General features: G+C 72.1%; 53 protein-coding genes (1 of these 53 cut by a window edge). 28 read left to right on the top strand and 25 right to left on the bottom strand.

The window, feature by feature from the left end:
* A protein-coding gene (locus LHA35_RS20715; RefSeq protein WP_226611751.1) for a hypothetical protein crosses the window boundary here: on the bottom strand, positions 1 to 16 show its start. 206 nt of this gene lie to the left of the window's left edge; 16 of the gene's 222 nt are visible here — the first part of the coding sequence; its start codon is at positions 14 to 16; its stop codon lies off the left edge, out of view.
* Between the two features lie 373 nt (positions 17 to 389).
* On the opposite strand from LHA35_RS20715, the gene LHA35_RS20710 reads away from it, so the two are divergent.
* Both LHA35_RS20710 and LHA35_RS20705 read left to right on the top strand, forming a co-directional pair.
* Positions 390 to 1,976 carry a hypothetical protein gene (locus tag LHA35_RS20710; RefSeq protein WP_226611750.1) on the top strand — a complete coding sequence of 529 codons (1,587 nt, stop codon included), beginning with the start codon at positions 390 to 392 and terminating at the stop codon, positions 1,974 to 1,976.
* A gap of 62 nt (positions 1,977 to 2,038) precedes the next feature.
* Entirely contained in the window at positions 2,039 to 2,350 is a 312-nt protein-coding gene (locus LHA35_RS20705; protein ID WP_226611749.1) for a putative quinol monooxygenase, read from the top strand.
* Between the two features lie 36 nt (positions 2,351 to 2,386).
* Here the strand turns inward: LHA35_RS20705 and LHA35_RS20700 are convergent, their stop codons facing one another.
* Positions 2,387 to 3,286, bottom strand: a complete 900-nt coding sequence (locus tag LHA35_RS20700; protein WP_226611748.1) for an alpha/beta hydrolase — start codon at positions 3,284 to 3,286, stop codon at positions 2,387 to 2,389.
* A gap of 139 nt (positions 3,287 to 3,425) precedes the next feature.
* On the opposite strand from LHA35_RS20700, the gene LHA35_RS20695 reads away from it, so the two are divergent.
* Positions 3,426 to 4,994 (top strand): GMC family oxidoreductase, encoded by a 1,569-nt coding sequence (locus LHA35_RS20695; protein ID WP_226611747.1) that lies wholly within the window; start codon positions 3,426 to 3,428, stop codon positions 4,992 to 4,994.
* A gap of 16 nt (positions 4,995 to 5,010) precedes the next feature.
* Here the strand turns inward: LHA35_RS20695 and LHA35_RS20690 are convergent, their stop codons facing one another.
* From LHA35_RS20690 to LHA35_RS20635, 12 genes are read right to left on the bottom strand one after another with little or no spacing between them, the layout of a single operon-like run.
* Positions 5,011 to 5,868 (bottom strand): class I SAM-dependent methyltransferase, encoded by an 858-nt coding sequence (locus LHA35_RS20690; RefSeq protein WP_226611746.1) that lies wholly within the window; start codon positions 5,866 to 5,868, stop codon positions 5,011 to 5,013.
* Entirely contained in the window at positions 5,865 to 6,986 is a 1,122-nt protein-coding gene (locus LHA35_RS20685; RefSeq protein WP_226611745.1) for a phosphopentomutase, read from the bottom strand. Before LHA35_RS20685 ends, LHA35_RS20690 begins: the two co-directional genes overlap by 4 nt.
* On the bottom strand, positions 6,971 to 8,026 hold the full coding sequence (locus tag LHA35_RS20680) for a GNAT family N-acetyltransferase (protein ID WP_226611744.1): 1,056 nt from the start codon (positions 8,024 to 8,026) through the stop codon (positions 6,971 to 6,973). Before LHA35_RS20680 ends, LHA35_RS20685 begins: the two co-directional genes overlap by 16 nt.
* On the bottom strand, positions 8,016 to 9,068 hold the full coding sequence (locus tag LHA35_RS20675; protein WP_226611742.1) for a glycosyltransferase: 1,053 nt from the start codon (positions 9,066 to 9,068) through the stop codon (positions 8,016 to 8,018). Before LHA35_RS20675 ends, LHA35_RS20680 begins: the two co-directional genes overlap by 11 nt.
* On the bottom strand, positions 9,065 to 9,865 hold the full coding sequence (locus LHA35_RS20670) for a PIG-L deacetylase family protein (protein ID WP_226611740.1): 801 nt from the start codon (positions 9,863 to 9,865) through the stop codon (positions 9,065 to 9,067). The genes LHA35_RS20675 and LHA35_RS20670 overlap by 4 nt, the downstream gene beginning before the upstream one ends.
* Before the next feature lie 4 nt (positions 9,866 to 9,869).
* Positions 9,870 to 10,733, bottom strand: coding sequence for a nucleotidyltransferase family protein (locus tag LHA35_RS20665; protein WP_226611738.1), 864 nt, complete (start codon positions 10,731 to 10,733; stop codon positions 9,870 to 9,872).
* Between the two features lie 2 nt (positions 10,734 to 10,735).
* A complete protein-coding gene (locus LHA35_RS20660) occupies positions 10,736 to 11,821 on the bottom strand; it encodes a CgeB family protein (protein WP_226611737.1) in 1,086 nt (361 codons plus the stop codon).
* Positions 11,821 to 12,984, bottom strand: coding sequence for a DNA topoisomerase IB (locus LHA35_RS20655; protein WP_226611735.1), 1,164 nt, complete (start codon positions 12,982 to 12,984; stop codon positions 11,821 to 11,823). The genes LHA35_RS20660 and LHA35_RS20655 overlap by 1 nt, the downstream gene beginning before the upstream one ends.
* Before the next feature lie 27 nt (positions 12,985 to 13,011).
* Positions 13,012 to 13,926 carry a glycoside hydrolase 5 family protein gene (locus LHA35_RS20650; protein ID WP_226611733.1) on the bottom strand — a complete coding sequence of 305 codons (915 nt, stop codon included), beginning with the start codon at positions 13,924 to 13,926 and terminating at the stop codon, positions 13,012 to 13,014.
* Complete coding sequence (locus LHA35_RS20645) at positions 13,923 to 14,699, bottom strand: TIGR04290 family methyltransferase (protein WP_226611731.1); 777 nt, start codon at positions 14,697 to 14,699, stop codon at positions 13,923 to 13,925. Before LHA35_RS20645 ends, LHA35_RS20650 begins: the two co-directional genes overlap by 4 nt.
* On the bottom strand, positions 14,696 to 15,295 hold the full coding sequence (locus LHA35_RS20640) for a histidine phosphatase family protein (RefSeq protein ID WP_226611729.1): 600 nt from the start codon (positions 15,293 to 15,295) through the stop codon (positions 14,696 to 14,698). Before LHA35_RS20640 ends, LHA35_RS20645 begins: the two co-directional genes overlap by 4 nt.
* A gap of 5 nt (positions 15,296 to 15,300) precedes the next feature.
* On the bottom strand, positions 15,301 to 16,374 hold the full coding sequence (locus tag LHA35_RS20635) for an inositol-3-phosphate synthase (RefSeq protein ID WP_226611727.1): 1,074 nt from the start codon (positions 16,372 to 16,374) through the stop codon (positions 15,301 to 15,303).
* Positions 16,375 to 16,681: 307 nt separating this feature from the next.
* Here LHA35_RS20635 and LHA35_RS20630 point away from each other — a divergent pair, with 307 nt between their 5' ends.
* The 10 genes from LHA35_RS20630 to LHA35_RS20585 all read left to right on the top strand — a co-directional run bounded on the left by LHA35_RS20630 (position 16,682) and on the right by LHA35_RS20585 (position 26,905).
* Positions 16,682 to 17,797: an SDR family NAD(P)-dependent oxidoreductase gene (locus LHA35_RS20630; protein ID WP_226611725.1), complete on the top strand. Its 1,116-nt coding sequence runs from the start codon at positions 16,682 to 16,684 to the stop codon at positions 17,795 to 17,797.
* Entirely contained in the window at positions 17,794 to 18,843 is a 1,050-nt protein-coding gene (locus tag LHA35_RS20625; RefSeq protein WP_226611723.1) for an SDR family NAD(P)-dependent oxidoreductase, read from the top strand. The genes LHA35_RS20630 and LHA35_RS20625 overlap by 4 nt, the downstream gene beginning before the upstream one ends.
* A complete protein-coding gene (locus LHA35_RS20620; protein WP_226611715.1) occupies positions 18,840 to 20,129 on the top strand; it encodes a TIGR04295 family B12-binding domain-containing radical SAM protein in 1,290 nt (429 codons plus the stop codon). Before LHA35_RS20625 ends, LHA35_RS20620 begins: the two co-directional genes overlap by 4 nt.
* Positions 20,126 to 21,250, top strand: a complete 1,125-nt coding sequence (locus tag LHA35_RS20615; protein WP_226611713.1) for a glycosyltransferase family 4 protein — start codon at positions 20,126 to 20,128, stop codon at positions 21,248 to 21,250. Before LHA35_RS20620 ends, LHA35_RS20615 begins: the two co-directional genes overlap by 4 nt.
* Positions 21,247 to 22,362 (top strand): CgeB family protein, encoded by a 1,116-nt coding sequence (locus LHA35_RS20610; protein ID WP_226611711.1) that lies wholly within the window; start codon positions 21,247 to 21,249, stop codon positions 22,360 to 22,362. Before LHA35_RS20615 ends, LHA35_RS20610 begins: the two co-directional genes overlap by 4 nt.
* Positions 22,359 to 23,453, top strand: a complete 1,095-nt coding sequence (locus LHA35_RS20605) for a CgeB family protein (RefSeq protein WP_226611710.1) — start codon at positions 22,359 to 22,361, stop codon at positions 23,451 to 23,453. The genes LHA35_RS20610 and LHA35_RS20605 overlap by 4 nt, the downstream gene beginning before the upstream one ends.
* On the top strand, positions 23,450 to 24,559 hold the full coding sequence (locus tag LHA35_RS20600) for a CgeB family protein (RefSeq protein ID WP_226611708.1): 1,110 nt from the start codon (positions 23,450 to 23,452) through the stop codon (positions 24,557 to 24,559). The genes LHA35_RS20605 and LHA35_RS20600 overlap by 4 nt, the downstream gene beginning before the upstream one ends.
* The gene (locus LHA35_RS20595; protein ID WP_226611706.1) at positions 24,556 to 25,638 is read left to right on the top strand and encodes a UDP-glucuronic acid decarboxylase family protein; all 1,083 of its coding nucleotides are present in this window, start codon (positions 24,556 to 24,558) and stop codon (positions 25,636 to 25,638) included. The genes LHA35_RS20600 and LHA35_RS20595 overlap by 4 nt, the downstream gene beginning before the upstream one ends.
* A 115-nt stretch (positions 25,639 to 25,753) precedes the next feature.
* Positions 25,754 to 26,365: a YcbK family protein gene (locus tag LHA35_RS20590; RefSeq protein ID WP_226611704.1), complete on the top strand. Its 612-nt coding sequence runs from the start codon at positions 25,754 to 25,756 to the stop codon at positions 26,363 to 26,365.
* 228 nt (positions 26,366 to 26,593) lie between these two features.
* Positions 26,594 to 26,905, top strand: a complete 312-nt coding sequence (locus LHA35_RS20585; RefSeq protein WP_226611702.1) for an HU family DNA-binding protein — start codon at positions 26,594 to 26,596, stop codon at positions 26,903 to 26,905.
* Between the two features lie 138 nt (positions 26,906 to 27,043).
* On the opposite strand, the gene LHA35_RS20580 is transcribed toward LHA35_RS20585, so the two are convergent.
* A complete protein-coding gene (locus LHA35_RS20580) occupies positions 27,044 to 27,490 on the bottom strand; it encodes a nuclear transport factor 2 family protein (protein WP_226611700.1) in 447 nt (148 codons plus the stop codon).
* Between the two features lie 285 nt (positions 27,491 to 27,775).
* Between LHA35_RS20580 and glpK the strand changes: the two genes are divergently transcribed.
* Positions 27,776 to 29,278 (top strand): glycerol kinase GlpK, encoded by a 1,503-nt coding sequence (glpK, locus tag LHA35_RS20575; protein ID WP_226611698.1) that lies wholly within the window; start codon positions 27,776 to 27,778, stop codon positions 29,276 to 29,278.
* A gap of 120 nt (positions 29,279 to 29,398) precedes the next feature.
* On the opposite strand, the gene LHA35_RS20570 is transcribed toward glpK, so the two are convergent.
* The gene (locus LHA35_RS20570; protein WP_226611696.1) at positions 29,399 to 30,622 is read right to left on the bottom strand and encodes an NADP-dependent isocitrate dehydrogenase; all 1,224 of its coding nucleotides are present in this window, start codon (positions 30,620 to 30,622) and stop codon (positions 29,399 to 29,401) included.
* Between the two features lie 425 nt (positions 30,623 to 31,047).
* Entirely contained in the window at positions 31,048 to 32,082 is a 1,035-nt protein-coding gene (locus LHA35_RS20565; protein ID WP_226611694.1) for an aspartate-semialdehyde dehydrogenase, read from the bottom strand.
* Positions 32,083 to 32,394: 312 nt separating this feature from the next.
* Between LHA35_RS20565 and pqqA the strand changes: the two genes are divergently transcribed.
* The 8 genes from pqqA (at position 32,395) to LHA35_RS20525 (ending at position 38,089) form a co-directional block, all read left to right on the top strand.
* Positions 32,395 to 32,505 (top strand): pyrroloquinoline quinone precursor peptide PqqA, encoded by a 111-nt coding sequence (pqqA, locus tag LHA35_RS20560; RefSeq protein ID WP_226611686.1) that lies wholly within the window; start codon positions 32,395 to 32,397, stop codon positions 32,503 to 32,505.
* 192 nt (positions 32,506 to 32,697) lie between these two features.
* Positions 32,698 to 34,083, top strand: a complete 1,386-nt coding sequence (locus LHA35_RS20555) for a PQQ-dependent sugar dehydrogenase (protein WP_226611684.1) — start codon at positions 32,698 to 32,700, stop codon at positions 34,081 to 34,083.
* Positions 34,084 to 34,160: 77 nt separating this feature from the next.
* Positions 34,161 to 34,502, top strand: a complete 342-nt coding sequence (locus LHA35_RS20550; RefSeq protein WP_226611682.1) for a c-type cytochrome — start codon at positions 34,161 to 34,163, stop codon at positions 34,500 to 34,502.
* A gap of 163 nt (positions 34,503 to 34,665) precedes the next feature.
* Positions 34,666 to 35,601, top strand: a complete 936-nt coding sequence (gene pqqB, locus LHA35_RS20545) for a pyrroloquinoline quinone biosynthesis protein PqqB (RefSeq protein ID WP_226611675.1) — start codon at positions 34,666 to 34,668, stop codon at positions 35,599 to 35,601.
* Positions 35,602 to 35,609: 8 nt separating this feature from the next.
* Entirely contained in the window at positions 35,610 to 36,386 is a 777-nt protein-coding gene (pqqC, locus tag LHA35_RS20540) for a pyrroloquinoline-quinone synthase PqqC (protein WP_226611759.1), read from the top strand.
* On the top strand, positions 36,386 to 36,655 hold the full coding sequence (gene pqqD / locus LHA35_RS20535) for a pyrroloquinoline quinone biosynthesis peptide chaperone PqqD (RefSeq protein WP_226611673.1): 270 nt from the start codon (positions 36,386 to 36,388) through the stop codon (positions 36,653 to 36,655). The genes pqqC and pqqD overlap by 1 nt, the downstream gene beginning before the upstream one ends.
* Positions 36,652 to 37,758 carry a pyrroloquinoline quinone biosynthesis protein PqqE gene (gene pqqE, locus LHA35_RS20530; RefSeq protein WP_226611671.1) on the top strand — a complete coding sequence of 369 codons (1,107 nt, stop codon included), beginning with the start codon at positions 36,652 to 36,654 and terminating at the stop codon, positions 37,756 to 37,758. Before pqqD ends, pqqE begins: the two co-directional genes overlap by 4 nt.
* A 64-nt stretch (positions 37,759 to 37,822) precedes the next feature.
* Positions 37,823 to 38,089 (top strand): hypothetical protein, encoded by a 267-nt coding sequence (locus LHA35_RS20525; protein ID WP_226611669.1) that lies wholly within the window; start codon positions 37,823 to 37,825, stop codon positions 38,087 to 38,089.
* A 219-nt stretch (positions 38,090 to 38,308) separates the two neighbouring features.
* Here the strand turns inward: LHA35_RS20525 and LHA35_RS20520 are convergent, their stop codons facing one another.
* The gene (locus tag LHA35_RS20520) at positions 38,309 to 38,581 is read right to left on the bottom strand and encodes a hypothetical protein (RefSeq protein ID WP_226611668.1); all 273 of its coding nucleotides are present in this window, start codon (positions 38,579 to 38,581) and stop codon (positions 38,309 to 38,311) included.
* Between the two features lie 286 nt (positions 38,582 to 38,867).
* On the opposite strand from LHA35_RS20520, the gene LHA35_RS20515 reads away from it, so the two are divergent.
* Complete coding sequence (locus tag LHA35_RS20515; protein ID WP_226611666.1) at positions 38,868 to 39,644, top strand: enoyl-CoA hydratase; 777 nt, start codon at positions 38,868 to 38,870, stop codon at positions 39,642 to 39,644.
* An 88-nt stretch (positions 39,645 to 39,732) separates the two neighbouring features.
* Here LHA35_RS20515 and LHA35_RS20510 read toward each other — a convergent pair whose 3' ends face one another.
* The 6 genes from LHA35_RS20510 to LHA35_RS20485 form a co-directional block, all read right to left on the bottom strand.
* Complete coding sequence (locus tag LHA35_RS20510; RefSeq protein WP_226611664.1) at positions 39,733 to 41,241, bottom strand: GH3 family domain-containing protein; 1,509 nt, start codon at positions 41,239 to 41,241, stop codon at positions 39,733 to 39,735.
* Entirely contained in the window at positions 41,238 to 43,502 is a 2,265-nt protein-coding gene (locus tag LHA35_RS20505; RefSeq protein WP_226611662.1) for a penicillin acylase family protein, read from the bottom strand. Before LHA35_RS20505 ends, LHA35_RS20510 begins: the two co-directional genes overlap by 4 nt.
* Positions 43,503 to 43,680: 178 nt before the next feature.
* A complete protein-coding gene (locus LHA35_RS20500) occupies positions 43,681 to 44,058 on the bottom strand; it encodes a response regulator (protein WP_226611660.1) in 378 nt (125 codons plus the stop codon).
* Complete coding sequence (locus LHA35_RS20495; RefSeq protein ID WP_226611659.1) at positions 44,055 to 45,641, bottom strand: sensor histidine kinase; 1,587 nt, start codon at positions 45,639 to 45,641, stop codon at positions 44,055 to 44,057. Before LHA35_RS20495 ends, LHA35_RS20500 begins: the two co-directional genes overlap by 4 nt.
* Positions 45,642 to 45,808: 167 nt before the next feature.
* The gene (locus LHA35_RS20490; protein WP_226611657.1) at positions 45,809 to 47,485 is read right to left on the bottom strand and encodes an ABC transporter permease; all 1,677 of its coding nucleotides are present in this window, start codon (positions 47,483 to 47,485) and stop codon (positions 45,809 to 45,811) included.
* 72 nt (positions 47,486 to 47,557) lie between these two features.
* Complete coding sequence (locus LHA35_RS20485; protein WP_226611655.1) at positions 47,558 to 48,199, bottom strand: flavin reductase family protein; 642 nt, start codon at positions 48,197 to 48,199, stop codon at positions 47,558 to 47,560.
* A gap of 120 nt (positions 48,200 to 48,319) precedes the next feature.
* Between LHA35_RS20485 and LHA35_RS20480 the strand changes: the two genes are divergently transcribed.
* The 4 genes from LHA35_RS20480 to LHA35_RS20465 all read left to right on the top strand — a co-directional run bounded on the left by LHA35_RS20480 (position 48,320) and on the right by LHA35_RS20465 (position 53,283).
* A complete protein-coding gene (locus tag LHA35_RS20480; protein WP_226611653.1) occupies positions 48,320 to 50,638 on the top strand; it encodes a methyl-accepting chemotaxis protein in 2,319 nt (772 codons plus the stop codon).
* A 56-nt stretch (positions 50,639 to 50,694) separates the two neighbouring features.
* Entirely contained in the window at positions 50,695 to 51,570 is an 876-nt protein-coding gene (locus LHA35_RS20475; RefSeq protein WP_226611646.1) for an MBL fold metallo-hydrolase, read from the top strand.
* 148 nt (positions 51,571 to 51,718) lie between these two features.
* Positions 51,719 to 52,135 (top strand): Zn-ribbon domain-containing OB-fold protein, encoded by a 417-nt coding sequence (locus LHA35_RS20470; protein WP_226611645.1) that lies wholly within the window; start codon positions 51,719 to 51,721, stop codon positions 52,133 to 52,135.
* Complete coding sequence (locus LHA35_RS20465) at positions 52,135 to 53,283, top strand: thiolase C-terminal domain-containing protein (protein ID WP_226611643.1); 1,149 nt, start codon at positions 52,135 to 52,137, stop codon at positions 53,281 to 53,283. Before LHA35_RS20470 ends, LHA35_RS20465 begins: the two co-directional genes overlap by 1 nt.
* Positions 53,284 to 53,356: 73 nt before the next feature.
* On the opposite strand, the gene LHA35_RS20460 is transcribed toward LHA35_RS20465, so the two are convergent.
* On the bottom strand, positions 53,357 to 55,042 hold the full coding sequence (locus tag LHA35_RS20460) for an acyl CoA:acetate/3-ketoacid CoA transferase (RefSeq protein ID WP_226611758.1): 1,686 nt from the start codon (positions 55,040 to 55,042) through the stop codon (positions 53,357 to 53,359).
* Here LHA35_RS20460 and LHA35_RS29015 point away from each other — a divergent pair.
* Positions 54,956 to 55,144, top strand: a complete 189-nt coding sequence (locus LHA35_RS29015; RefSeq protein WP_226611642.1) for a hypothetical protein — start codon at positions 54,956 to 54,958, stop codon at positions 55,142 to 55,144. The genes LHA35_RS20460 and LHA35_RS29015 overlap by 87 nt on opposite strands.
* Positions 55,145 to 55,234 lie beyond the last annotated feature (90 nt).

Raw genomic sequence — 55,234 nt, 5'->3', positions numbered from 1 at the left:
TTACACTTGTTGACATGCGGGCAACAGCTTGCGGTTAGAGGGACTCAGGCCGCCCGGCGAGCGGCCCATCCTGATGCCCCGTATCTCGCGAAAACGCGAGGGGGTGAATGCGTTCACGCGCACTCCTCGGTCACCTCCTCAGCCTCCTGTAACCCATCCGCGTGGCGGGTGGATGCGCAGCACCGGGCAGGATGCCGATGCCTCCGCTCCATCCCGAATCACGGCGGCGGCCGGTCCATCCGGCCAGCGTCCGACCTTGCCGCGTGGTAATCCGTATCGTGCCCATGCGCCACCATGCCCGAGCGCAACAGGCCGTGCAGTCGAGGGAGGTTGCACGCGACACGCGCGCATCCGACCTTGGCAGGAAGACCAGGAGATTCGACGGAGGAATGGAAGGACTCGGGACATTGCCGGACGGGAAGGGGCCCCGCATCGAGGCGCTGGCCCTGGCGCGTGCGGCGCAGAGCCCGGATCTGGTCATCGGCCTGGTCGGCGCGGTCGGCGCCGGCACCTCCTCCGTCGGCCGTGTGTTGCGGCGCCTGCTGGCTCGCGCGGGCTGCGCCGCCACCGCCATCCGGGCCAGCACCGTGCTGGAGCGCGCGGCGCCGCGCGCCTGGAGCGCCGCGGCGGCCGAGCCGCCGATCCGCCGCTTCCGCGCCCTGCAGGAGATCGGCAGCCGGCTGCGGCAGGAGAATGACCATGCCTTCGTCGCCGCGGGCATGATCGCGGTGATCCATGCGGCCCGCGCCGCGGGCGGGCCGCTGATCGCCGTCTGCGACGCGCTGCGCCACCCGGCCGAGGTGCAGCTGCTGCGCTCGGTCTATGGCGAATCCTTCTGGCTGCTCGGCGTGGTCTGTGACGAGCGCACGCGGCATGCCCGGCTGATGCGGAAATACGGCTTTCCGCCGGAGGATCCGGACGCCGCCCGCGCGGTGCAGGAATTCATGGGGCGCGACGAGGATGGGGGGCTGGAGCACGGCCAGAAGGTCGCCGATACCTTCCGCTACGCCGATTTCTACTGCGACAGCTCCGCCCCCCTGCCGGATACCGATGTCCCGGACGCGGTGCTGGATACCTGGCCGGTGACGGCGGATCTCTCGCGCTTCCTCTCCCTGCTGCGCGCCGACCGCCCCATGCTGCGCCCGACCGAGGCGGAACAGGCCATGTACCACGCCTATGCCGCGCGGCTCGGCAGCGCCTGCCTCTCCCGCCAGGTCGGCGCGGTGCTGCTGGGGCAGGACGGGCAATTGCTCTCCACCGGCTGCAACGAGGTGCCGCGCGCCGGCGGCGGCCTCTATGGCGAGGGGATGGACGACCCGGCGGAGGTCGAGCGCGGCCGCTGCCACGCCCTCGGCGGCTTCTGCCGCAACACCGATGAGCGCAACCGGCTGGTGGACCATGTGCTGGACCTGCTGGAGGAGCAGGGGGTCGCGCTCGGCGATGCCTCGGCCCGTACCGCCCTGGCGCGGCGGCTGCGGCGTTCGCGCCTCGGGCACCTGGTCGAGTTCAGCCGCTCGGTCCATGCGGAGATGGATGCGCTGATCTCGGCGGCGCGGCGCGGCGTCTCGACCATCGGCGGGCGGCTCTTCGTCACCACCTTCCCCTGCCATAATTGCGCGCGGCACATCGTGGCGGCCGGTGTCGATGAGGTGCAGTTCATCGAGCCCTATCTGAAGAGCAAGGCGCTGGCGTTGCATGAGGACAGCATCACCCTGCCGCGCGAGGGCTGGGTGCCGCCGAGCGCCGCGCGGCGGCTGGGCCAGCCCGGCCCGCACCGGGTGTGTTTCCGCCCCTATGTCGGCGCCGCGCCGCGGCTGTTCCGCCGCGCCTTCCTGAAGGACGGGGAAGTGAAGGACGGCATGACCGGCCGCCTGCTGGAGGCGCCGCAGGACGCCTTCGAGAACCGCCGCCCGCTGATGGAGGGCTATCGCGCGCTGGAGGCGCGGATCGCCGCGCGCTTCGCCGGCAGCGGCTGATTGGCAGGACGCGGCATGCGGCCTAGGCTCGGCCCCTCCACAAGAACGGGGAACGTCCAGCCATGATCCATGTGCTTGCCATCATCACCGCCAAGCCCGGAAAGCGGGAGGAGATCCTCGGCCATTTCCGCGCCAACATGCCGGCGGTGCATGCCGAGGAGGGCTGCATCGAATACGGCCCGGCGATCGACGCCGAGGGCATGGGCAAGTTCCAGACACCCTTCGGCCCGGACACCTTCGTGGTGATCGAGAAGTGGGAGAGCGCGGAGCATCTGAAGGCGCATGCCGCCGCTCCGCACATGGCGGCCTATGCGGCCAGGACCAAGGACCTGATCGAGAGCCGCGTCATCCACGTGCTCTCGCCCGCGGCGTGACGCGGCAGGGCGCGGCGGTCTGCCGCGCCCCCTCGCTCAGTCCGCGAGATGCTCGCGGGTGAAGGCCCCGGCCTTGGCGATGGCCCGCCGCCCGGCCGCGAGTTGCGGGTGGAAGAGATGCCAGACATGGATCATGTCCGGCCAGATCTCCAGCGTCACCGCCACCTCCGCGGCGCCCGCCTTGCCGGCGAAGGCCACGCCCTCATCCAGCAGCGTCTCGGCCGAGCCCACCTGAATCAGCAGCGGCGGCAGGCCGTGCAGATCGGCATGCAGCGGCGAGACGAGCGGCGTCCGGGCGCCCGCGGCGCCGCGGTACAGCGCCGCGATCTCCAGCAGATAGACCTTCTGCACCATCGGGTCGGTGGCGGCCTTGCTTTTCATGCTGGCCGAGGCGCTCTCGAGATCGACCCAGGGGCTGACCAGCCAGGCGCAGCCCGGCATCGGCAGGCCCTGGTCGCGGATCGCCAGCAGCGTCGCCGCCGTCAGCCCGCCGCCGGCGCTGTCCCCGCCGATTGCGATGCGGCCCGGCGCGAAACCGCTCTCCAGCAGGTGGCGATAGCCGGCGAGCGCATCCTCCAGCGCGGCCGGGAAGGGATACTCCGGCGCCAAGCGGTAGTCGAGGGCGAGGGTGCGCAGACCCGCCTGCCGCCCGGCCTCTGCCACCATCGGCCGGTGGCTGGCGAGCGAGCCGGCGCAATAGCCGCCGCCATGCAGGTAGAGCAGCACGCGGGACGCATCGGCGCCCGGCGCCTCGGTCCATTCGGCGGGCACGCCCTGCACGCTGGTTGGTTCCACACGGATATCGCCGGGCAGCGGATAGCTGCCGCCCAGCGCATCCAGCCGCCTGCGGCGCTCGGCAAGCTCCGCCGGCCTGGGGCGGGATGCCAGCAGGTCGCGGATGGCCTGGATCTCGGGGTCGATCGGGCGCGTCGTCATGCGGTTCCTCCCATGCCGCGCTGCAGCGCGGTCGCGCGCATCCTCCATCGCCGTCCTGCGGACAGGCAAGCCTGGCACGCCATGTGCTGGCAACCACCACCGGCTACTATGACGTTCTGGTGGAAAGAGACTCGCCTGCATGTACGATGTGATCGTGGTCGGCGCCGGCTCGGCCGGTGCGCCGCTGGCCGTGCGCCTCTCGGAGGACGCGCATCGCCGTGTCCTGCTGCTGGAGGCCGGGCGGGACTGGCGCGCGGCGGAGGCGCCGCATGCCCTGCGAAGCGCCAATATCGTGCCCTTCATGCACGATCCGGCGCACCAGGCGGACTGGCAATGGCCCGGGCTGATGACCCGACGCACCGCGGCGCAGGAGCCGAAATTCTACTGGCGCGGCAAGGCGCTCGGCGGTTCCTCGACGGTGAACGCGCAGATCGCCATCCGCGGCGTCCCCGCCGCCTTCGATGCCTGGGCGGAGGCAGGCTGCGAGGGATGGTCCGCCGCCGATGTCCTGCCGCTCTTCGACCTGATCGAGGATGATGCCGATACCGGCCTCGCGCCCGGCATCCGCAGGGGTGGCCCGCTGCCCGTCCACCGCGCGCCCTTCGAGGCCTGGGGCGCGGTGGACCTGGCGCTGCGCGACGCGGCGCTGGCCGCCGGCTATCCCTGGAAGGCCGACCTGAACGCGCCGGAGGGCGAGGGCCTCTCCTGCAACCCGATCAACAGCCGGGACGGCAAGCGCGTGACCACCAATGACGGCTATCTGGAGCCGGCGCGCGGCCGCCCGAATCTCGAGATCCGTGGCGGCGCGCTGGTGGACCGCGTGCTGTTCGAGGGGCGCCGCGCCCGTGGCGTGCGGGTGCGGTTCGAGGGGGCGGAGGGCTTCGAGGCGATCGCGGCGCGGGAGGTGGTGCTCTGCGCCGGCGCCATCCACAGCCCGACCATCCTCATGCGCTCCGGCATCGGGCCGGCCGCGGCGCTGGCGGCGCTCGGCATCCCGGTGCTGCAGGACCTGCCCTCGGTTGGGCAGCATTTCATGGACCACCCGATCCTGCGCGCGACCCTGGCCCTGCGGCCGGATCACGCGGCGCAGCACCCGGATGCGCGCCACACCAATTGCTGCCTGACCTATTCCAGCCGGCTCGGCGGCGGTGGTGAGCGCGACATGATCATGATCGCCTACAACCACCGCGGCCTGGCGGGCGACCGGCCGGCGCCGGTGGGGGCGATCGGGGTCGCGCTCTACGACGCCTTCTCGCGCGGGGAAGTGCGCCTCACCTCCGCCGACCCGCACGCGAACCCGGTGGTGGAGGAGAACATGCTGGCCGATCCGCGCGACCGGCTGCGCATGCGGGACGGGGTGCGACGGCTGGCGGCGCTCTGCGCCCGGCCGGAACTGGCAGGCATCGCCGAGGGCATCGGCTTCTCCGACACCGCCCTCACCATGGGCGATGCGGCCGGCCTGCCGGATGACGAGCTTGATGCGCTGATGCTGCAGGAATGCGGCGATATCCAGCACGCCGCCGGCACCTGCCGCATGACCGCCCATGAGGATCCGCGCGGCGTGGTGGATCCGGACCTCAAGGTGCGCGGGGTGGAAGGGCTGCGGGTGGCCGATGCCGCCATCATGCCCGCCGATTGCCGGGCCAACCTGCACTTCACCTGCGTGATGATCGGGGAGAATCTGGCGCGGCGGATGCGCCGGACCTGACCGAGGCCTGCCGCGTTCAGGCCGCGTCGCGCCGCAGCCAGAAGACGAGGCCGTCCCAGAGCAGGAATTCGGGCGTGCCGTTGCGCAGCAGGCGGCACCCTGCGGCCTCGGCGATGGCCGGCAGGTCGCCGCGGTCGTCCGCGGCGCCGCGATAGCTGAAATTGAGGATCAGCAGGTCGCCGCCCGGCCGCAGCACGCGGGCCCCTTCCGCGACCATGCGCGCGGCGAGGCCGAGCCCGCCCTGCACGAGATAGGGGAAGACATCGATGGCGAGCACGAGGTCGCAGGACCCGTCCGGGATGCCGCCGAGCTCGCTGCCGGAGCAGGTCCCGAACCGCAGATGGGGCAGCCCGGCGCAGCGCCGCCGGGCCTCGGCGACCATCCCGCCGGAGATGTCGAGGCCGATGATCGAGGCCGCCTCGCGCGCCAGGGCCGCTGCCAGCCGGCCGATCCCGCAGCCGAGATCGAGGATCCTGGGCTGCTGCGCCAGCAACTCCTGCGCGCGCAGCCAGGCCACCAGCTCCGCCGTCACGGCATCCAGCAAATCCGGGTCGCCCAGGCTGTAGGCGGCGACGCTCGCTTCCGGGCTGATCCGCACCAGCCGGTCGAACATCGCCCGGCTGCCGGCGATGGCGGCCTCTGGGCCGTCCTCCGGCGCATGCATGGCGCCGCCCTGCACTATGCGCTCCAGCAGGCGCAGCCCGTCCAGCCGCTCCCGCGCCAGCGCCAGCAGCGGCGCCAGCCGGTCATCCGCCACGGTCGCCCTGGCGAGTTCCGTGGTCACCGCCTCGGCCGGCTCACCCGTCAGCAGCAGGCGCATCAGCGCGACAGGGGCGGAGATGCGCCCCGCCAGGTATTCGTCGAGCGCGGTCATGGAAGGCAGGACCGGCCGGTGGGCCAGGGCAGGCCATGGAAGGCCGCGAGCGTCGCCGCGACATCGCCGAAGCCGTCACGCGTGCCGAGCGCGTCGCGCCTGCCGGCATGCCGCAGCAGCAGCGGCACTTCTTCCCGCGTGTGGTCGGTGCCGTGATGGGTCGGGTCGTTGCCGTGGTCGGCGGTGATGATCAGCAGATCCTCGGGACCGCATTGCGGCAGGAAACCCCCGAGCCAGACGTCGAATTCCGCCAGCGCCCGCGCATAGCCGGCGACATCGCGGCGATGACCGTATTCCGTATCGAAATCCACCAGATTGGCGAAGACGAGGCCCTGCCGCGTCGTCGGCCAGGCCTCGGCGATGGCGCGCATGCCCTGGGCATTGCTGCCGGTCGGGTGGTTTTCGGTCAGGCCGCGCCCGGCGAAGAGGTCGCCCACCTTGCCGATGCCGATGACGGGCAGGCCGGCTTCCGTCAGCGCATCCAGCACGGTGGGCGGCGGGCGCATGGCGAAATCATGCCGGCGGGGCGTGCGGCGGAAGTGGCCCGGCTCACCCAGGAAGGGGCGGGCGATCACCCGGCCGACCGCCCAAGGATCGGCATGGCGACGGGCGATCTCGCAGATGGCATAGAGCCGCCCGACCGGGATCACCGCCTCATGCGCCGCGATCTGCAGGACGGAATCGGCCGAGGTGTAGAGGATGGGGCAGCCGGTCCGCAGATGCTCCGGCCCCAGCCGCTCGATGATCTCGGTGCCGCTGGCGGGGAGGTTGCCGAGGAAGCGGATCCCCGCCTCCGCCTCGATCGGCTCCAGCAATCCGGGGGGGAAGCGGTCATAGACGGCGAAGGGCTGGTCCAGCACCGCCCCGGCAATCTCCCAATGCCCGGTGGTGCTGTCCTTGCCCGCGGCGCGGGGCCGCATGCGGCCCCAGCAGGCCTGCGGGTCCGGCCGGTCGCGTCCCATAATGCGGGCGAGGCCGAGCGCCTCGAGCGCCGGCAGCCGCAGCCCGGTTGCGGCCATGATGTGGCCGAGCGTATCCGCGCCGGCGTCGCCATAGCGCGCCGCATCCGGCGCCGCGCCGGCGCCGACACTGTCCAGCACGATCAGCAGGCTGCGCATGGCGGGGCCTCCCTCGGCGGAATCAGGCGGCGGCGGAAGGTCGGCTGGTCCGCCGCGCCCCAGAAATACTTGTAGCGTTCCCGGCCGCGCAGGAAATCCGCGACGGCGAACCCCTCCGCGATCGCCGCCTCCACGGCCCGTCCGACCAGCAGCATGCCGGGGCTGAGGCGCTCCAGCGCCGGGTCGAAGCCGCTGAGATAGAAGTAGAGGCGCCGCGGCCCGCGTCCCGGCGGATCGGCCAGCGCATAGAGCACCGCGACGACCGCGCCATCCAGGCGCAGCACATGGAAGCGCAGCAGGCCGGCGCGGTGCAGGGCGGGCAATGCCTCGCGGTGCGCCGCCTGCACGCCGGGGGAGGCGAGCACGCCGGCCTCGCCGCGCGTGGCCCAGCGCGCGCCATGCAGGCGGAGCAGCGCCTCGAAGGGTTCCTCGATGCCCTCCGCCTCCGTCTCCCAGCGCAGCGCGCCGGCTTCGGCCGCCCGGCGCCGCACGGTCCGCAGGTCGCGCAGCGTCTTGCCGGAGACGCGGCCGGCAAGGTCTTCGACCCGGTCCGGCAGGTCGAGGCCCGGGCAGGGATCGGCGGGCACCACCTCCTCCGCCCAGCCGGGCGGCGCGGGCAGGGCGAGCAGGGGCGAGCCGGGGCGGAGCTGCGGCCATTCCCAGGCATCGCAGCCGGCCCGCAGGGCGAGGTGCCGGCTGGCGGCATCCGGCACGGCTGCCTCCCAGCCCGGCCGCACCAGCGCATCCAGATAGTCCGTGGTGGCGATCCCGAGCGGGAAGAGCACCCGCTCGCCGCCCTCCGGCTGCCCGTAGCGATAGAGGGGAAACAGGCCGACCAGCGCGCCGCCCGCGCGCAGCGCCAGCGTGAACAGCGCGCCCTCGCCGACATGGCGCCACCAGGGGATGAGCCAGGCCGGGGACTGGAAGGGCGTGGCGCCCGGCATGGCGTTCCAGAGCGCCTCCCAGTCCGGCCGCAGCCCTTCGAGCGCCGCGGTACTCGTCACCTCCTCGATGGCGAGGGCGGCGGGGTCAGGCCGCATGGGAGCGGCTCCGGCGCGCAAGGTCCTCATAGAGCGCGACATAGCGCGCCAGCATGGCATCGGCGGAAAAGCGCCGCCGGGCCGTCCGGCGGATCGTCTCCGCGCAGAGCCGGTCCGCCTGGCCCATGGCCGTGGCCATCTCCGCCGCGTCCCGCACCAGGAAGCCGGTGACGCCATCCTCCACGATGTCGGCCAGCGCGCCGGAGGGGAAGGCAATCACGGGGGTGCCGCAGGCCATCGCCTCCATCGCCACCAGGGAACTCGTCTCCGGCGCCAGGCTGGCCGAAACCAGGCAGCGCGCCGCATTCAGCAGGCGGCGCTTGCGGGGAAGGCCGAGCGGGCCGAGGAAGCGGTGCGGTGGCCGCAGGCGGGGCAGCACGGCCTCGCGCCAGTAGCGCTCATGCGCCTCATAGGGGAAGACCTGCCCGCCCAGCAGCACCGGCAGTCCGGCCTGCGTGCCGGCCTCCAGCGCGGCGCGCTGGTTCTTCTCCGGGCAGATCCGGCCGAGCACCAGGGCGAAGCGGCGGCGGGAGAGCGGCAGGCGCAGCGCCTCGACCGGCACGCCATTCTCGATCGGCGGCAGCAGGGCGGGGCAGGGCGGGCAGGCGCGGTGCTGGCTGGGCGAGACGGGGTGCAGCCAGGTGTCCGGGCGTTGCAGGCGGAAGACCTCCGGCGGGTACCAGCCCGGCGGCAGGTGCAGCGTCACCAGCACCGGCAGGCCCGGCGGCGGCAAATAGCGGTGGAAATCGATCCCGTGCATATGGACGAGGTCGATGGGGACGCGCGCGATCGCCTCCTCGATGGCCCTGGCATGCCTGGCCTGGACGGCGGCCTGCACCTCCGGCGTGATCCTGCCGGTGGGCAGCGGCGTCTCCAGCAGCGGGCCGGTCGCCGAGGAACCGGCACCGGCCACGGTGATGGCGCGGTGCCCGAAGCGTGGCAGGCTGCGCTCGATCAGGCTCAGCGCCTGCTCCGCGCCGCCCACCGCATCCGGTCCCACGGGCGCGAAGGGGAAGGCGACCTGCAGGATGGTGAGCGTCATGGTGCGAGGCCCAGCGCGCCATGGGCTTCGGCCGCGAGGCGGCGGAAGCGCTCGCCGGACATGCCCCAGGGGAAGTTCTCATAGAACAGCCGCCCGGGATGCGGCGGGCGGGTAAAGTCGTAGCGCGGGGCCGGGCGCAGCCGCTCGACCCCCACGGGAAAGGCGGCGAGCACCTGCCGCTGCGTGGCGAAGCAGTCCAGCATGCGGCGCTTCAGCGCGGCCTGGCCGGGCGAGAGCGCGAGCGTGACGCCTGCCTCGCCCGTGCCGGGCAGGAAATCGCCGACAGCGATGCCCTGCGGCCCGGCATGGTAGCCCGCCATCTCGAACAGCGCGGCGGGCACCCGGCGCAGGGCGGCCTGCACGGCGAAGGCGGTGGCATCGTGGTCCGGATGCCCGCCCTCATAGGCCTGGGTCACCACGATCTCGGCGCCGGCCTCGGCGATGGCCGCCGCGATGCGGCGCGTGATCTCGGGCAGGTGCAGCGACGCTTCCTGGTCCGGCAGGCCGAGCGTCGAGGCGGCCCCGGCCCCGATCCCGGCCAGGGCCAGCGCCGCCGCCAGTTCCCGTCGCCGCGCCGCGGCATAGGCGGCGCAGTCGGGGAAGCCATGCGCGGCAACGTCCCGGCCGTCGCGCGGCGCGCCATCGGTCACGTGCAGGATGCGGGCCTGCGACAGGAAGGGCAGCTGCGCCCCCAGCCCGATCACCTCGTCATCCGGATGCGCGCAGACCACCAGCACGCGCCAGGGCGCCGCGCCCCTGCGGGAGGCGAGCCAGGCCGTGAAATCGCCGTGCGACATGCCCCTAGCCGCCGGCCGGCATCCCGGCCAGGTCGCCCTGGTCATTCGCCGCCACCGGCGCGAGATCCGGCCGTCGCGCCGCCGCGTCCAGCGCGGCGCGCTGCTGCAGGACGCGGAAGGGCACCACGGCCGAATCCCGCGGTCCCGGCCGGCTGGCCAGCAGCGCCACCGCCTCGCGGTAGCCGTTCAGCGTGCCGACATCCACATAGACCTCGCCGCCGCGCAGGCCGCGGGCCTGGCCGCCGCGCGCCAGCCAAGCATTCACCAGCGTGCCGATATACTCGTCGCCGCGCCCCGGCTCCCGCCACAGCGCGTGCAGATCGCGCAGCACGGCACCCGGCAGCTTGAAGGCGCCCCAGACCCAGCGGCTGTGCGCACCGGGGCGCTTCACCTCGATCGCCTCGACCCGGCCTTCGGCATCGGTGACGACGGCATCGAACAGCTCGGGCCGGTCGACGGGGAAGAGCAGGAAGGAGAATTCGTCATCCGGCAGCGGGGCCAGCGCGGCCTCGGGGAACCAGATGGTGTCGGGCAGGCCGACCACCACCGGCTCCTCCGGCGCGATCAGCGGCAGGGCGCAGAAGATGGCGTCGCACAGCCCGCTCGGTTCCTGCTGCACCACATAGGCGATGGAAGCACCGCCGATGCGAGAGCCGTAGTAGTTGATGATGTCGCTCTTGCCCGGGGCGATGACGAAGCAGATCTTGTCCACGCCGCCGGCGATCATGCGCTCGATCAGATGCTCGCTGACCGCGCGCGGGCGCTCCACGCCCGATTCCAGCCGGCTGCCGACCGGCAGCAGCTCCTTGGAGAAGGCGAGCGGCTGGATGCGGCTGCCGATGCCCGCGGCCGGGATGATGCCCCACATGCTCACTCTCCCATCCTCGCGGGTGCCATGGCGGAAGCGACCGCTTCTTCCAGCTGCGCGGCGCGGATATCGGCGGTGTGCTCCGCCAGCGTGCGCTCGCGTGCCGCGCGCGCAACCCGCGCCAGCTCGGCATCCGAGAGGCTGATGGCCGCGACCGCATCCTCGGTCGTCTGCGCGGCCAGGATCTCCCGGCCGGGCGCAAAGAAGGCATCGAGCCCCGCCCAGGTGTCGGTCAGGATCGGCGTGCCGCAGGCGGCCGCCTCGAACAACCGTCCGGAGGGGCACCAGCCCATCGCCGCCATGGCCCGCCGGGTGATGTTGAGGGTGAGGCGGGAGGAGGAGAAAAAGGCCGGGTGGTCCGGCGGCGGCATGTGCCGGACGAACCAGATATTCTCCGCCCAGGGAAATTCCGCGGGGTAGAGCGCGCCGCCGATGACGAAGCGCCGCTGCGGCAGGCGCCGCGCCGGCGCGACGAAGAGGCGCTCCAGCGCCGGCTGGCGATCCGCCGCATAGGTGCCGAGATAGGAAAGATCGGCGCGCAGCTGCTCCTGCGCCGGCACCGGGTGGTGCGCCTCCGGATCGACGCTGCCATAGAGCGGCGCGACCCGCCTGGCGCCGAGTTGCGATTGCAGCCGCGCCAGCGCCTCGCCGCCGGTATAGCTCAGCACCAGGTCGAAGCCGCCGAGCCCCTCGGGCGGCAGATAGTCCGGATGCTCGCCCGCCGCGAGGCGGTCGAGCGTCACCGGCGTGTCCAGGTCGTAGAAGGCGCGCAGCCCTGCCTTGGAGGCGAGCACGAGGGAGGAGGCGGCGACGCCATCCGGGCAGTAGGAGGTGACCATGGCGAGATCGGCGCCGGCCAGCGCCCGGGCGGCGCGCGGCCGCACCTCCTCCCAATCGGCATAGAGCACCGGCTCCACGCCCGGCATCGCCTGCAGGTCCCGCGTGCTGGCGTAATAGGGAACGTCGCGCTCGAAGAAGGTGACGTGATGGCCGCGGCGGACCAGGGCGCGGCAGAGCGCGCGCCAGAGCGTCGCATGGCCGTTGCCCCAGGAGGAGGTGATGGTCAGGCCGAAGACGACGATCCGCATCAGGCGGGCGCCTCGGCCTGCTGGAGGGCCTTCGGTGCCGCGCGGACGATCCGCTTCGCGCGCCGCGCGGGCGCCTCCGCCCTCTTCTCGTCCCGCGCCAGCCGGCCGATCAGCAAGCCGAGCACCGCGGCTTCCTCCGGCTTCAGCCCGGCGGCCTCGTCATGCAGTTCGGCCTCGGCCTCCTCCTTCACCTGCAGCGCCAGGCCGCCATCCATGTAGAGGTCGAGGACGCCGGGGTGGACGTAGCATTTCCGGCAGATGGTCGGCGTGTTGCCCAGCCGGCCCGCCACCTCCTCGATCGCCCGCTTGACGTTGCGCTTGGCGGCCGCCTGGGTATCGAAGCGCTCGAACTCATGCAGCGCGAGCGCCGCCAGCACCGTGCCGGCCCAGGTGCGGAAATCCTTGGCCGTTACCTCGGCCCCGGCGATCTCGCGCAGGTAGTCGTTGACGTCGCCGGAATCGATGCCGTGCCGCGCGCCCTCCGCATCGACATACTGGAACAGCTCCTGCCCCGGCAGGTCCTGGCATTCCCGCAGGATGCGGGCAATGCGGCGGTCGGCGACCTGCAACTGCCAGGACTTGCCGCTCTTGCCCTTGAAGGAGAAGCGGAGCTGCGCGCCGGCGACCTCGACATGCCGGTTGCGCAGCGTGGTCAGGCCGTAGCTGCCGTTCTGCTTGGCATAGTCGTCATTGCCGACGCGGATGAGGGTGGTCTCCAGCAGCCGGACGACGGTGGCCAGCACCTTCTCCCGCGGCAGGCCGGGCAGGCGCAGATGCGCCTCCACCTGTTCGCGGATTCGCGGCAGGACGCGGGCAAACTCGACCATGTGCCCGAATTTCGCGGCATCCCGCGTCTCCCGCCAGCGCGGGTGGTAGCGATACTGCTTGCGGCCCTTCTCGTCCCGCCCCGTGGCCTGGATATGGCCGTTCTCCTGCGGGCAGATCCAGACCTGGGTCCAGGCCGGCGGGATCGCCAGCGCCTTGATGCGGCGCAGCGTCGCCGGGTCCTTCACCGGCCCGCCCTGCGGCAGGCGGTAGCTGAAGCCCTTGCCGACGCGCCGCCGCGCAATGCCCGGCCCCTCATCCGAGACATAGCGCAGCGCTGCCGCGCGGGCCGCCTGGCGCGCTTCCTGGATGCTGGCGGGGAGGGTTTCGGCGGCCATGGCGCTGCTCGGTCCAGAGTTGGACTCTCAACCCGGACCCGCAGGGACGGTTCCGGGTCGCGCATAACGCCGGATCATCTGCGCGCAGAACTCGGCGAATTCCTCCTTCACCTGCGGCGGGCTGCTATGATGCGGGGCGATGCCGCGATGCTCCGGCGTGAAGCAGAAGGTCACGGTGACGTCGAACTCGGCCAGCGCCTCCATCTGCCGGTCGAACCAGGCCAGGGCGTTCGGCCGGAAGCTGTCGGCCCAGGAGAGGCCGGTGCGGAGGTAACGTACGCCGAGGCGGCGCATCCAGGCGACGGCGTCGTCCAGCCGGTGGTCCTCGAAATGGAACCACTGGCAGAGCCCGAGCGCCGGCGCATGCCGGGCGAAGCGTTCGAGCGCAGGCTTGGGCGCACCATCCTCCCGCAATAGCCCCATGTAGAAATGGCGGTAGTAGGAGGAGCCTTCCGCTTCCCGGTGCCGCGTCGTCGCCTCCCAGGCGCGCGGCAGGTCATAGAGGCTGTACCAGTGGATCCGCGGCGCCCGTCCGACCAGCAATTCGGCGGTGCGGTCGACGCCCCAGGCTTGCACTTCCTCCGCCCCGAAGGAGGAGACGCCGACCTCCGAGACCCAGACCGGCAGGCTGGTCACGGCGCGGATCTCCTCGATCTTCGCCGGCCATTCCTGGATCTGCCAGAGATTCCAGTCGAGGGGAAAGCCGTGCACCGCGACCGCGTCCACATGATCGAGCACGCCCCGGGCCGCAAGGTTCCGGATGAAGCCCGGATCGATCGGGGAGATGCCGCCGAGGACGCGCGGCAGCGTCGGGTGCTCGGCGCGGATCGCCTGCCCGGCGCAGATGGCCATATCCGCGAAGAGCCGCCAGTCGGGGTCGATTTCCGGATCCCAGTGCGACTTGTTGTTCGGCTCGTTCCAGATCATCGCGGCTTCGATCATGCGACCCTTCCCCCTTTGAAGCCCTGGGCCGGATAGGCCGCGCCAGCGCCGTAGGGCGCCTCGACGCGGCGGCAGAGATAGACCTCCTCCTCCGGATTCGCCTCGATCAGGAAGCCCGCGCTGCGCAGCATGGCCTCGACGCAGGCGCGGTTCGGCACCCACCAGTTGGTTGCATCATTCGCGTAGCGGTGCTCGACGAAATGCAGCTTCGGCCAGCCGGGATCGTCGAAGGGCGCCATGTCCCAGAAGTCGAAATCCTCGCGCTGCGGCAGCACCTCCGGCGCGCCGCGCAGCATGGACTGGAACACCAGCATGTCGCTGGCGACATGCTCATGGATCAGGTCGAGCGCGAGCAGCGGATGGCGCAGATGGTAGAGCACCCCCATGAAGAGGACGAGGTCGAAGCGCTCCCCGATCGCGCCCACGTCATAGACCGAAAGGGCGCGGAACTCGATCTCCTGGCCCGTCACCTCGGCCGCGAAGCGTGCCTGCGCCAGGTAGTGCTCATTGGCATCGATGCCGAGGACGCGGGCGGCGCCGCGGCGCTTCATCTCGATAGCGTAGAAGCCGCCATTGCAGCCGATATCGAGGACGCTGAGGCCGCTGAGATCCTGCGGGATGGTATGGGCGAATTCCCGCCACTTCACCGCGGGGTAGTCACCGAGGAAATGATTCGGCGCCGTCCGCACCCCGCCCAGATCGATGTTGTGGAACCACTCGCCGAGCGAAGCCGCGCGGCGGCGCACCTCCTCCGCATCCATCGCCTGCATCATCCCGCCACCTTCTCATTCATCCAGAGCACCTTCCCGCCGCCATCCCAGAGCCGCAGCGCGCTGACGGAGGCCGGGTCGATGTCGAAGGCCTGGTGCGCATCCAGGGTGAGGCCGAGGCACCACATCAGCATCGCCTTGATGACATCGGCATGGCTGACCGCGACGACCACACCCCCGGGGTGCCGCGCGCGCAGGTGCTGCAGCCCGGCCACCGCGCGCAGCTGCGCCTGCCGCATGGATTCGCCCCCCGGAGGGCAACTCTCGGCCCGCCGCGCATTCCAGCCCGCCCAGGCCGGGTCATCGGCAAGGCGTTCGAAGGCGGCGCCGGTCCAGGCGCCGAAATCGATCTCGTCCAGCGCGTCATCGGGACGCGGGTCGAGTCCGCAGGCCTGCCCGATGGCGGCGGCGGTCTCCAGGCAGCGGTCCTGCGGGCTGGCATGGAGCGCGACCGGTGCCTCCCGGCGCAGGCGGGGGCCGAGTTGCGCCGCGGATCGCCGGCCGCCCTCGTCCAGCCGGACGCCGGGCATGCGGCCGCACAGGACCCGGCCCACCAGCGGATGGGCGGCGTGCCGCACCAGCAGCACCGTCATCGCCATCCCGCTCAGTCCCCGCCGGCGATGAAGCGCAGCGTCCGGGCCCGGGCCTCGGCATCGGTGAATTGCTCCGGCGGCGACTTCATGAAGTAGCTGGACGGCGCGGGCAGCACGCCGCCGATGCCGCGGTCCAGCGCCAGCTTGGCGCAGCGGACGGCATCCACCACCACCCCGGCGGAGTTGGGCGAGTCCCAGACTTCCAGCTTCAGCTCCAGGTTCAGCGGTACGCCGCCGAAGCCGGTCCCCTCCATCCGGATATGCGCGAATTTGCGGTCGCCGAGCCAGGGCACGAAATCGCTCGGGCCGACATGGATGTCCCCTGGCGTCGGCGGCGCGTCCATTTGGCTGATGACGGCCTGGGTCTTCGAGATCTTCTTCGATTGCAGCCGCTCGCGTTCCAGCATGTTCAGGAAATCGGCATTGCCCCCGAAGTTGAGCTGGTAGGTCCGGTCCAGCGTCACGCCCCGCTCGCGGAACAGGTTGGTCAGGACGCGATGGACGATGGTGGCGCCGACCTGGCTCTTGATGTCGTCGCCGATCAGCGGCAGGCGCCGCGCGGCGAAGCGTGACTGCCAGCTGCGGTCGGACGCGATGAAGACCGGGATGCAATTGACAAAGGCACATCCCGCCGCCAGCGCCTGCTCGGCATACCATTCGGTGGCGTGCTGGGACCCGACCGGCAGGTAGGAGACCAGGACATCGGTGCGGCTTTGCCGCAACAGCCCGGCGACATCGGCTTCCGGCGCATCCGCCTCCTGGATCTCCTCGCGCAGGTAGCGCCCAATGCCGTCCAGCGTCCGCCCGCGCGCCACGGTGATGCCGGTCGGCGCGACCTCGGCGAAGCGGTGGGTGTTGTTCGGCGTGGCGAGGATGGCCTCTGCCAGGTCGCGGCCGACCTTCTCGGCGTTGATATCGAAAGCGGCGGAGACTTCGATGTCGCCGATGCCATAGCCGCCGATCTCGGCGCTCATCAGGCCCGGCACCGGACCGCGCGCGTCGCGATAATAGCTCAGCCCCTGCACAAAGGAGGAGGCGCAGTTGCCGATCCCGACGAGACCGACCCGCAAGCGTCTGGAACCCAAGGCCTGTCTCCCTTGCATACGGCCCGTCGCTGCCGAGTGTCGGACATCCGCGGCAGAGATGCAGGCGGAACGCGGTGCGGTGCCATAGGCACCGCCGGCACGAACTGACCAGCCGACAAATACAGGTGAGCACCGGTTCCGCATCGGCGGGCTTTGCGTTCGCACTCAACCGGGAGCCTTTGTTGCTCGGTGGCCGCAATGCCGGTGCATTGTGCATCGGTCCCCGGCGCGGCGGGAACCTGGTATGGCCGCACGCTCTCTGGAGACCGTTCGGTGGAATGCTGACTGACGAAACGGAGGCGCCCTGGTGTCGGAACTGATTCTCATCACGGGCGGCGCGGGCTTCATCGGGCGGCACCTCGCCCGGACCCTGCTCGGCAAGGGCCATCGGGTCCGCGCCCTGGACAGTCTGATTGAGCAGGTGCATGGCAGTGACGACAAGCGGCCGTCACTCGACCCGGAGGTCGAATTCCAGAAGGGCGATGTGCGCGATGCGGATGCGGTGGCCAGGGCGCTCCGTGGTGTCGACAGTGTCGTGCATCTCGCGGCGGAAGTCGGTGTCGGGCAGAGCATGTACGCGGTCGACCGCTATGTCTCGGTGAATGACCACGGCACGGCGATACTGTTCCAGGCGCTGATCGAACAGCCGGTGCGACGGGTGGTCGTGGCTTCGTCGATGAGCATCTATGGCGAAGGGCTCTACCGTTCCGCAGGCGGGCGGCTGGTGGAGGATGTGGTGCGCCAGCCACGCACGGCGGCGTCACAGAGCTGGGACCCGCTCGACGAGGCCGGGCGGCCGCTGGCGCCGGTGCCGACGCCCGAGGCGAAGCGCCCGGCGCTCGCCTCCGTCTATGCCATCACGAAATATGTGCAGGAACGGCTGACGCTGACCCTCGCGCCGGCCTACGGGATGGAAGGTGTCGCCCTGCGGCTGTGGAATGTGTACGGGCCCGGCCAGGCGCTCTCCAACCCCTATACGGGCGTGTTGGCGATCTTCGCCTCCCGGCTGCTGAACGGCCAGCCGCCCATGATCTTCGAGGACGGGCTGCAGCGGCGCGATTTCGTGCATGTGGAGGATGTGGCGCAGGCCTTCCTGCTGGCGCTGGAGCATCCGCAGGCCGCGGGCGGCGTCTTCAACATCGCCAGTGGCGTGGACCGCACGGTGCAGGAGGTTGCCGAACTGCTCGCGGGTGCGATGGGGCGTCGCTCCATCGCGCCGGAAATCACCGGCAAGGCGCGGGCGGGCGACATCCGGCACTGCATCGCAGATATCGGTCTGGCGCGCCGGCAGATCGGCTTCGCGCCGCGCACGGATTTCATCGAAGGCCTTGCGGAGCTTGCCGAATGGGTCGCCCGGCAGCAGGCGGAGGACCGCGTGCAGCAGGCGCGAGGCGAGCTCGAGGCGAGGGGGCTCGTCGCATGATGGGCGGGGAGCGCCCTGTCCTCGTCACCGGTGGTGCAGGCTTCATCGGTGCCAACCTGGCCGATCGCTTGGCGGCCAAGGGCCATACGGTGCTGGTCTATGACGCGCTGACGCGTCCCGGGGTGGAGGCGAATCTCGCCTGGCTGCGCCGGCGTCATCCGCGGCGCGTCGTCCCGATCATCGCGGATCTCGGCGACGCCACCGAACTGGGGCGGGCGGTCGGTGAGGCCGGCGCAGTGTTCCATCTGGCGGCGCAGGTCGCCGTCACGACCAGCCTGGACGATCCCGCGCGCGACTTTGCCACCAATCTGCAAGGCACCTTCGGCCTGCTGGAGGCGGTGCGGCGGCAGGGCAGGGCGGTGCCGCTGCTCTTCGCCAGCACCAACAAGGTCTATGGCGGCCTGGCCGACCTGGCGCTGGAGCGGGCCGGGGAAGCCTATCTGCCCGTGCGGCACGATATCCGCGCGCATGGGATCGGAGAGGACAGGCCGCTTGATTTCCACACACCCTATGGTTGCTCCAAGGGCGCGGCGGACCAGTATGTGCTGGACTATGCCCGCAGCTTCGGCATCCCGGCGGCCGTCTTCCGGATGAGCTGCATCTATGGTCCGCGGCAGCGCGGGACGGAGGACCAGGGCTGGGTCGCGCATTTCCTGATCCGCGCGCTGACCGGGCAGCCCATCAGCATCTTCGGGGATGGCTGCCAGGTGCGCGACATCCTCCTCGTCGAGGATGCCGTGGACGCCTATCTCGCCGCCTGGCGGCGCATCGACGCGGTGCGCGGCATGGCGTTCAACCTGGGCGGCGGGCCGGCCAATGCCGTCAGCCTGTTGCAGGTGATCCGCGCGATCGAGGCGCTCCTCGGCCGCCCGGTCGAGATCCGCCACGGCGACTGGCGAGCGGGCGACCAGCGCTACTATGTCTCGGATACCCGCCGCGCGCGGGATCTGCTGGGCCTCGCGCCACCAAGGCCCTGGCGCGACGGGTTGCGCGCCCTCGCCGCCTGGCTGCGCGAAGAACAGGCGCCGGCGGAGGCGCTGTCGTGAGGGTGGCGCTGGTCAACCCGCCCTGGCGCTTCGAGGGCAGCATCTATTTCGGCTGCCGCGAGCCGCATCTGGCGCTGGAACTCGGCTACGGCAAGGCGCTGCTGGAGGCGGCGGGGCATGAGGTGCTCATGCTCGACGCGCATCTCTGCGATCTTCCGGTCGCGGAGGCGGCGGCCCGGGTGGCAGCCTTCGCACCCGAGATGACGGTGGTGACGACGGCGCCGACCTATCTCTTCTGGCGATGCGCCCCGCCGGAGCTGCGTGTGCCGCGCGAGTTCCTCCTCGCGCTGGATGGACAAGGCGGCCGCACCGTCGCGGTCGGGCCGCATGGATCGGCGACGCCGGCGGCGGCGCTCCGGAAGCTCGGCGTCGATGTCGTCGTGCGTGGGGAATGCGAGGAGATCCTCGTCAAGCTCGCCGACAGTTCCGATCTCTCGACCGTGCCGGCCATCGCGTACCGGGATGGCGATGCCCTCCGGGTGACGGGCGCGCCGCATGCCGGCCGCTTCACCGACCTGCCCGCGCTGCACTGGCCGGCGGACTGGGTCCGGCGCCATCGGCATCACCATCACCGCTTCGATGCGAAACCGGCGGTGCCGGGGGCGGAGGTCGAGGCCTCCCGCGGCTGTCCCTATGCCTGTTCCTTCTGCGCGAAGCTCGATTTCCGCGATGCCTATCGCAGGCGCGCCCTCGCCCCGCTGCTGGAGGAGATCGACACGCTGGCGGCGCAGGGCGTCGGCTATCTCTATTTCATCGACGAGATCTTCCTGCCCCAGCGCGCCCTGCTGGAGGCGCTGGTCGGCCGCGGCCTGCAATTCGGCATCCAGACCCGCATCGATCTCTGGAAGCCGGAGATGCTCGACCTGCTCGGCGAGGCCGGCTGCGTCTCGATCGAGGCCGGGGTCGAGAGCCTGACGCCCGAGGGGCGCGCCGCACTCGACAAGAACTGCCGCATGTCGACGGATGAACTGGCCGAGCGCCTGCTGCATGCGAAGCGCCGGGTGCCCTTCGTCCAGGCCAATCTGATCAAGGTGGCGGGCGACGATCCGGCCATGGTGGCGGCCTGGCGGGAGAGGCTGCAGCGCGGCGGCGTCTGGGCCAACGATCCCGTGCCGCTCTACCCCTATCCGAGCTCGCCCGACTACATCCGCCTCTGGGGAGCGCCCGACGACCTTGCCTGGGAACGGGCGCATGCCCACTACCTCGCGCAGTTCGATCAGCTGAGCGACATCCAGGAAGAGCGCGCGGCACCCCTGCCCGAACTCGAGGCGGCGTGCTGCCGATGAGCGGGACGGGGCGTCTGCGGCTGCTGATGACCGTGGATGCGGTCGGCGGCGTCTGGACCTATGCGCTCGATCTCGCGGCCGGCCTTGCCGGGCACGGCGTCGGGACCGTGCTGGCGGTCATGGGCCCGGCCCCTGCGCCGGACCAGGCCGCGGCCGCCTTGCGCGTGCCGCGCCTGCGCCTGGTCGAGACGGGGCTGCCACTCGAATGGCTCGCCGAATCCCCGGCGGAGGTGGTGGCGGCGGGCCATGCGCTGGCCAGGCTGGCGGAGGAGACGGGGGCCGATATCCTGCATCTCAACGCACCGGGGCCGGCGGCCGGTGCCGCCTTTTCCATGCCGGTGCTGATCGCCTGCCATTCCTGCCTGGCGACCTGGTGGCGTGCCGTCCGGACCGGGCCGATGCCCGCCGACTTCACCTGGCGGACGGAACTCGTCGCGCGCGCCTACCGCAAGGCGGATTGCCTCGTGGCGCCGAGCGCGGCTTTCGCCGCGGCGACGCGCGCGGCCTATGGCCTCGCCGCGCCGCCGATGGTCGTCCGCAACGGGCGGCGTGCCGCAGGAAGCGCCGGCACGCCACAGGCGCGGCCTGTCGCCTTCACCGCCGGGCGGCTGTGGGATGACGGCAAGGATGCGGCAACGCTCGACCGCGCCGCGGCCCTGCTGCCCTTCCCGGTGGTGGCGGCAGGCCCGGTGGAGGGGCCGAATGGCGCACGGGCCGCGCTGGCGCATCTGCGGCTCCTCGGTCGGCTGCCGGAGGCCGAGGTGGCCGGGTATCTGGCCGCGCGGCCGATCTTCGCCTCGGCGGCGCGATACGAGCCCTTCGGCCTCACCGTGCTGGAAGCGGCGCAGGCCGGCTGCGCCCTCGTGCTGGCCGATACGCCGGTCTTCCGCGAATTGTGGGAAGGCGTCGCGCAGTTTGCGCCGGTGGGCGATGCGCAGGCCTTCGCCGAGGCGATGCGCGGACTGGCCGAGGATGGGGAACGACGCGCTGCCCTCGGCGTTGCGGCGCAGGAACGGGCACGTCGCTACGGCATCGGCGCCCAGGTGGATGCCATGCTCGCGGCCTATCGCGGGCTCCTGCGCGGCATGGCCGGCGGGACGGGAAGGGGGGTTGCCGCGTGAGACTGATCTATCTCACCCATTCCCTGGAATCCTGCTGGAACCACGGCAATGCGCATTTCCTCCGGGGCGTGCTGAGCGAGTTGCAGGCGCGCGGCCATGACGTTCTGGCCCTGGAGCCCGAGGAGGCCTGGAGCCGCGACAACCTGCTGCGGGATCACGGCGAGGCAGGCCTGCGCGCCTATCGCGCCGCCTATCCGGAGTTGCGTGCGCGGCGCTACGCCACCGCGCAGGATATCGTCACGGCGGTCGAGGGGGCCGATCTCGTCATCACGCATGAATGGAACGAGCCCTGGGTCGTCGCCACGCTCGGCCAGGCGCGACGGCAGGGGGCGCGCTTCACCCTGCTTTTTCACGATACGCATCATCGCGCGGTCAGTGATCCCGAGGCCATCCGCCGCTTCGACCTGGACGGCTATGACGGCGTGCTCGCCTTCGGCGAGGCGCTGGCCGAGGTCTATCGGCGCTGGGGCTGGGGGGGGCGGGTCTTCGTCTGGCATGAGGCGGCGGATACCCGGCTGTTCCGGCCGCCGGCGCAGGACGGCCCGCGTGAGGGGCTGGTCTGGATCGGCAATTGGGGCGATGAGGAGCGCAGCGAGGAACTGGAGCGCTTTCTGCTCCGCCCGGCGCGCGCCGTCGGCCTGCCCCTCGACATCCATGGCGTGCGCTATCCGGAGCACGCGCTGCGCATCCTGGCGGAGCATGGCGCGCGCTATCGCGGCTGGCTGCCGAATGCGCAGGCGCCGGAGGTCTTCGCCCGGCACCTGGCCACGGTGCATGTGCCGCGCCGCTTCTATGTCGATCTGCTTCCGGGCATCCCGACCATCCGCGTCTTCGAGGCGCTGGCCTGCGGCATTCCGCTGGTCTGCTCGCCCTGGCACGACGCGGAAGGGCTGTTCCGGCCCGGCGAGGACTACCTGATGGCGCGCGACGAGGCGGAGATGCAGCGCCACCTCCGTGCCATCCGGGAGGATGCGGATCTCCGGCGCAGCCTGGTGGCGAACGGGCTGCGGACCATCCGGGCGCGCCATGGCTGCGGGCACCGCGCCGATGAATTGCTGACGATACTCGCGCGCCTCGATCGGGCCCGCGCACCGGCGGAGGCCAGCGCATGAGGATTGCCTTCTACGGTTCCAGCCTGCTGTCCTCCTACTGGAACGGCGCGGCCACCTATTACCGCGGACTGATCAGTGACCTGCATCGCCGCGGCTACCGCACCACCTTCTACGAGCCGGACGCCTTCGACCGGCAGCAGCACCGTGACATCGCACCACCGGACTGGGCGGAGGTGCGGGTGTATCCCGCGACCGAGGCGGCACTGCGCGAGGTGGTGGCGGAGGCTGCGCAGGCCGATGTGGTGGTCAAGGCCAGCGGTGTCGGCGTCTTCGACACGGAACTGCTGCACGGCGTCATGGCGGCGGCGCGGCCGGGGGCGATCCGCATCTTCTGGGATGTGGATGCGCCGGCCACGCTGGCCGAGATCGGGGCGGCGCCGGATCACCCGCTGCGCCGCGCCCTGCCGGGGCTCGACCTGGTGCTGACCTATGGCGGCGGGCCGCCGGTGGTCGATGCCTATGAGGGCTTCGGCGCCCGGCGCTGCGTGCCGGTCTACAACGCACTCGACCCGGAGACGCACCACCCCGTGCCGGCCGAGCCGCGCTTCGCCGCGGATCTCGGCTTCCTCGGCAACCGTCTGCCGGACCGGGAGGCGCGGGTGGAGGAATTCTTCCTCCGCCCGGCCGCGCTGCTGCCGGACCGCCGCTTCCTGATCGGCGGCAATGGCTGGCACGACAAGCCGATGCCGCCGAATGTCCGTGCCATCGGCCATGTCTATACGCGCGAGCACAACGCCTTCAACACCTCACCCCGCGCGGTGCTGAACATCGCGCGGGACAGCATGGCGGCGATCGGCTTCTCCCCCGCGACCCGCGTCTTCGAGGCCGCCGGCGCCGGCGCCTGCCTGATCACCGATGCCTGGATCGGGCTGGAACTCTTCCTGAAGGACGGCGCGGAGGTGCTGGTCGCGCGCGACGGCGCGGAGGTGGCGGAGCATGTCGCGGCGCTGACGCCGGAACGCGCCCGGGCGATCGGGGAGGCGGCGCGGGCCCGCATCCTCGCCGAGCACACCTATGCCCGGCGCGGGGCGCAGGTCGATGCGCTGCTGCGGGAGGTGGCGGGACGCCGGCGCGCGGGGCAGGCGGCATGAGCGACCGCCCGCTCCGGCTGGTCGTTCTCGGCCTCAGCCTCAGCTCCTCCTGGGGCAATGGCCACGCCACCACCTATCGCGCCCTGCTGAAGGCCTTCGCCGCGCGCGGCCATCAGGTGCTGTTCCTGGAGCGGGACGTGCCCTGGTATGCCGGCCACCGCGACCTGGCGGCCCCTGGGTTCTGTGACCTCGCCCTCTACCGCGATCTCGGCGAACTGGAGCGGTGGCAACCGGCGATCGCCTCGGCGGATGCGGTCATCGTCGGATCCTATGTGCCGGAAGGGGTGGCGGTCGGCGACTTCGTCCAGCGCATCGCCCGTGGCGTGACCGCCTTCTACGACATCGACACGCCGGTGACGCTGGCGAAGCTGGCGCGCGGCGACGATGAATACCTCTCCGCGCACCAGATCCCGCGCTACGACCTCTACCTCTCCTTCACCGGCGGGCCGACTCTGGCGCGGCTGGAACAGGCCTACGGCGCTCCGGCCGCGCGCGTGCTGCACTGCTCCGTGGATGAGGTCGCCTATGCCGGCCTCGATCGGCGGAAGCGCTGGGATCTCAGTTATCTCGGCACCTACAGCGACGATCGCCAGCCGGTGCTGGAGACGCTGCTGCTGGAACCCGCCCGGCGCGCCCCGCAGCTGCGCTTCGTCGTCGCCGGCGCGCAATATCCGCCGCACATCGCCTGGCCATCGAATGTCGAGCGGCTGGAGCATGTCCCGCCGGCCGAGCATCCGGGCTTCTATGCCGAGAGCCGCTTCACCCTGAACGTCACGCGCGCCGACATGGTGCGCGCCGGCCACAGCCCGAGCGTGCGGCTGTTCGAGGCCGGCGCCTGCGGCACGCCCGTGATCTCGGATGTCTGGGACGGCATCGACGCGCTCTTCCGGCCGGGTGAGGAGATCCTGCTCGCCGCCTCGGCGGGCGAGGTGCTGGACATCCTGCTCGGCTGTCCGGAGGGAGCCAGGCAGCGCCTGGCGAAGGCCTTCCAGCAACGCGTCCTCGGCGCGCATACCGCGGCGCATCGGGCGGCGGAGCTGGAGGCGCATCTGCGCGCGGCCATGCGCCGCGATCATCATCTGGCAAGGGAGCAGGCGGCCACGTGACCAAGGGCAAGCGCAAGGTCGCTGTCGTCGCCGGCGGCGCTGGTTTTCTCGGCTCGCATCTGTGCGACGCATTGCTGGCCGAGTCCTGGGAGGTGATCTGCGTGGACAGCTTCCGCACCGGGCGGCGGCTGAACCTGCGTCACCTGGAGCGCGAGCCGCGCTTCGACCTCATCGAGGCCGACATCATCGAATTGCGGCCCGGCCGCATCCTGCGGGAAGGAGGGCGGATCGACGCGGTGTTCAACCTGGCCTGCGCCGCCTCCCCGCCGCACTACCAGGCGGATCCGGAGCATACGCTGCTCACCTGCGTGCTCGGCACCCGCAACCTGCTGCAACTGGCGGAGCGGGCGGGGGCGGGCTTCCTGCTCGCCTCCACCAGCGAGGTCTATGGCGATCCGGAAGTGCATCCGCAGGCCGAGACCTACTGGGGCAATGTGAACCCGACGGGCCCCCGCGCCTGCTACGACGAAGGCAAGCGCGCGGCGGAGACGCTGGCCTTCGACTACGCCCGGGCCGGGCGGGTGCGGGTGCGGGTGGCGCGCATCTTCAACACCTATGGCCCGCGCATGCGACCGGATGATGGCCGCATCGTCTCCAATGCCGTCACCCAGGCGCTGGCGGGCGATCCGATCACCATCTATGGCGATGGCAGCCAGACCCGTTCCTTCTGCTATGTCGACGACCTGATCGACGGGCTGGTGCGGCTGCAGGCGACGGAGGCGTCGTTGCGGGGCGCCGTCAATCTCGGCAACCCCGAGGAACTGACGGTGGCGGAACTCGCCGAGCGCGTGGTCGAACTCACCGGCTCTGCCTCCCCGATCGTCTGGCGGCCGCTGCCCGTGGACGACCCGCGGCGCCGGCGCCCGGATATCGGCTATGCCCGGCAGGTGCTCGGCTGGTGGCCGCGCATCGGCCTGGAGGCGGGGCTGCGCAGCACCATCGCCTGGTTCGCCCAGGAACGGCACTGGGCGGCGGCGGTGCGCCCGCCCGCGAACGATGTCGCGCCACCATTCGCCCAGAAGGGCGCCGGGCTGCTGCCGGGCCCCGCGCCCGTCCCGCTGCGGGCACGGACGGAATGACCGCGCCGCCTCCGGGGTCACATCCCGGTCAGGCCCGGATCAGCCGGTCACGGCTCCGTGTGGCGGGCCCGTGGCAGGCTTCCCGCTGCCGCTGGCGGCACGTACCAGCATGGGCATGAGACGCCGGACCCTGTTCCTCGCGGCCCCTGTCGCGCTCGCCCTTGGTCCCCGTGCCGCGCTGGCGGTGCCGCGGCGGCAGCCGCCACCCGCCCCGCGGCGGCTCGCCCTGCGGCATGCCGCGACGGGGGAACGCTTTTCCGGCCCCTGGCATGACGGCCGGACGCCGGACCCCAAGGCCATGGCCGACCTCTCCCGGGTGCTGGCCGATAGCCGCACCGGCGATGTGATGCCCTTCGATCCCCTGGCGATCGAGGTGCTGTGGGAGGTGGCGCGGCGCAGCGGCCTCGCCGGCGAACTCACCATCCTCTCCGGCTACCGGACGCCGCAGACCAACCTGGCGGTCCGTGGCGCCGGGGACAGCCAGCATCTGCGGGCCGGCGCACTCGATGTGCTGGTCGCGTCGGAGCGGCTGGCCGGCTTCGCCGAGCAGGCCCTGAAGCTCGGGCGCGGCGGCGTCGGCATCTATGCGCAGCGCGGCTTCGTGCATCTCGACAGCGGGCCGCTCCGCCAGTGGGGCGATGTACCCGGAGGCGTTGCGGTGGCACGAGCCCCGGCCGATCCCCTGGCCCGCATGGCGGAGGCCTGGGCGCAGACCCGCACCCGCTGAGCGGCATCCTGGCGATCGGGGCGCCGATTCGCGGCCATGGCCGGCGATTCGCTGCCCCGGCCATCCCGCCTGTGCCCGTAAGGCTTCCGCGCAAGCCCCGGCGCAAACCCTGGATTTTCCACGAGTCGCGCAACCCTCCGGGGCCGGCACGCGCAGGTCCCGCAACGAGACGACTGACGCCGCTGAATCTCTCGGCTATGACGCGATCATCCGTAGGGAGTCCCGTGCATGTCGAAGAAGTTCCTGACCGACGTCATCGTGAAGTCGACCGAGATGCCGGCCGTCGCCGCCAACCGGCTGGCCAGCGACCTCATTGCCGCCATCAAGGCGGAGATCATCGGCACGGGCCGCTTCACCCTGCCGGAATTCGGTTCCTTCACCGTCCGCGAGACGCCGAAGCGCACCGCCATGAACCCCCGCACCGGCGAGAAGGTGCCGGTCAAGGCCGGCGCCACGGTCCGCTTCAAGGCCAGCCCCTCCCTGAAGGACTCGGCCCTGGCCGGGCTCAAGAAGGCGAAGAAGAAGGCGGCGAAGGCCTGAGCGTCCGGGCGACCCCCGGAGCAGGTCGCGCGACGGCCTGAGGGACCGGACGCGCGCATCGGCCGGGAAGACGGAGCGCTGCAGCGAATTGGCGTTCAGCCCTGGACGCGATCCGCTGCAGCAAGCCGCCCGGCGCGATTACAGGCGATAGGCCTGCCGGGCGAGCAGCTTCCAGTTCCCGCCTTCCTTGGTCCAGACCTGCAGCACGCCGATCCGCACCGGCGTGACCTGCCCCGCCGGCGAGATCGTCTCCCCGGTGAAGAGGTGCCTGACGATGGCCTCGTCCGAGACCAGGTTGATGGTCTGCTCGGTCAGGTCGATCCGCCGGAAGGCACTCTGCCGCCCCTCCAGGTAGTCGATGAACTGCTTCTTGTTCTCGATGCGCCCGGCGGAATGCCCGTAGCTGAGATGCTCCGAGGTCAGCGCGTCAAGCTGCTGCCTGTCCACCGCGATCATCGCCTTGGTGAGCGCCTCGACGGCCTGGGCCACCCGGGCCTCCTCGCCGGACTGCGCGCGGGCGAGGCCCGGCCCGAGCAGCGCGGCGGCGGCGCCCGCCAGGGCAATGTGGCGGCGTGCGAGCGTCATGGCGTTTCTCTCCCTTGCAGCTTTGTTCTTGTAGCCATCGAAGCCTAGGCTGCGATGCAGGCTGGCGTCCATCCTGTCGGCACCTGGCGTGGTCGGGGCGCGGCTCGTGCCCTTGGCAAGCGGGGCCGCCGCGCGCTGGACTGGGGCGGGCGGAACCGCGGCCGGCCTCCGGCCGCAGCGGTGACCGGCGCGCCGCCATGCGGGCGGCGGGGCCAGGGGGCCGGGCGGGACCGCGCCAGGGGACGGGGGCGCAATCCCGGCCCGCAAGAGCTGGGAGAGTCTCGCATGTCGGCCGGTCACATCCTCGCCCTGGACCAGGGCACCACCTCCACCCGCGCCATCCTGTTCCGGGCGCCGGACCTGGTCCCGGTCGCGGTGGCGCAGCAAGAGTTTCCCCAGCACTACCCGGCCTCCGGCTGGGTGGAGCACGAGCCGGAGGATCTCTGGCAGAGCTCGCTCGCGGTGATGCGGGAGGCGATCGGCAAGGCCGGGCTGCGGCCGGAGCAGGTCGCCGCCATCGGCATCGCCAACCAGCGGGAGACGGTGCTGGTCTGGGACCGCCGGACCGGCGAGCCGATCCACCGCGCCATCGTCTGGCAGGACCGCCGCACCGCCGCCGCCTGCGCCGCGTTGCGCGAATCCGGCCATGCCGCGGCGGTGGCGGCGGCGACGGGCCTGCTGATCGACCCCTATTTCTCCGCGACCAAGCTGACCTGGCTGCTGGACAATGTCGCGGGGGCACGGGCGGCGGCGGAGCGCGGCGAGCTCGCCTTCGGGACGGTCGATACCTTCCTGCTCTGGCGCCTCACGGGCGGCCGCGTGCATGCGACGGATGCGACCAATGCCGCGCGCACCATGCTGTTCGACATCCGGGCCGGCCGCTGGGATGAGGCGATGTGCGCGCTGCACCGCGTGCCGGCCTCCCTGCTGCCGGAGGTGCGCGATTGCGCCGCCGAATTCGGCCTGGCGGAGACAGCGCTGCTCGGCGCCGCCATCCCCGTCCGCGGCATCGCCGGGGACCAGCAGGCGGCGACCATGGGCCAGGCCTGCTTCCGGCCGGGGATGCTCAAATCCACCTACGGCACCGGCTGCTTCGCCCTGCTGAACACGGGCGATACCCCCGTGGCCTCCCGCCACCGGCTGCTGACCACCATCGCCTACCAGCTCGGCGGCCGGCGGACCTATGCGCTGGAGGGCGCGATCTTCGTCGCCGGCGCCGCGGTGCAGTGGCTGCGGGACGGGCTGGGGCTGATCCGCGAGGCGGCCGAGAGCGGGGCGCTGGCCGCGCGCTCCGACCCCGCGGCGCGGCTCTATCTGGTGCCCGCCTTCGTGGGGCTGGGCGTGCCCTATTGGGACCCGGAGGCGCGCGGGGCGATCCACGGGCTGACCCGCGCCTCCGGCCCGGCCGATTTCGCGCGCGCCGCGCTCGAGAGCGTCGGCTACCAGACCCGCGACCTGCTGGAGGCGATGCGGGCGGACATGGCCGGGACGGGGGAGGGGGCCGTGCTGCGGGTCGATGGCGGCATGGTCGCCTCGGACTGGGCCATGCAATTCCTGGCCGATATCCTCGGCCTGCCGGTCGACCGGCCGGTGGTGCGGGAGACAACGGCGCTGGGGGCTGCCTATCTGGCCGGGTTGCAGGCGGGGCTGTGCCCGGCGCCGGAGGAATTCGCGCAGACCTGGCACCTGGACCGCCGCTTCACCCCCTCCATGCCCGAGGCGGAGCGCGAGGCGGCCTATGCCGGCTGGCAGCGGGCGGTGCGGCGGACGCTGTCGGGGGTGGCGTAGAGCAGATCGCGGACGGGCGTGAACGTCCGGAAGCGGCGATGTGCGGCTGCCGGGCCGGCACGAAAAAAGGGGGCGGGTCCTTGCGGACCCGCCCCCCTGTCTTCGGCCAGGCCCGAGGGCTCAGGCCGCCTTCATCTTCTTCTGCAGGTTCTCGTCGAGCTTCGCGAGGAAGGCCTGGGTGTTGAGCCAGGGCTGGTCCTTGCTGATCAGGATGGCGAGGTCCTTGGTCATGGACCCGCTCTCGACCGTCTCGATGCAGACCTTCTCCAGCGTCTCGGCGAAGGCGACCACGTCCGGGGTGTTGTCGAACCGGCCGCGATAGGCGAGGCCGCGGGTCCAGGCGAAGATGGACGCGATCGGGTTCGTGGAGGTCTCGCGGCCCTTCTGGTGCTCGCGGTAGTGGCGCGTGACGGTGCCGTGCGCCGCCTCCGACTCCACCGTGTTGCCATCCGGGGAGAGCAGCACGGAGGTCATCAGGCCGAGCGAGCCGAAGCCCTGCGCCACGATGTCGGACTGCACGTCGCCATCGTAGTTCTTGCAGGCCCAGACATAGCCGCCTTCCCACTTCAGGGCGCAGGCCACCATGTCGTCGATCAGCCGGTCCTCATAGGTCAGGCCGGCGGCCTTGTACTTCTCGGCGAACTCCGTGTCGAAGATGTGCCGAAAGATGTCCTTGAACTCACCATCATAGGCCTTGAGGATGGTGTTCTTGTGGGACAGGTAGACCGGGTAGTTGCGCGCCAGGCCGTAGTTCAGGCAGGCGCGGGCGAAGCCGGAGATGCTGGCGCGGGTGTTGTGCATGCCCATCAGCACGCCGCCGCCGGCCGGGAAGTTGGTGACCTCGAGCGTGATCGGCTCGCCACCCTCGGCCGGAGTCCAGGTCAGCGTCGCCTTGCCGGCGCCCGGGATCTTGGTCTCGGCGGCGCGGTAGATGTCGCCATAGGCGTGGCGGCCGACCACGATCGGCTTCGACCAGTGCGGCACCAGGCGCGGCACGTTCGAGCAGATGATCGGCTCGCGGAAGATGGTGCCGTCCAGGATGTTGCGGATGGTGCCGTTCGGGCTCCGCCACATCTTCTTCAGGCCGAACTCCTTCACCCGCGCCTCGTCCGGGGTGATGGTCGCGCATTTCACGCCGACGCCGTACTGCTTCGTCGCATTGGCGGCGTCGATCGTCACCTGGTCGTCCGTCTGGTCACGGTACTGGATGCCCAGGTCGTAATACTTCAGATCGATATCGAGATACGGAAGGATCAGCTTATCCTTGATGAACCCCCAGATGATGCGGGTCATCTCGTCGCCGTCCATCTCGACGACGGGGGTCTTCACCTTGATCTTCGCCATACCTCGTCCTCGTCGCTCTCCGGCCTGCACGCACGACACGGCGGGCCGGGCTCATGTGCTGGGCGGCGCGAACATCGCACCGGGCCGTGGGACGGGCAAGGCCCGCGCCCGCGGCAAGGTGGGTGCGCGGGACCGAACCAGGGACTGATCCCAGGGCGGCAGCATATCGCGCCCCGCGCGGCTGCCGGGGAGGCCTGCCCATGCGGGATGACCGGGGCGGGGCATCGCTCGGGCTCGGATGCGGTGGGGCTGTGCTCCTGCCCCCGTCCCGGGGGAAAGATGCCGCCCATCCGTCCGGCCTTGCGGCCGGACGGATGGGCGGCGGTGCTCCTCAGGGGAGGGAGGCCGCCGCGCCGGGGATGCGGCAGGACCGGCGGCAGCCCTGTCCGGGCTGCCGGCGCGGGTGGTCCCGGAGGGCGGCGCCGTCAGCCGCCGCGGCGCGGCGTGACCAGCCCCTGCTCGACCAGCGCCTCGGCGATCTGCACCGCGTTCAGCGCCGCGCCCTTGCGCAGGTTGTCGGAGACGCACCAGAAGGCCAGGCCGTGCGGCACGGTCGGGTCCCGGCGCAGGCGGCTGACGAAGACCGCATCCTCGCCGGCCGCGTCCACCTGGGTCACGTAGCCGCCATCCTCGCGCTTGTCGACGAGCTGCACGCCCGGCGCCTCGCGCAGCGCCTCCCAGGCCTGCTCCTCGGTGATCGGGCCCTCGAACTCCACATGCAGCGCCTCGGCATGGCCGATGAAGACCGGGACGCGCACGCAGGTGGCGATCACCGCGATGTCCGGGTCCAGGATCTTCCTGGTCTCGGCCGCCATCTTCCACTCCTCCTTGGTCGCGCCGTCGTCCATGAAACGGTCGATATGCGGGATGCAGTTGAAGGCGATGGGCTTGGTGAACTGCTCAGGCGTGGTCGGGTCGTTCACATAGATCGCGCGGGTCTGGTTGAAGAGCTCGTCCATCGCCTCCTTCCCCGCGCCGGAGACGGACTGGTAGGTGGAGACCACCACCCGCTTCACCCGCGCGATCGCGTGCAGCGGCTTCAGCGCCACCACCATCTGGATGGTCGAGCAGTTCGGGTTGGCGATGATCCGGCGCTTCTCGAAGCGCTTCAGGTGATGCGCATTCACTTCCGGCACCACCAGCGGCACGTCCGGCTCCATGCGGAATTGGCTGGTATTGTCGATGACGACGCAGCCCGCCGCCGCCGCGCGCGGGGCATGCACGGCCGAGACCGCGGCGCCGGGGGAGAAGAGGGCGATGTCGGTGCCCTTGAAGTCGAAGCGCTCCAGGTTCTGGACCTTGAGCACGGCCCGCTCGCCGAAGGAGACCTCCAGCCCCGTCGAGCGGCCGGAGGCGAGGGCGACCACCTCGCGGACCGGGAAGTCCCGCTCGGCGAGGGTCTTCAGCATCTCGCGCCCCACCGCCCCGGTGGCGCCGACGACCGCGACCCGATAGCTCATGGCCTTCTCCTGCAACGACCTGTGTACCAAAGCCGCGGGGCCGCCGCCCACGAGGGCGGCTTGCGCTTCCGCCTGAATGCCGACCCGCCGGAGGTCCCGGCCCGCAGGGCGGCGCCACGCGCCGGGGCACTCCTGCCCCGCTGCGCTCTGCTCTAGCCCGAGCCGCCGCGGGGTGGAACACCCGGGCCGCCCCTGACCGCCCCTGAAGGAAGGCTTGGCAGGAGCCCGGTGCCTCCCTGGCGCCCGGCCATCGCCGCGCCCGCCACCGCACGGCGTGCTTGATGCCGCGAGGGGCCGGCCCCACTATGTCCGGTGGCGACCACCGCCCGGATGGAGGAAATCATGGCCTGGAGAAAGCCCCGCGTGACCGAGGTCTCCCTCGCGCTCGAGATCAACTGCTACGCCTGCGCCGAGATCGGCTGAGGCGCGCGGCCGGGCGCATCCCGGCCGATACCACTCTCCGGGCCCCGCACCGCCGGTGCGGGGCCTTTTTCATGGCTTGTTCATTCCGGATTAGACCTCTCAATCATGTCAACGCCGGGCGGCCCTGGCGCGGGCATGCTCCCGCGCAACCTCCAGCGGCATCGGCCGCGGAGACGTCAGGGAGGAAAAGGGATGCGGACGAAGGCGATGCTGCTGGGCGCCGGCCTCGTGCTGGCCGTGGCCGGAACTCCCGGTTTCGTGCGCGCGCAGGGCGGACAGGCGGAGCCCGGCCGCACCACCACCCATACAGGTGGCGCGGTGCCCGGCGAGACCTCGCCCGGCGTCCGGCCCCCGCCGGCCGGCCCGCTGCCCGGCGCGGGCGGTCAGGGCAATCTCGACCGCCTGCAGCAATTCCGCACCACTGGCACCGCCCTGCAGATGGAGACGGTGCCGCAGGAGGGCCGCCGCGCCGATGCGCTGCGCCGGAACCTCGAGCGCATCCGCCTGCCCGAGGGCTTCCGGATCGAGCTTTATGCCGTGGTGCCGGATGCGCGGCACATGGCGATCGGCCCCTCTTCCGGCGTGGTCTTCGTCGGCACCCGCAAGACGCGCGTCTGGGCGGTGACGGACCGTGACCGCGACCGGGTGGCGGATGAGGTGAAGCCCTTCGCCCCTTCCATCCAGTTCAGCGTACCGAACGGCCTCTGCTTCACGCCCGATGGCTTCCTGCAGGTGGTGGAGCACAACCGCGTGCTGTCCTTCCCCGCCGCGGAGTTCTTCTATGAGGGGCCGGATGTGGCGGCCGAGGTGGTAGTGCCGCAGGGCCAGCTGATCCCGACCAGCGAGGAGAGCTTCAACCACGGTGCCCGGGTCTGCCGCATCGGGCCGGACAACAAGCTCTACATCTCGCTCGGCCAGCCCTTCAACGTGCCGGCGCCGGCCAAGATGGATCTCTACAACCGGGTCGGCATCGGTGGGATCATCCGCCTGGACCGCGACGGCGGGAACCGCGAGGTCTATGCGCGCGGCATCCGCAACTCGGTCGGCATCGCCTTCCGCCCCGGCACGAATGAGCTCTGGTTCACCGACAACCAGGTGGACGGCATGGGCGACGACACGCCCCCGGGCGAGATCAACCGCATCACCGCCGCCAACCAGAATTTCGGCTTCCCCTGGTTCGGCGGCGGCAAGGTCCGCACCAGGGAATACGCCAATAGCGAGCCGCCGGCTGAGACGGTGCCGCCCATGGTCGAGACCGTGGCGCATGCCGCCGATCTGGGCCTCACCTTCTATGACGGCCGGATGTTCCCCGAGGAGTATCGCGGCGCCCTCTTCAACGCCCAGCATGGCAGCTGGAACCGCACCACGCCTATCGGCGCACGGGTCATGGTCACCTTCCTGAACCAGGACGGCACGGTGCGGGAGCACAAGCCCTTCGCCGAGGGCTGGCTGGATGAGGAGACCAACGAATATCTCGGCCGCCCCGTGGATGTGGCGGTGCTGCGGGACGGCTCCCTGCTGGTCTCCGACGACCATGCCGGGGCGATCTACCGCATCCGCTATGAGCGTCGCCGCTGATGCGGCGCGGAGTGAAGGCTCGCTGATGCGGCGCGGGAGGAGTGTCGGCTGATGCGGCGTGGAAGGAACTTCCGCTGATGCGGCGGTGGGGCGGGCCGGTGGCGGCAGCCATGCTGCTGCTGGCGGGCGGGGCGGTGGCCCAGGAAGCCGCGGGGGATCCCCTGGCCGGGCGGCGCCTCGCCGGGGCGCGCTGCGCGGTCTGCCATGGCAATGACGGCATCGCGCAGCAGCCGGACGCGCCGAACCTGGCGGGGCAGAGCGTCCTCTACACCGTGGCGCAGCTTCGCCACTTCCGCAGCGGCGAGCGGAACCATGAGCAGATGAACATCCTGGCCAGGGACCTGACCGACGCGCAGATCGCCGACCTTGCCGCCTGGTATGCGGCGATCCAGGTGGAGGCGACGGTGCCGGGGCGATAGGGCGTCCCGGACCCGTCGCCGGCTGGCTGCCGCCTCCGGCGGGGTTGGCCGTGCCCCGGCCGGCTCCTACATTCCCGGCGATGCGGCCCGCAGCGGCCGCCGGAGGAGACCGCCGCATGGCCCGCCTGACCACCGCCCCCGCGCGGGCCTGCTGAGCCGCCGGATGCTGCGCGCCATCGTCCTCGGGGCCGCCGCCGGCGGCGGCTTTCCGCAGTGGAACTCGGCCGGCCCCGGCTGCCGCCGGGCGCTGTCCGGCGACCCGGCCGCGACGCCGCGGAGCCAGGCCTCGCTCGCCGTCTCGGCGGATGGGGCGCGCTGGGTGCTGCTGAACGCCTCGCCCGACCTGCGGCAGCAGATCATTGCCACGCCCGCCCTGCATCCGCGGCCGGCGCCGGGCGGGATCCGGCACTCCCCGATCGCCGCTGTGGTGCTGACCGGGGCGGAGGTGGACACCATCGCCGGGCTGCTGACCATGCGGGAGCGCCACGCCTTCGCCCTCTATGGTGCCGAGGCCGCGCTGTCCGTGCTGGCCGCGAACCCGATCTTCCATGCGGTGAACCCCGCCCTCGTGCCGCGGCGGGTGCTGCCGCTCGGCGCCCCCCTCGCGCTCACCGAGGCCGGCGGCGCGCCGCTCGGCCTGGCGGTCGAGGCCTTCGCCGTGCCGGGCAAGGTGCCGCTCTTCCTGGAGGCGCCGGGCGGCGAGGATCCCGGCCGCGCCGATGATGGGGAGACCATCGGCCTTCGCGTCTCGGCCGGCGGCCGCTCGCTGTATTTCATCCCCGGCTGCGCCGCGATGCCGCCGGACCTGGCGGCGCGGCTGGAGGGCGCGGACTGCGTCTTCTTCGACGGTACGCTCTGGCGCGACGACGAGATGATCCTGGCCGGCGCCGGGCCGAAGACCGGCGCGCGCATGGGCCATATGAGCATCGACGGGCCGGGCGGGACACTTGCCGCCTTCGCCGGGCTCGGCGTGCGCCGGCGCATCCTGATCCATATGAACAACACCAACCCCGTCCTGCTGGCGGACAGCCCGGAACGCGCCGCGGCCGAGGCCGCGGGCTGGGAGGTCGCCCGGGACGGCATGGAGGTGATGCTGTGAGCGAGATGATGCAGGCTGATGCGATTGACGCCTCCGCGCCCCGGGCCGCTCCGGCGACCGCATCGGACCTTCTCCCGCCCGAGGAGCTGGAGCGCCGCCTGCGCGCGATCGGGGAGGAGCGCTACCACATCCACCACCCTTTCCATCACCTGCTGCATGGCGGGAAGCTGTCCAAGGCGCAGGTGCAGGCCTGGGCGCTCAACCGCTACTACTACCAGGCGTCGATCCCGGCGAAGGATGCGGCGGTGCTGGGGCGGCTGCCGACGCCGGAACTGCGGCGGGAATGGCGCCGGCGCATCGTGGACCATGACGGCGACGGCGTGCATCCCGGCGGGATCGAGCGCTGGCTGAAGCTGACGGACGGCCTCGGGCTGGACCGCGACTACGTGGTGTCCCTCCGCGGCCTGCTGCCGGCGACGCGCTTCGCCGTCGATGCCTATGTGAATTTCGTGAAGACCCGCAGCGTGCTGGAAGCCGTGGCGTCGTCGCTGACTGAAATGTTCTCGCCCGCCATCATCTCCCAGCGCGTCTCCGGCATGCTGCGCAACTACGACTTCGTGTCGGAGGAGACGCTGGCCTATTTCACCCCGCGCCTGACCCAGGCGCCGCAGGATGTGGAATTCGCCCTTGGCTATGTGAAGCGGGAAGCCCACACGCGCGAGCAGCAGGAGCAGGTGATGGAGGCGCTGCGCTTCAAATGCGACCTGCTCTGGGCGCAGCTCGATGCGCTGCACTTCGCCTATGTCGCGCCGGGCCTGCCGCCGCCAGGGGCCTGGCGGCCGTGATGCAGGGCACCAGCATCCCGCGCCTCGCGCCAGGCATGAAGCTGCGGGAGGACAAGGCCCGCGGCCAATGGGTGGTGCTGGGGCCGGAGCGCATGTTCGTCCCCGACGAGATCGCGCTGGAAGTGCTGCGCCTGGTGGATGGCGCGCGCAGCGTGGAGGCCATGGTGGACGACCTGGCCGCCCGCTTCGCCGCGCCACGGGAGGAGATCCTGGCCGATGTCGTCGCCCTGCTGGATGACCTGGCCGCCAAGGGCGTGGTGAGGGCATGACGGCCCCCGCCGCCCCGCTCGCGCTGCTGGCCGAGCTCACGCATCGCTGCCCGCTGCGCTGCCCCTACTGCTCCAACCCCACCGCGCTGACCCGCCCGGGGGAGGAGCTGGACACCGCCACCTGGGCGCGGGTGTTCCGGGAGGCCGCCGAGCTCGGCTGCCTGCAGGTGCATCTCTCGGGCGGCGAGCCGACGGCGCGGCGCGACATCGCCGATCTCGTCCGCGCCGCCGGCGGGGCCGGGCTCTACACCAACCTCATCACCTCCGGCGTCCTGACCGGGGAGGCGAAGCTCGCGGCCCTGGCCGAGGCCGGGCTCGACCATGTCCAGCTCTCGGTCCAGGACGCCGAGCCGGGCTCGGCCGACCGCATCGGCGGCTATCGCGGCGGCCATGCGCGGAAGCTGGAATTCGCCAGGCACGTCCAGGATGCCGGGCTGCCGCTGACGCTCAATGCCGTCGTGCACCGGCAGAACCTGGACCGGCTGCCGGCCATGATCGACTTGGCGCTGGCCCTCGGCGCCGCGCGCATGGAGGTGGCGCATGTCCAGTACTACGGCTGGGCGCTGGCCAACCGCGACGCCCTGCTGCCGACCCGCGCGCAGCTCGAGGCCGCGACCGCGACGGTCGAGGCGGCGCGGCGGGACCTGAAGGGGCGCCTCGTCATCGACTATGTGGTGCCGGACTACTACGCGAAGCGCCCGAAACCCTGCATGGGCGGCTGGGGGCGGCAATTCCTCGCCGTCTCGCCGGCCGGCCGCGTCCTGCCCTGCCATGCCGCCGAGAGCCTGCCGGGCTTCGCCTTCCCCAATGTGCGGGAGACCTCCCTGCGCGCCGCCTGGGAGGAGTCAGAGGCCTTCAACCGCTTCCGCGGCACGGGCTGGATGCCGGAGCTCTGCCGCGGCTGCGAGCGGGCCGAGCAGGACTGGGGCGGCTGCCGCTGCCAGGCCTTCGCCCTGACCGGCGATGCCGCCAATACCGACCCGGCCTGCGCCCTCTCGCCCCACCATGCCGTGCTCTCGCTGGCGGTCGGGGCGGCGGCCGAGGCGGGGGAGGGCTTCACATACCGCGAACCCCAAAGGGATGTTCATCGCGTCCCCGGCTGAGGCCGGGGTTGCGGTCGGCGCCCGGCGCGCCACTTTCCTGCGCACCACTCAGGGGAAGAGACCCATGTTCCTGCCGCGCTGCAACCCGCTGGGCCTGCCGGGGCCGCTCTCCATGGCCGGCACCGCCATGGGCGGGATGGCGATGCTCGCCTGTGCCGGCCCCTTCCTCGCCGGCGTGGGCGTGGGGGCCGGGATCGTCGGCGCGGCGGTGCTGGCGCGCAAGGCCATGGACCGCCGCTCCGGCTCCGGCTGGCGCGACGAGCCGATGGACACGATGGCCACCGACCTGCCGGATGAGGGCGAGAGCACCCCGGTCGCCAACCCGCTCTGAGGGGATCCCCCGCCCGGGTGGTGACGCGCCCCGGCGGGATGCCCTTCTGCTGTCCCGCCTGGCCTGATGCCGGGCTGCGCCGACGCGGTGCATCTGCCCCGATGCGGGGGTGCCGTTGAAGCGGCACGGCGCCATGGACGGCACGCGGCGGCCCGGTGTTCCTCCGGCGGTCCAGTCATCCCCTGTGCGATGCGCCGGCGCGGCCGGCCCTCGCCCGCCTTATTCCTCCGGCCTGCCCCGGCCCGCGATCGTCGTGCCGCTTGCATGGCCGGCCCGCAGCGCCTCCCGCGCCCAGCGCGGGGCGGTGGACAGCCAGTCGGGCAGCGCCTCGCCCGCCATGCCGAGGCGGACGCCATGGGTGTAGCAGACGCCCGAGATCGCATCGTCCAGCGGCCGGCCGCGGCGATTCTCCAGCGCCGCCCGCAGCGGCGCGTCGTTGATGCGCCGGCCGGCCGAAGCCGACACCTCCGGCCCTGCCCTTGTTCCGTCCATACCGCTCTCCCTGCCTGCGCCGGACCGAGTCCGGTGCAGGCCGTCCCTTCGATGCTGCCGACTGCCCGCAGGGGCGGGTCACGCTTCCGGGGCGATCCGCCCCGCCGCGTTCCGCCCGCGCAGCGCCAAACTCCGGCCGACCGTTGCGCAGGTCCAATCACGCGGCCCGGCATTCGTCCGTATGTGATACGAGGGCGGGCCGTTCCGGCTCCTCCTCGCCCGCTATCCCGCCCGGCCCCGGCGCGGTAGCCTCCGGCCCATACGCAAAGACAGGGGAGGGGGCGCCATGGCGGGCGAGATCCGCACGGAGATCCACGAGTCGCCGGGGACCGGTCGGGTGGCCTTCGTCACCATCGCGCACGAATCGAAGCTCAACACGCTGAACCCCGACCTGATGCGGGATTTCGCCGCCGCCATGGCCCGGCTCTCCGGGGATGCGGCGCTGCAGGCCGTGGTGCTGACCGGTGCCGGGCCCAAGGCCTTCGTCGGCGGCGCCGACATCACCGTCATGGCCGGCCTGGCGGATGGCGAGGCGGCGCGCGGCTTCATCACCCTGGTGCATGGCTGCTGCCGCGCGATCAGGGACTGCCCGGTGCCGGTGATCGCCCGGATCAATGGCTGGACGCTCGGCGCCGGGCTGGAACTGGCCGCCGCCTGCGATCTCCGCATCGCCGCCGGGCATGCGCAATTCGGCATGCCGGAGGTGCGCGTCGGCATCCCCTCGGTGGTGGAGGCGGCGCTGCTGCCGGGTCTGATCGGCTGGGGCCGCACCCGCCGGCTGCTGCTGCTCGGCGAGACCATCGGCGCGGCCGAGGCGGCCGATTGGGGCCTGGTGGAGCGGGTCGTCCCCGCGGCGGAACTCGATGCCGCCATCGGCGAATGGCTCCGCCATCTCGGCGCCGCGGGCAACCGGGCGCTCCGGCTGCAGAAGCGTCTCATCCGGCAGTGGGAGGACCTGCCGGTGCGGGAGGCGGTGGCGGCCGGCATCCCCGCCTTCGCCACGGCCTGGGAGACGGAGGAGCCGCGCCGGATGCTGGGCGCCTTCGCCAGCCGGCGGCGCTGAAGGCACCTTCGCGTGCCTTCGACCGTGGCGAAGGCAAGTGTCGCGGGAGGCATGGCGCCAGAGGCGCGCGAAGGCCTCGCGCGCGCCTTTACGGTGCGTGCAGGCCCGCCTCCGCCGCCGCGAAGCGCGCCGGGTCGGCCAGCACCCGCGGCACCTTGTGCTGGCCGCCGAGCTTGCCCTGCGCCCGCATCCAGCCGGCGAAGGCGCCCGGCGGCAGCAGCGTGACCTCCGGCGGGTCCATCTGCCCGCCGCGCCGGTGCGCGGCGTAGTCGTCATTCGCCAGGATCAGCGCCGCATCCACCGCCTTGGCCAGGCGCTCCGCCGCGCCCGGGGCGGCCGCGCCCGTCGGCTCCACCAGCCAACGATGGTGCCCACGGGTCGCGCCGAAGACCGGCCCCACCGTGTATTCCGCGACACCGAGGCCGAGCGCCTGCGCCGCTTCCAGCAGCGCCTGCTCGATCTCCTCGCCCGAGAGATGCTCCCCGAAGGCCGAGAGGCTGTAGGAGGTGCGGCCCGTCACCAGCAGCCGCGGCGGCGCGCGGTCCAGGAAGCGCACCGTGTCGCCCAGCACATAGCTCCAGAGTCCGGCGCAGGAGGTGGCGATGACGGCATAGTCGATGCCGGTCTCGATCGTCGCCGCCCAGTGCCGGGTCGGCGCCGGCGATTCCAGCTCCTCGACCGGCACGAATTCCCAGAACACGCCGCGGTCGAGGGTGAGGCGCAGGCCCTCGCCCTCGCCGCGGTCGGCGATGGCGCAGAAACCCTCGCTCGCCGGATAGACCTCCCGCGTCGAGCAGCCCGGCGGCAGGAAGGGAAGCAGCCTCTCGCGGTAGGGCGCCCAGGCCACGCCGCCATGGACCAGCAATTCGAGGCCCGGCAGCGGCGGGGTGCCGTGCCGTGCCGCCAGCCGCTCCAGCAGCACCAGCAGCCAGGAGGGCGTGCCGGAGAGCACCCGGATGGCATCCGGCGGCGTCCGCCCGGCCAGCGCCTCCAGCTTGCGGTCCCAGTCGGCGATCAGCGCCAGGTCGCGCGGCGGGAAGCTCCAGGCCGCGAGGAAGCGCGGCACCTCCGCCGCAGCGATGCCCGAGAGGTCGCCCTGCCGCACGCCCGGGGCGATGCGCTCCAGCGCGGTCGAGCCGCCGAGCATGAAGGACAGCCCGCCGAAGATCCGGCTGCCGGGATGGTGGCGCAGGTGCCAGGCCAGCACGTCCAGCGCCGCGCCGCGATTGGCGCGCACCATCGGCATGGTCACCGGGATGTATTTGGTGGTGCCGGAGGTGGTGCCGGAGGAGAGCGCGACATAGGGCACGCGCCCCGGCCAGGTGACGTTCCGCAGCAGCGGCCAGGCCGGCCGCCACCAGTCCTGCCAGAACTGCTCGTAGCGGCGGAGCGGCACGCGGGCCTGGTAGTCCGCGACGTCGCGGATCGCCGCGAAGCTGTGCGCCAGGCCGAAGCGCGTGCCGGCGGCGCGGCGCAGCAGGCGCCGCAGCAGGGTGCGCTGCGCCGCCGCCGGATCGAGCCGCTGCAGGCGGCGCAGGCGCATGGAGGTCACCGCGCGCAGCAGCGGGGTCGCGTCGAAGGGGACGGCGCGCGTCATGGCCGGAGCACCGTCACGCGCGGGAATTCCGCCGCCACCGTCGCCGGGTGCAGCGGCATGCGGATGCTGCGCCCCTCCCGCCAGAGCGGCACCTGATCGGCGAAGGCGGCGCTGCCCAGCCAGCCATCCTGGCCGCCGAACAGGACGAACCAGTTGGAATCCGGGTCCGCCATGTCCGAGACCTGGCGCGCCATGGAGCCGAAGGTCACCTCATGCGGCCCGGTGACGAGGCCGTGGCCGGACTTCATCGGCGTCTCGCGCGAGCCGCCGACCGGCCAGGTGCCGAGCACGAAGGCCCGCCCGAGCACCGGCAGGTTCACCAGCCAATGCGCCGCGCGCAGCCGGTGGACCTCGCCCCAGTCGCGGTATTGCGTGGCGGCCGGCACGGCCTCCGCCACCGCCCGGCGCAGCACCGCCTCGCGCCGCTCGGGCGGCAGGGCGTCCAGGTCGCGCAGAAGGAAGGTGGTGAGGAAGTTCCAGCCCGTCTCCGGCCCGCGCCCCCCGCCTTCCGGCTGCAGCGCGGGCACGAGGCGGGCGAGGAGCAGCTCGAAGACCAGCGCCGCCCGGCTGGCCTCGGCATAGTCGCCATCCCAGCCACGCAGCGGGGCGAGCAGCCCCGGCTCCGGGGCGCCGCCCGGCAGCGCCTCCAGCCGGCGCAGCAGTCCGGCCGCCAGCGCCGCCGCCTTGGGCGCCACCGTGTCCCGCTGCATCGTGGCGAGATCCGCCGGGGTCAGCTTCGGCCGGGCGAGCGCCAGCGTCCGCAGCCGCGCCACCCTGTCGCCATCCGAGAAGAACCAGCCGAGGGGCGGCGGGTCCTCGGCCCAGAGCGCCGGGTGCTCATTGGCCGAGGCGAGCACGCCCTCGGGCGGGTTCTCCAGCCAGGGCAGGTCGCGCGCATCCCAGAGCCGCCGCCAGGGCGCCGTCGCCGCCGGGTCCTGCGCATCCAGCACCGGATCCGCCTGCGGGAAGCCGGCGCGGGAGGGCAGCACCGCCGCCGTCACCCGCCCGATCGTCCCATGCCGGTCCGCGTACAGCATGTTCTGCGGCGAGACGGCAAACCCGGAAAAACTCTCGCGGAACTCGGCGCCGCTGCGGGCGCGGGCGGCGCGCAGCAGGGCGGTGACCTCGTCGGCCGGCTCATGCCCGGCCCAGCGCAGCGCGATCGCCTCGCCCGGCCGGCCCGGCACCACCGGCGAATCGGTCACCACCGGCCCGTGCGGCGTCAGGCGCACCCGCCGCCGTGCGCTGAACCAGAGGCGCTGGCGGATGGTCACCTCCGTCCCGGAAAAGGCCTCGGGCGGCAGGCGGGAGACGTCGAAGAGATCCGAGGAGGCGGCGCGCAGGTTGGTCCCGCCCCAGGCGACATCCGGGTTCCGCCCGAGCCCGACGATCGGCAGCCCCGGCACCATCATCCCGACCAGGTGGAAGGAAGGCGAGCGCATGCCCACCAGCATCCAGAGATTGGGGAGCGACAGGCCGAGATGCGGGTCGGAGGCCAGCAGGGCGGCGCCCGAGGCGCTGCGGGAGGGGGCGATGGCCACTGCATTGCTGCCGGAGCGCGAGAGGCCCTGCAGCAGCGCGCCGAGCGCCGCCTGCTCGCCATTGGCGGGCATCGTGGTGCCCGCCCCGGCCTCCAGCGTGCGCTGCCAGCGCCGGGCGAAGCCGGGCGTCCCGCGCTCGGCCAGCAGGGAGAACCAGGCAAGCCAGTTGATATCGGTGCCCGCCAGGCGGCCGATCGCCAGCAGGTCGGCGGTGGTCAGGGGCTCCCGCCGCAGGCCGAGCAGGCCGGATTCCGGCGGCCGCGGCCCCCGCAGCAGGGCGTGATTCAGCCCGGCGAGGAAGCTCCCGACGAAGGCGCGCGTCCCGGCCGGCCAGCCGCGCTCGATTGCCGGCGCCGCCCGGCCGAAATCCAGGATGCGCAGGGCATGGTCGATATCCGTGGCGAGGGGGCCGGCAATCTCGGCGAGGCGGCCGCGGGCGACCATGCGCAGCAGGGCGATCTGGGTGCCGCGCAGATGGCCATGCACCAGGCCGAGGGCGAAGGCGAGGTCGGCATCGCTCGCCGCCTCGATCCAGGGGACCAGGTGGTCGTTCCAGCGGATGGTGACCGGCCCGCCGAGCGCCAGCCCGTCGCGTGGCAGCGCCGCCAGACGCCGGTCGATGCCGGTCTGCCGCGGCAGCAGCGCGGCGCAGCCCGGCAGCATGGCCAGGATCGCCAGCAGCAGCGCCGCATGCTGGCCCCATCGGTTCCGTCCTGCCACGCGCCGTTCCTCGCTCCTGCCCTGCCCGTGCCGGCCTCGGCCACCAGGAGGGACAGCGATTCACCTCGCCCGCGTTTCCATGCGGGGCTGATCGCGATCCTGCTTGGGGCGGGCGGGGCGGGTGCAGGGGCCGGGCGCGGCCGGGTCACGGGCCGGCAGGCCGCAAGAGTCCGGGGAGTCAGGCGAGACCGGCCACGGCCTTCAGGGCGGCCACGAGCGGCGCGATCTCGATCGGCTTGGTCAGCAGCCGGAGCGGGGCGGGCCCCTCATGCAGCGCCTCCGGCCCATTCGGCGGCGGGAAGCCGGTCATCACCACCACCGGCAGGTCGGGGCGCTCGGCCCGCAATCGCGCGATCAGCTCCCGCCCGTCCATGCGCGGCATGCGGAGATCGGTCAGCAGCAGGTCGAAGGCGGCGCCGGCCGCGGCCAGTTCGAGCGCCGCCTGACCATCCGCCGCGGTCAGGACGGTGAAGCCGGCATCGGCCAGCCCCTCCGCCAGGACCTCCGCCGCCAGCCATTCATCCTCCGCCATCAGGATCCGCAGGGGCCTGCTCATGCCGCCTGCCCTGCGGCGGTGGCAGCGGCGGCGGGGCCTGGCTCCGCAAGGGGCAGGATCAGGCGGAAGACCGCGCCGGCTTCCGGGCGGCCCTCCGCCCAATTCGCCCAGGCGAGCCGGCCGCCCATGCCGCGGGCAATGCCGACCGCGAGCGGCAGGCCGAGGCCGGTCCCCTGGCCGGGGTCCTTGCTGGTCACGAAGGGTTCCAGCATGCGGGGCGCGATCGCGGTCGGCACGCCGCCGCCGGTGTCCCGCACCGCGATGGTCACGCTGCCCGGCGTGGCGCCGGCGGCGATCGAAACGGCGATCCGGGCGGGCGCCTCGGGTTCCCGCCGCCGCCGCGTCAGCACCGCATCGCGGGCATTCTCCAGCAGGTGCAGCACCGCCTGCTCCAGCTGGGCCGGCCGGCCGCGCACCGGCGCCTCGGCATGCGGCTCCAGCGTCACCTCGATCCGGTCGAGCGCCCAGGCGCGGCGGGCGACCTCGACGGCGGCGGAGACCGCGGTCGCGGCATCGAAGGGCTCGGCATCCGGCGCGCCGTCGCGCGCCAGCTCGCGCATCCGCTCCAGCAGGGCGCCGAGCCGGCGGGTCTGGTCCAGCACCACCTCCATCGCCCGGCGTGGCCGGGCCGCCGCGGCATCCAGCGTGGCACGGGCGCGGTCGGCCCAGAGGCCGATGATATTCACCGGCTGGCTCATCTCATGCGCGACACCGGCGCACATGGCGCCGATGGTGGCACGGCGCGCCGTCTCCACCAGGTCGGCCTGCAGGCGGCGCAGCTCGGTCACGTCCCGCAGGCTGCCGAGCAGCCGCACCGTGCCGTCGGCATCGGCGGGCAGCGGCACCAGCACGGTGTGCCAGTGGCGCTGGCCCTCGGGGCCAGCCGTCGTGCTCTCCCAGTCGCGCGTCCGGCCATCGGCGAGGCAGGCGGCGAATTCGCGCTCCAGCTCCGCCGCCGGCTCGGGCGCCAGCAGCTGGGCGGGGCCGGCGCCCTCGATAGCGTCGCGCGCGGCGCCGAACATGCGGCAGAAGGCGGGGTTCACCGTCTCGAAGGCAAAGCCGCCCGAGGCGGCGCGCACGACGAAGAGGGCATCGCCCAGATGCTCGAAGAAGCCGGCCAGCCGCGCCTCGCTGCTCAGGGCGCGCTGCTCGGCCTCGCGCCGCTCGGCGACCTCCCGGGTCAGGCGCGCATTGGCCTCGGCCAGCGCGGCGGAGGAGGGCCAGGCGAGGACGCGCGGCAGCAGCGGCCAGAGGGCGATGGCGGTGGCGACCGAGACCAGGGCGGTGACCGCCTTGACCGCGCCCTGCAGGCCGTAATCGGGGTTCCAGAGGGTCCAGATGCCCATGAAATGGGTGGCGCCGCAGGCCAGGATGAACAGCGCGAAGAGCTCGATCGCCCAGGGATACATCAGGTCCCGGCGGCGCAGGGCGATGACGAGGAGCACGACCGGGATGGACCAGTAGGCCAGCCCGGTCAGGGCATCGGAGATGACATGCAGCCAGAGGAGTTCGGGCCGCCAGAGCAGGCAGACGCCATGCGGCGCCAGGGCCTCGGTATCGAACAACGCGGCGAGGCTGGGCATCGGCTATGGTCACTCAACGAGCAGGGAGGGCGCCCGGGTGCGCATTGTCCGCGCCCGGCCTTCGACTAATGCAGCATGGGGGCAGGGTGTTGGGAGGCGCCAAGCCCTGCACCCACCTGACTGTGATACAGGCAATATATGCCCCATGATGTAAAATTCGCGCGGGATCAGCTGCGGCGCATCGCCCTGGTCAGTGCGAGCACGGGCAGCAGGCCGGTGGCGACGATCAGCAGCGCCGCGGTGCTGGCCTCGGCCAGGCGCTCGTCCGCGGCCAGGCTGTGGACCCGGACCGCCAGGGTGTCGAAATCGAAGGGCCGGACGATCAGCGTCGCCGGCAATTCCTTCATCGTGTCGACGAAGACCAGCAGGAAGGCGGTCAGCAGGCTGCCGCGCGCGAGCGGCAGCTCGATCCGCCACACCGCCCGGGCGGGCGAGGCGCCCAGCACCCGTGCGGCATGGCGCAGCGACGGCTTCACCTGGGCCAGCCCCGACTCGACCGCCGAGAGGGCGACCGCCAGGAAGCGGACCAGATAGGCGAAGACCAGCGCCGCCATCCCGCCCGAGAGCAGCAGCCCGGTCGAGAGGCCGAGATGCGCCCGCATCCAGGCATCGAGCGCATTGTCGAACAGCCCGAGCGGCACCAGCGTGCCGACCGCGATCACCGAGCCGGGGATGGCATAGCCGAGCCCGGCGACCCGCACCGCGAGGCGCTGCGCCGGCTGCGGATGGAGCCGGGCCGCCCAGACGAGGAAGGCCGCCAGCAGCACCGCCGCCGTCGCCGTGACGCCGGCCAGCACCACGCTGTTGCGCGCGAAGGGCAGGAAGCGCGCCGGCTCCAGCGGATCCCCCACCTGCAGCATCAGGGCGAAGAGCGTCCCGGCCGGCACCAGGAAGCCGAGCGCGACCGGCAGGGCGCAGAGAAGGAAGGCCACCGCCGCCTTCCAGCCCCTGAGCGGCACCGGGTGCAGCGGCGGATGGCGGTTGGTGGTGGGATGGAAGCGCCGGCCACCGCGCGTCATGTGCTCGGCGGCCAGCAGCATGGCGACCAGCGCCATCAGGCAGGCGGCGAGCTGGCTGGCGGCGCCGCGGTCGCCGAGGCCGAACCAGGCCTCGTAGATGCCGGTGGTGAAGGTGCGGACGGCGAAATGCTGCACCGTGCCGAAATCCGCCAGCGTCTCCATCAGCGCCAGGGCGACGCCGCTGACGATGGCCGGACGTGCCATGGGGAGGGCGAGGCGGAAGAAGCAGTTGCCGAGGGAGTGGCCGAGGGTGCGGGAGGCCTCGAGCAGGCAGACGCTCTGCTGCTGGAAGGCGCTGCGGCAGAGCAGGTAGACATAGGGGTAGAGCACCATCGCCAGCATCAGCGCGGCGCCCGGCAGGCTGCGGATCTCGGGAAACCAGTATTGCCCCCAGCGCAGGCCCGTGACGTCGCGGAGGGCGGTCTGCACCGGCCCCGCGACGTCCAGCAGCCAGGTATAGGCATAGCCGCAGACATAGGCCGGCATGGCCATGGGCAGCAGCAGCGCCACCTCCAGCACCCCGCGGCCGGGGAATTTGCAGGCCGAGACCAGCCAGGCGGAGACCGCGCCGGCCGAGGCCGTCATGACGCCCACCAGCAGGAAGAGCAGGACGGAGTTGCCCAGCATTTCCGGCAGGGTGGTGGAGAGGATGTGCCGCCAGACATCGCCCGCCGGCACCGCCGCCGCGACCAGCACGGCGAGCAGCGGCGCGGCGATGAGCGCCGCGAGCGGCAGGGCGAGCCGGCTCCAGCCGGACAGGCGGCGCCGGGGGCGGGCGACGGCCTCCGGCAGGACCACGGCAGGGGCGGAGGGGGCGGCGGTCAAAGGGCGGGGATCATTTGCGAGTGATTCTCAATGACCCTAGCATGCCCGCCGCCGGGTCGGAAGCCGCGGCGGCTATTCCGCCGCCTTCTTCTTCGCCTCCCACTCCGCCACCGTCATCCGCGGCACCTCGAACCGGTCGGTGGTACGGGCATACCAGCCGCGGCCATGCATGCGCCCGACCAGGCCGAGCTTCGGCGTGTCCACATAGCACTTCACCGGGTCCAGCACGCAGTCGTCCTGGATGTGCACCGCGACCACCCGGCCGAGGACGATGGTGTGCCGCCCGGCGGGAATGAGCTGGAAGGTGACGCATTCGAGCGCCACCGGGCTCTCGGCGATGCGGGGCGGCTTCACCTTGGCCGAGGGGGTCTTGGTCAGCCCGGCCTCGGCCAGTTCATCGACGCCCGGCGGGAAATCGATGGCGGTGGCGTTCATGCCGTGGATGGCGCTCTCCGGCACCAGGTTCACCACGAACTCGCCGGTCCTGCGGATATTCTCGGCGGTGTCCTTCAGCGCCCCCTCCGGCCGCGGGCCGGCGCCGAAGCCGACCACCACCGGGTTGTCGGAGAAGGCGTTGAAGAAGGAATAGGGGGCGGCATTGACCACCCCGGCCTCGTCCTGGCTGACCACCCAGGCGATCGGCCGCGGCACGACCGAGGACACGACGAGCTTGTAACAGTCCTGCGGGGCCAGTGTCTCGAAGTCGAACAGCATGGGTGGATCTCCTTTCCCGGGTGCACGGACCCTCGCGCGCCGGCGGGGGGCTGTCGAGGGGCCGTTTGTCGGGGCTTAACCGGGGCGGGCGCAGGCTGAGGGCCAGGGAGGACCCCGACCATGCGCCTGCTACGCGATCTCTCCATCGGCCGAAAACTGGCCGCCAGCGCCACCCTCGCCATCCTGCTGCTCGGCGCCCTGGTGGTGCTGGTGCAGCGCGAACTCGCGGCGGTGCAGGTCCAGCAGGCGGCCGAGCGCCAGGCGGTGGCCGCCGCGCAATCGGCGCAGGAGGCCGCCTTCCAGGTCGGGCGCACCGCCATCGCGCTGCGGGAGGTGATGCTCTCCCAGTCCGTCGATGACAGTGGGCGGCATGGCGCTGCCATGGAGCAGGCGCTGGCCGCCGCCCGGGCCCGGCTGCAGGCGGCGGCCGATGGCACGACCGACCCGGTGGTGGCGGAACGGCTGGCGGAGGCGGACCGGCAACTCGCCGACTATGCCGCCTCGGTGGCCGAGCAGGTGCGGCTGCGGCGCGCGCTGATCGAACTGCGCGACGGGCAGCTCTTTCCCCGGCTCGGCGAATACGACCAGGGCTTCGAGGCGGTGGCCAGCATGATCGAGATCGACGTGCCGGCGGCGCTGCGGGAGGAGGCGCGGCAGCGGCTGCTGGCCTTCCACCAGGCGGTGAACGACGTGCGCATCGGCAGCCAGCGCTACCTGTCCGCCGCGGAGGAAGCGCAGGCGCGGCGGGTCCGGCGGGCGGCGGCGCAGCTGCGCGTGCATGGCCGCGCGCTCGGCTCGGTGGCGGCGGAGGGGGCAGGGGCGGGGGATCTGCGGCGCCTCACCGAACTGGCCGGGACGCTGGCCGAGGCGGCGGTGGAGGTGGTCCGGCTGGCCGAGGCGGCGCAGGCGGCACGCGCCGAGCGCAGCACCCCGGCGCGGGAGCGGCTGGAGGCCGCGCTCGGCGAGGCGCAGGCGCGGCTGGGTGAACTGGCGCGGGCCCGCACCGCGGCGAGCCTGGCGGTGGCGGCAGGCGTGGCGGCGGCCGTGCTCTGGATCGGCGGCGCCATCGCGCTGCTGCTGGTCGGCTCCGGCTGGCTGACCGCGCGGGCGATCGGGACGCCGCTGCGGCGGCTGGCCGGGTCGGTCGTGGCGATCGCGGGCGGCGATGCCGCGACGCCGGTGCCGGAGCGCGACCGGCGCGACGAGATCGGCGCGATCGCGCAGGCGCTGGAGACGCTGCGCGGCACGGTGCAGCGCGCCTTCGCCCAGCAGCAGATGCTGGAGCAGATGCCGGCCGGCCTCATGAGCATCGAACCGCATGGCGATCTCCGCGTGACCTACATGAACCCTGCCATCCAGGCGCTGCTGCGGCGGCTGGAGCCGGCGCTGGCGGTGAAGGCCGATGCCGTGCCCGGCCAGGGCATCGACCTGCTGCACCGGGAACTCGGGCCGCTGCGCGCGCTGCTGTCGGAGCCGGAGCGGCTGCCGCACAAGGCGCGCATCCGGCTCGGGGAGGAGGTGATCGACCTCTCGGTCAGCGCCATCCGCGATGCCGAGGGGCGGCATGTCAGCGCCATGCTGGTCTGGTCCGTGGCCACGGCCCAGGCACGGCTGGCCGACAGTTTCGAAGGCGCGGTGGGCAGCGTGGTGGAGGCGGTGGCGGCGGCGGCTGCGCAGGTGCATGCGGCGGCCGAGGCGCTCTCCGGCACGGCCGCGACCAGCGGGCGGGAGGCCGAGGCGGTGGCCGAGGTGAGCGACCGGGCGGGCGCGGATGTGCAGGCGGTGGCCGCGAGCGCGGAGGAACTGGCGGCGAGCGTCGCCGAGATCACCCGCCAGGTGGCCGATGGTGCCGCCGTCGCGCGCGCCGCGGCGGAGGAGGCGCGGGCGACCGATGGCACGGTGCAGGGCCTGGCCCAGGCGGCGCAGCGGATCGGCGATGTGGTGCGGCTGATCGGTGACATCGCCGGGCAGACCAACCTTCTGGCGCTGAACGCGACGATCGAGGCGGCGCGGGCCGGCGAGGCGGGCAAGGGCTTCGCCGTGGTGGCGAGCGAGGTGAAGACGCTGGCCGGACAGACCGCGAAGGCGACCGAGGAGATCGGCGCGCAGATCGGCGCCATCCAGGCCGCGACCGGGGAGGCCGTGGCGGCGCTGCGCAGCATCGGCGCCACCATCGAGCGGATGAATGAGGTGACCGGCGCCATCGCCGCGGCGGTGGAGGAGCAGGGCAGCGCGACCCGCGAGATCGCCCGCAGCACCGCCCAGGTCGCCGAGGGCACGACGGCGGTGACCACGCGGATCGGCGATGTGCGCCGCGCGGCGCGGGAAACGGGGGAGGCCTCCGCCTCCCTGCTGCAGGCGGCCAACGACCTCACCGGGCATGCCGGCACGCTGCGCAGCCGGGCCGGGGAGTTCCTGGCGACCGTCCGCCGGGGGTAGGCGGGCCGGGCGGCCCTGGCCTAGGCTTCCGCCGAACGGAACGGGGGGAAAGGGCCATGGCGATACCGGAGAGGCAGGTTCCGGCGGTGCATCACCGCCGGATCGGCGACATCACCGTCACGACGGTCAGCGACGGCTATCTCGACGGCTCCATGGCCGTCATCCAGAATATCCCGGAGGCGGAGGCGGCGCAGATGCTGCGCGACGCATACCGTCCGGTGCCGCGCCGGACGGCGGTGAACTGCTTCCTCATCCGCAGCGGCGGCCGCACCGCGCTGATCGATACCGGCTGCGGCAACCACATGGCCCCGACCGGCGGCAAGCTGTTCGAGAACCTCGCCGCTGTCGGGGTTTCGCCGGCCGAGGTGGACACGGTACTGCTGACCCATATGCATCCGGATCATTCGAACGGGCTGGCGGATGCCGGGGGGACGCCCTTCTTCCCGAATGCCGAACTGGTCATGCATGAGGCGGAGCACGCCTTCTGGCATGATGACGCGGCGATGGCGAAGGCCGACGAGATGAGCCGCGAGCGCAATTTCCGGGCCGGCCGCAGCCAGGTGGCGCCCTATCGGGCGCGGACGCGGCTGCACCGGGGCGGGGAGGTGTTCCCGGGCGTCACCGCCATGCCCTTCCCCGGCCACACGCCGGGCCATACCGGCTACATGCTGGCCTCCGGCACGGACAGCCTGCTGATCTGGGGCGACATCATCCATGTGCCGGAGATCCAGATCCCCCGGCCCGAGGTCACCATGGCCTTCGACATCGATCCCGCCCAGGCCGCCGCCACCCGCCGCCGCGTCTTCGACATGGTGGCGAGGGATGGCCAGGCGGTGGCCGGCATGCACATGCATTTTCCCGGCTTCCTCCACCTGGTCCGCCGCGGCGAGGAGTATGTCATGCTCCATGACGGCTGGTATCCGGCGATGTGATGCACGCCCGGGGCGTGACGGCGCGCCCCGGGTGACGCCGGGGGCGCTGTCAACCCGGCATGGCGGCGCGAAGGCGTCCCGCCCCCTCTCGCCCTCCCGCGCGAGGCATGGCAGGCTGCGGGCAAGTCCAACCACGGAGGAAACGGGCATGCTCGCACCCGGCAGGGCGAAGCCGAAACCGACGCCTGAGACCAAGCATTTCTGGGATGGCTGCAAGCAGGGCAAGCTGCTGCTGCAGCGCTGCGGCGATACGGGGAAGGCCTATTTCCCGCCGCGCCCCTTCAGCCCCTATACCGGCACGCGCAACGTCTCGGTCTTCGAGGCCTCGGGCCGCGCCACGCTGCATTCCTACGTCATCCACCACCGGCCGGTGCCCGGCTTCACGCCGCCCTATGCCATCGCGGTCGTCGAGCTGGAGGAAGGCCCGCGCATGATGACCAACATCGTGGAGTGCGAGCAGACGCCGGAGGCGCTGCAGCTCGACATGAGACTGGAGATCGCCTTCACCCCGATGGACGAGGAGATCACGCTTCCCCTCTTCCGTCCCGCCAAGGGAGGCCGCTGATGCTCGGGCGCGGTGAGATCGCCATCGTCGGCGCGGCGGAGACCACGCAGCTCGGCGCCATCCCGGGCATGTCCCAGATCATGCTGCATGCGGATGCGGCGCTGAACGCCATGGCGGATGCGGGGCTCAAGCCCTCCGACATTGACGGCGTGGCCTGCGTCGGCCCGATGATGCCGCAGCAGATCGCGCACTATCTCGGCATCACCCCGAAATGGGTGGACGGCACCGGCGTCGGCGGCTGCTCCTTCATGCTGCATGTCCGGCATGCCGCGGCCGCCATCCATGCCGGCTATGCCAACACCATCCTGATCACCCATGGCGAGAGCGGGAAGTCGCGCATCAACGCGACGCCGCGGCCGCCGGAGCCCGAGAGCCTGAACGGGCAGTTCGAAGCCCCCTTCGGCCCCTTCGGTCCGCCGACGCTCTTCCCCATCCCCGTGCTGCGCTACATGAAGACCCATGGCGTGACGCATGAGGACCTGGCGACGGTCGCGGTGGTGCAGCGGGAATGGGCGGGGAAGAACCCGCGCGCCATGTTCCGCGACCCGATCACGGTCGATGACGTGCTGAACAGCCGGATGATCGCCTATCCCTTCCGCATCCTGCAGTGCTGCCTGGTGACGGATGGCGGCGGCGCGCTGATCCTGACGAAGTCCGACCGGGCGAAGGACTTCCCGACCAGGCCGGTCTACATCCTCGGCACGGGCGAATCGGTCGAGACCAACATGGTCTCGCAGATGGCCGACTTCACGTCCTCCCGCGCCTTCCGCGTGGCGGGGCCGACGGCGATCGAGGCGGCGGGGATCGACCGCAAGGACGTGGATCACCTGATGATCTACGACGCCTTCGCGCATCTGCCGCTCTATGGCCTCGAGGATCTCGGCTTCTGCAAGCCGGGGGAGGCGGCCGGCTTCATCCGGGAGGGCAACACCCGGCCGGGCGGCAAGCTGCCGCTCAACACCAATGGCGGCGGCCTGTCCTACACCCATACCGGCATGTACGGCATGTTCGCCCTGCAGGAGAGCGTGCGGCAGATGCGCGGCACCGCCCCGGCGCAGGTGCCGGGGGCGAAGATCTCCGTCTGCCACGGCGTCGGGGGCATGTTCAGCGCCTCCGGCACCATCGTCTTCTCGAACGAGCGCCCCTGACACGGTGCCGGCGCGGGGGTGACCCCGCGCCGCTGCCCGCAGCCGCCACATCCGCGCATCCGGTCCCGCGGCATCAGCCCGGATCGCCCGCATTCTGCGCAGGGGAGGGGCGATCCGCCCCGTAGCCAGTGTCCGGCCTCTCGGTCCGGTCGGCCTGCCCCGACCCGGCCGCGCCATCCTCCGGGCGGGGGGGGTGGCCGTGCCGGGCCAGGGCGTGCAGATGCCCCTCGGCCTCCGCGCGGTTCTCGTAGATATGCGGCGAGACGCGGCGGCGGCGCAGCGCTTGGCCGAATTTCCGGTGCAGGAAGGCGCTGGTGGTATAGCGGGTGACGCCGGAATAGAAGCGCCGCACCAGGTCGCGCACCATGTCCGTGTAGTCGTCCAGCAGTTCGGGCGCGATGGTGAAGTGGTCATAGTTCACGATGGCCGGCACCTTGCGGCCGAGCGGCGCGAGGCGCTCCTCCACCGCCCGGTGGATGCGTGCGATGTCCTCCCGCCGCCGGACGCCGAAGCCCTCGAAATTGATGAAGAAGACATCCTGCGCCGGGTCGTAGGTCAGCCGCGCCTCCAAGGGCAGGCTCAGCCATTCCTCGCGGTAGCCCATCGGGCCTTCGGCGAAGATGCGCGGGTCCATCGGTGCCGGGTCGCGCGGGATCAGCGGCCGGAAAGCCATCTCGGCCAGGATGTCGCGGTCGATGTCGAGCCCGGTTGCGATCTCGGCCAGTTCCAGTCCCTCCGGCGTCAGCCGGAAGACGCAGCGGTCGGTGACATAGAGCACGGGCTGGCCGCGGCGCGCGGCGAGACGGCCGCTGAAGGTGCGGTGCTCCACGCTGTCCACGAATTTCGGCTCGCCGCGCGCGGCGAAGGTGCCGAGGAAGACGACCTTCTTGGCGTTCTGGCTGATGTTGATGAAGCCGCCGGCGCCGGCGAGGCGTGGGCCGAACTTGCTGACATTGACATTGCCCTCCCGGTCCGCCTGCGCCATGCCGAGGAAGGCCGCGTCCAGCCCGCCGCCATCATAGAAATCGAACTGCGCGGGCTGGTCCACCAGGGCCTCGATATTGCTCGCCGCGCCGAAATCGAGCCCGCCGGCGGGCAGGCCGCCGATGGTGCCGGGCTCGGTGGTGAGCGTGAGGTATTCCAGCATCCGCTCCTCATTGGCGACGCTGGCCACGCTCTCCGGCATGCCGATGCCGAGATTGACCACGCTGTTCGGCCTGAGCTCGAAGACCGCGCGGCGGGCGATGACCTTGCGCGCGCCCATCGGCATCGGCGGCAGGCCGCGCATGGGCACCCGCACCTCGCCGCTGAAAGCCGGGTTGTAGGGGGTGGCGAAGGTCTGCCAGTGGGCCTCGGGCGGGGCGACCACCACGCAATCCACCATGGCGCCGGGGATGCGCACCAGGCGGGCGTTCAGGCTGCCGGCCTCGGCCAGGCGCTCCACCTGCACGATGACGACGCCGCCGGAATTGCGGGCGGCGGTCGCGATCGCCAGCGCCTCCAGCACCAGGGCCTCGCGCTCCATGGTGATGTTGCCCGCGGGGTCGGCGGTGGTGCCGCGCAGGATCGCCACGTCGATCGGCAGGGCACGGTAGAAGAGGTAGTCCTCGCCGCCCAGGGTGAGGGGCTGGACCAGTTCCTCGGTGGTGCGGGCGTTGATCCTGCCGCCGCCATGGCGCGGATCGACGAAGGTGTCGAGGCCGACGCGCGTGATCGTGCCCGGCTTGCCCGCGGCGATGTCGCGGAAGAGATGGGAGATGACGCCCTGCGGCAGGTTGTAGGCCTCGATCCGGTTCTCGAGGGCGAGGCGCTGCAGCTTCGGGCAGAGGCCCTAGACCTTTATTGCCCTGACTGTGCATAGCCGCAGTGTTGGAAGTAGGCGGCGCACTCGCTCGGACTGAAGCGGTCGAGGAGACTGCCGATGGTATCCCAGAGGGTGCCGACGGTCCTG

This window comes from Roseicella aerolata (assembly GCF_020523605.1).
In the GTDB taxonomy this organism is placed as follows: Bacteria; Pseudomonadota; Alphaproteobacteria; order Acetobacterales; family Acetobacteraceae; genus Paracraurococcus; species Paracraurococcus aerolatus.
The sequence above is the reverse complement of the archived record's forward strand: the minus strand, read 5'-3'. Positions and strand labels throughout refer to the sequence as shown.

Excerpts from the sequence above, each read along its gene's own strand:
- LHA35_RS20700 (WP_226611748.1), bottom strand. The coding sequence starts at position 3,286 with ATGACGACGCGCCCGATCGACCCCGAGATCCAGGCCATCCGCGACCTG.
- LHA35_RS20670 (WP_226611740.1), bottom strand. The coding sequence starts at position 9,865 with ATGTCGCACGGCGATTTCACGGCCTGGCTCGCCTCCCGCAGGGGCGCG.
- LHA35_RS20655 (WP_226611735.1), bottom strand. The coding sequence starts at position 12,984 with ATGGCCGCCGAAACCCTCCCCGCCAGCATCCAGGAAGCGCGCCAGGCG.
- LHA35_RS20675 (WP_226611742.1), bottom strand. The coding sequence starts at position 9,068 with ATGACGCTCACCATCCTGCAGGTCGCCTTCCCCTTCGCGCCCGTGGGA.
- LHA35_RS20480 (WP_226611653.1), top strand. The coding sequence starts at position 48,320 with ATGCGCCTGCTACGCGATCTCTCCATCGGCCGAAAACTGGCCGCCAGC.
- LHA35_RS20475 (WP_226611646.1), top strand. The coding sequence starts at position 50,695 with ATGGCGATACCGGAGAGGCAGGTTCCGGCGGTGCATCACCGCCGGATC.
- LHA35_RS20645 (WP_226611731.1), bottom strand. The coding sequence starts at position 14,699 with ATGATGCAGGCGATGGATGCGGAGGAGGTGCGCCGCCGCGCGGCTTCG.
- LHA35_RS20520 (WP_226611668.1), bottom strand. The coding sequence starts at position 38,581 with ATGGACGGAACAAGGGCAGGGCCGGAGGTGTCGGCTTCGGCCGGCCGG.
- LHA35_RS20600 (WP_226611708.1), top strand. The coding sequence starts at position 23,450 with ATGAGCGACCGCCCGCTCCGGCTGGTCGTTCTCGGCCTCAGCCTCAGC.
- pqqB (WP_226611675.1), top strand. The coding sequence starts at position 34,666 with ATGCTGCGCGCCATCGTCCTCGGGGCCGCCGCCGGCGGCGGCTTTCCG.
- LHA35_RS20705 (WP_226611749.1), top strand. The coding sequence starts at position 2,039 with ATGATCCATGTGCTTGCCATCATCACCGCCAAGCCCGGAAAGCGGGAG.
- LHA35_RS20495 (WP_226611659.1), bottom strand. The coding sequence starts at position 45,641 with ATGCCCAGCCTCGCCGCGTTGTTCGATACCGAGGCCCTGGCGCCGCAT.
- LHA35_RS20515 (WP_226611666.1), top strand. The coding sequence starts at position 38,868 with ATGGCGGGCGAGATCCGCACGGAGATCCACGAGTCGCCGGGGACCGGT.
- LHA35_RS20710 (WP_226611750.1), top strand. The coding sequence starts at position 390 with ATGGAAGGACTCGGGACATTGCCGGACGGGAAGGGGCCCCGCATCGAG.
- glpK (WP_226611698.1), top strand. The coding sequence starts at position 27,776 with ATGTCGGCCGGTCACATCCTCGCCCTGGACCAGGGCACCACCTCCACC.
- LHA35_RS20625 (WP_226611723.1), top strand. The coding sequence starts at position 17,794 with ATGATGGGCGGGGAGCGCCCTGTCCTCGTCACCGGTGGTGCAGGCTTC.
- LHA35_RS20555 (WP_226611684.1), top strand. The coding sequence starts at position 32,698 with ATGCGGACGAAGGCGATGCTGCTGGGCGCCGGCCTCGTGCTGGCCGTG.
- LHA35_RS20500 (WP_226611660.1), bottom strand. The coding sequence starts at position 44,058 with ATGAGCAGGCCCCTGCGGATCCTGATGGCGGAGGATGAATGGCTGGCG.
- LHA35_RS20690 (WP_226611746.1), bottom strand. The coding sequence starts at position 5,868 with ATGACCGCGCTCGACGAATACCTGGCGGGGCGCATCTCCGCCCCTGTC.
- LHA35_RS20570 (WP_226611696.1), bottom strand. The coding sequence starts at position 30,622 with ATGGCGAAGATCAAGGTGAAGACCCCCGTCGTCGAGATGGACGGCGAC.
- LHA35_RS20665 (WP_226611738.1), bottom strand. The coding sequence starts at position 10,733 with ATGTGGGGCATCATCCCGGCCGCGGGCATCGGCAGCCGCATCCAGCCG.
- LHA35_RS20485 (WP_226611655.1), bottom strand. The coding sequence starts at position 48,199 with ATGCTGTTCGACTTCGAGACACTGGCCCCGCAGGACTGTTACAAGCTC.
- LHA35_RS20590 (WP_226611704.1), top strand. The coding sequence starts at position 25,754 with ATGAGACGCCGGACCCTGTTCCTCGCGGCCCCTGTCGCGCTCGCCCTT.
- LHA35_RS20640 (WP_226611729.1), bottom strand. The coding sequence starts at position 15,295 with ATGGCGATGACGGTGCTGCTGGTGCGGCACGCCGCCCATCCGCTGGTG.
- LHA35_RS20510 (WP_226611664.1), bottom strand. The coding sequence starts at position 41,241 with ATGACGCGCGCCGTCCCCTTCGACGCGACCCCGCTGCTGCGCGCGGTG.
- LHA35_RS20615 (WP_226611713.1), top strand. The coding sequence starts at position 20,126 with ATGAGCGGGACGGGGCGTCTGCGGCTGCTGATGACCGTGGATGCGGTC.
- LHA35_RS20550 (WP_226611682.1), top strand. The coding sequence starts at position 34,161 with ATGCGGCGGTGGGGCGGGCCGGTGGCGGCAGCCATGCTGCTGCTGGCG.
- LHA35_RS20650 (WP_226611733.1), bottom strand. The coding sequence starts at position 13,926 with ATGATCGAAGCCGCGATGATCTGGAACGAGCCGAACAACAAGTCGCAC.
- LHA35_RS20605 (WP_226611710.1), top strand. The coding sequence starts at position 22,359 with ATGAGGATTGCCTTCTACGGTTCCAGCCTGCTGTCCTCCTACTGGAAC.
- LHA35_RS20680 (WP_226611744.1), bottom strand. The coding sequence starts at position 8,026 with ATGCGGCCTGACCCCGCCGCCCTCGCCATCGAGGAGGTGACGAGTACC.
- LHA35_RS20585 (WP_226611702.1), top strand. The coding sequence starts at position 26,594 with ATGTCGAAGAAGTTCCTGACCGACGTCATCGTGAAGTCGACCGAGATG.
- LHA35_RS20660 (WP_226611737.1), bottom strand. The coding sequence starts at position 11,821 with ATGCGGATCGTCGTCTTCGGCCTGACCATCACCTCCTCCTGGGGCAAC.
- LHA35_RS20525 (WP_226611669.1), top strand. The coding sequence starts at position 37,823 with ATGTTCCTGCCGCGCTGCAACCCGCTGGGCCTGCCGGGGCCGCTCTCC.
- LHA35_RS20470 (WP_226611645.1), top strand. The coding sequence starts at position 51,719 with ATGCTCGCACCCGGCAGGGCGAAGCCGAAACCGACGCCTGAGACCAAG.
- LHA35_RS20695 (WP_226611747.1), top strand. The coding sequence starts at position 3,426 with ATGTACGATGTGATCGTGGTCGGCGCCGGCTCGGCCGGTGCGCCGCTG.
- LHA35_RS20580 (WP_226611700.1), bottom strand. The coding sequence starts at position 27,490 with ATGACGCTCGCACGCCGCCACATTGCCCTGGCGGGCGCCGCCGCCGCG.
- pqqD (WP_226611673.1), top strand. The coding sequence starts at position 36,386 with ATGCAGGGCACCAGCATCCCGCGCCTCGCGCCAGGCATGAAGCTGCGG.
- pqqC (WP_226611759.1), top strand. The coding sequence starts at position 35,610 with ATGCAGGCTGATGCGATTGACGCCTCCGCGCCCCGGGCCGCTCCGGCG.
- LHA35_RS29015 (WP_226611642.1), top strand. The coding sequence starts at position 54,956 with ATGGCGCGGATCGACGAAGGTGTCGAGGCCGACGCGCGTGATCGTGCC.
- LHA35_RS20685 (WP_226611745.1), bottom strand. The coding sequence starts at position 6,986 with ATGCGCAGCCTGCTGATCGTGCTGGACAGTGTCGGCGCCGGCGCGGCG.
- LHA35_RS20565 (WP_226611694.1), bottom strand. The coding sequence starts at position 32,082 with ATGAGCTATCGGGTCGCGGTCGTCGGCGCCACCGGGGCGGTGGGGCGC.
- LHA35_RS20465 (WP_226611643.1), top strand. The coding sequence starts at position 52,135 with ATGCTCGGGCGCGGTGAGATCGCCATCGTCGGCGCGGCGGAGACCACG.
- pqqE (WP_226611671.1), top strand. The coding sequence starts at position 36,652 with ATGACGGCCCCCGCCGCCCCGCTCGCGCTGCTGGCCGAGCTCACGCAT.